This window comes from Wolbachia endosymbiont of Anopheles demeilloni (genome assembly GCF_018491735.2).
Lineage (GTDB): Bacteria > Pseudomonadota > Alphaproteobacteria > Rickettsiales > Anaplasmataceae > Wolbachia.
In genome coordinates this window covers 1,037,093-1,094,763 of sequence record NZ_CP084694.1, presented here as the reverse complement: position 1 = coordinate 1,094,763, position 57,671 = coordinate 1,037,093, and the positions used below count along the sequence as shown (strand labels likewise).

The window sequence follows — 57,671 nt, the reverse complement described above, 5'->3', positions numbered from 1 at the left end:
AAGTATATACTAACAATGTATACACCTTCATTACTTTCATATAATATAAACAATACCTTCTGGTACTGACATTTGTTCAGGAGAAAATGCTGATTCTGTGCGCATATCTATTATAGAAGCATTTATCGCATCCACACAAGCTTTGCATTCAGGATTACTATCACATTGTCCTTTGATAAGATTGTCTGGACCAATTTCAAGATTGTTGTCACTTTTATCAATAATTTCTTTACATTTTGCAAACATTAAACCACTAGACTTCTTAGTAATGGCATCTTTAATCTCTCCAGAAACTGCATCAACTACTATTGAAAGCCTTGAAAAGGCAATTGATTTTTTAGGTTCTGGACAAGGAGGTATTTTTATATCAGGAAGCTGTATATTTAATTCGAGTCCATCACAATACGGATCAAAGTGGTTATGACAATGTGGATCAAAATTATGATGGTACCGTGGGTTAGTTGTGCAAGCTGTGCGCGTAGGAATACATGAACCAACACGTGGAGATGAGGAAAAATTATAATTCATAAGAATCCTTTAAAAAATAACTATTAGATTATTATAGGATAAAAAAGTTAATGATTTAATAACTCTAAGATTAAAACTAGCATATACAAACTTACAGTACATTTCAAAATACGACTTTAATATAGAAGATATTCGCATTGAAAATGCTTTACCACAGCAAAATGCTGCTAAGATTTCAAGAAAAAGCTGTCAGTAGTCAAATTTATTGTATTTTAAAGCAAAATGTGAAGCACATGGGAAACCATGTGCTATTGGAAGTACATATATCAAGAGTGAAAGAACGTACGTTTGTTAGTGATTTAAATCTAATCTCTTAGCAGAAAAGATCAAACGTATCACAAGGATTATAACATGTATCATAATAGTTATGATATGAGTTAAAATGATTGTGACACAAATTAGTAGCACAAGGTGCGTATGCAGGTGCACAAGCTTGTGCACAGTGCGAAATTGGTGCTGGTAAAACTTGTGTTGGCACAACCTGTGTTGGTAAATTGAAAGCCGTACAAGGTGATTTTGGGAAATGACTATAATTATAAACCATAATAATCCTTTAAAAAATACTATGATATTATTATAAGTTAAAATAATTAAAGATTTAATAATTTTCATTATTAATCTAGCATAACAACCAACAAGTATGACTCAAATTTTCCTTCAGTTTTTACTATATCTTCGCCAATTTTGCATACAGCCCATCTTTACTCATTAGAGAATCATGAGTTCCCACTTCTTCTACTTTCCCGCAATTAATCACTATAATCTTGTCAGTTTTGAGTGCGGTTGATAGCCTGTGCGTAATTATAATTGTTGTTCTGTTTTGCATCAACTTGCTAAGTGCTTTTTGCACGAGGTTCTCACTTTTATAATCAAGAGCAGAGGTTGCTTCATCCAGTATTAAAACCTGAGGGTTTTTGAGTATGGCTCTTGCTATTATAATACGTTGCTTTTGCCCTTCAGAAAGTTTTAATCCTCTTTTTCCTACAAATGTATCAAATTTATCAGGCAGTTTATCAATAAATTCCATCGCATAAGCGCTGATAGCTGCTTGCTTCACCTCTTCATATTCAGCATCTGGTTTACCATATAATATATTTTCCATTATTGAGCAAGAAAATATCATGTGATCTTGTGGTACTAAGCCAAACAGCGATCTGAGGTCATTTAGCGCAATTGATTTGATGTCATGCCCATCAATAGTAATACTGCCTTCACTTGGATCGTGAAAACGGAGCAAAAGCTTTAAAATGGTGCTCTTGCCACTTCCAGATGGTCCAACAATTGATACTGATTGGCCTGCCTCTATAGAAAATGATACGTTATTTAATGCTGGCTTATCAGTATAAAAAAATGTTACATCATTAAACGAAATTCCTTTTTGAACATTATTGATCCTTATAGGATTATCACTATCTAATATAGAGCTTTTCATGTTCATAAATTCAAATAAACGCTCTACAATTCCAAGACCTCGTTGCAAATCACTGATGTTATCGCTTAGATTGTTTACAGCCCCTGAAGCAAGCGCTGAATAAAACACAAATGAGGAAAGTTCTCCAATGGTCATATTATTACTTAAGACTTCTTTTATTCCAAAAAAAAGCAAAATAATTAGCGAACCTATCACACACGTGATAACTAGAGTTACTAAAATAGCACGCAAGAGTACTAATTTTACGTATGATTTTGATACTGAGTTTAGATGTTTCTGAAAACGAATTTTTTCATTTTCTTCTAATACAAATGATTTAATGGTTACTATAGATCTAAAATTTTCCTCACTAAATGATGCAAGCTCACTTAATTTATCCTGAGCAAAGCGTGCATAATTGCGAACTTTTTTTCCAAGTAAAGTCATGATAATGAGCAGTATGGGTATTATTGCAGCTGCATATGCAGTGAGGTGCAGATTTGTGTATAATAGCATTGCAACACTACCAGTCAGTACAACAAAATTTCTCAATATTGTCAGTAAGCTGCTGTTTATTATCGATTGCAATGCAGAGATATCAGTAATTAATGCTGAGATAACATCTTGTACGCCTGTGTTCTCAAAGAAACTCGGTTGCAAGTCAGTGATACTGCTATATAAGTCGTATCTGATTCTTGCGATAACTTTCTCGCTGCCAATGCCAATGAAATATAACCGAATAAATGCAGTGAAAGAAATGCCTAAAACTATCAGTATTGAAACTACGAGCTTGGTAGTAAAGTTATGCTCTGCGCCAGAATCAATTATGTTGCTTAAGCCCCTACCAAAAAGAAGAATCGTTAAAGCTGAAAATAGAACTGCAATAAAAGCTATGATAAAATAATGTAGACTAGGTTTTATATAGTAAAATAGCTGCTTAATGTTAGATCGCATTTTATTGTAAAGTTAAGTATATAGATTTTAGTTCAGGAAAAAGGTACAGCATTAGTCCACAGTGTACCTCCTGAGAGCAATACGTTCAAGAAACTTTAGCTTGATTTCTACTGAAGGAAAAACGCTGCACAATTACAGGAAGATAGCAAAAGAACTGTTGGAAGGATGATCAGACCAGAGTTTAATATTCATTTTATTCCAATGTGTAACGCCACTATTCCATAGCTCATATTATAGAACTCAACATTCTTAAAGCCTACCTCTTCAATTTCCATTTTAAAATTAGTTTGAGTTGGAAATTCTCTTATGCTTCTTACTAGGTATTCGTAAGAACCCTTATCTTTAGCAACTATGCTACCAATTTTAGGAATTACTTTAAATGAGTATAAGTCATAAAATTTGGTGAATATCTCATTTTGATAATGCATAGGGGCAAACTCCAAGCAAATAAATTTCCCATCTGGCTTCAATACCCTATATACTTCACTTAAAGCCTTTTTACGGTCAGAAAAGTTTCGAATACCAAAAGCTACTGTATAATAATCAAATTCAGAATCTTCAAATGGTAAACTCTCTGCATTTGCACATACCCAATTGAAATTTAGCTGATTTGAATTTATTGCTTTATCACGCCCTTTGTCCAGCATGTTTTGATTTATATCACATACTGTAACTTGAGTACTTGGTTCACCTCTTGCTATTCTTATAGCTATATCTCCGGTTCCTCCAGCAATATCCAAAACCTTGGAGTTCTTTTTAAAATGCACACTACTTACCATCTTCTCTTTCCATAGCCTGTGCATTCCAAGGCTCATTATATCATTCATAATGTCGTAGCGATTTGCTACAGAATCGAAAACCTCTTTAACTAATTGTGATTTATCCATATTTTATACAGAGATTAGCAGTTAAATTAATATACTAATGAGAAAAATATACTACAATTAAACATATTTAATCCAGTAAATCATTAGTGTCGAAAGCTTTTTCACAAAATATCATCTCTCTTATTATGATATTATCTGTAGCAGTTGTTGATATAGCAACAGACTTATACTCAGTTGCATTGCCAAGTATTGCCAACTATTTTAAGGTGAAAGGTAATATAGCGCAGCTTACGATCAGTTTAAATTTAGTAGGAGTTGCAATATCTGGATTAATTTATGGCCCATTGTCAGATTATTATGGCAGGCGCCTAATAATGCTGATTGGTATGACAATTTTTACCTTGGCAAGTATTGTATGTTGTATAGCTGATAATATTATACTTTTAATATTAATCCGGTTTATACAAGGAGCTGGAGCTGGTGTTGCAGGCGTTGTCGGATATGCAGCAATCAGGGATATGTACTCAGGTAGTGAATACTCAAGAGTAATCTCAAAGTTAAATATGGTAGTAGCACTTTCACCTGGAATAGCTCCAGTGATAGGCAGTTATATAATTTCACATGGTTATAGTTGGAAGTTTTTGTTTTTTATTATATCACTTACCACAATTATTATGCTCATTTTTATTTACTTGAAGCTGCAAGAAACTCTGACTGTAAATAAAATTAAAGCCAGTATTAATATCTTCAAGCAGTATATATTAATATTTAAGAATTATCGTTTCCTTGGATTTTCAACCATTCATGGATTAACTTTCATGTGGCTTTGGGCATACATTGCTAACTACCCGTTCATATTTGAATCAATGGGCGTTGAAGTACAATATTTTGGCTATCTTATATCAATCATAGTTATATTTTACATAATTGGAACTTTAATTAACAGAAGGTACGTACCAAAAATAGGGGTTAGCAAGATGCTAATAATAGGTTTGGTACTACCAATAATATCCGATGGTTTGTTGGTATATTTTTATTTCATAAACAAGTTGAGCGTACTTATTCTTCAAGTTATTTGGATTCCAAGCAATATTGGCCTTGCACTCGTCATCAGCAATAATGTGACTTCTGCTTTAGAAACGGTCAAAAGCATAGGACTTGGCAGCGCAGTCATCTCATTCTGCAATATGATGTTTGGAGCTATTGGAATATACATAGTAGGAAAATTCTTTTCTTATGGCATTTTACCAAATTTACTGTTAACGGTTGCATGTTCTACAGTTGCAGTTTTTGTATATGGCTTACTCAAATACACTGAAAAACACGAAGGATAATCATTATTTCTACAACTCAGATTTCATGAATTATTAATTACCTTACTATAGTAATGCAATTTTATAGAGAAGTGTTAAATGGATTATTCAATCAGAGATATAGATGCTGCTTTACTTGATGCTGCTAAAAGAGGTGATCTTAATGAAGCAAAGCGCCTAATAAGTGAAGAAGCTGATGTTAATGCATATGATGGATCTCGAGGTAATTCTCTATATTGGGCTGTTAAAAATAATCATTCTGATATAGCAAAAGTTCTATTAGATAATGGAGCAGATTTTTTTGCTTATGACTCTTCTCAAGAACGCCACGTGTTAAATAAATACGAAGAAGTAAAAGCTGAACATTGTAAGGTTTCTCTACATCTGGCTGCCAGACTTGGCAACTTGAAAGCATTAGAAGACCTATTAAAGAAAGAAGCAAATGTTAATGCAAAAAATGTAAAGGACAGACTCCTTTACATTTGACTGTTGAAGTGTGCTATGTTGATATACCAAATCCAGATGAGGTAGATGATTATTGGAATCAGTATTTTGCTGCTGAAAAAAATGTGGCTATGTGAAAATAGTAGAAGCCCTATTAAGAAACGAGGAAATTAATGTTAATGCACAAGATAAATATGGAAAGACTCCTTTAGATTTAGCTAGCATAGAAGAAATAAAAACTCTATTACTAAAACCCCCCAAAAAAATTGATGACAGTATAGCATCAAAAGATAATGAAGTAGGTCAAGAGGAAGATGCTGGACAAGAAGGTAATGTCCAACCAAATTTACAAGAACAAAAGGAAAAATCACAAGAAATCATTGCAGAAGAAGTCAGTGATGTACAAATTGAAGATGCTGATAATGGACATTCTATTGACATAGCACTTACACAAAATGGTGTTAATCCACGAAGTGAATCATCAACAAATGAAGAACTGCTGAGCTCTTTTTGTAGTAGTTTGTTTGGTATACTGATTAAACCTTTTTCTTTAATAGGATCATTTTTTGGTGGCTTTTTTTCATGGTTGTTTGGATTTGATGAACCATCAACTGAATCTGATCAAATAATTGCACCAAGTAACTCAGGAGGAGAGGAGCTAAAAAACTATCAAGAGGGTGACAATAATATTATATAATAGATTTCTTGCATAACTGGAATGCAAAAAAAAATCAGTTGATGTCATGAAAGTAGCTGACACTGGCACCCAGTTAAATTTACGGAGTATAATGGATTCCAGCGTCAAGCACACAGCTGTACGAACATTCATTTTTGCAGGAAATTGCACAGTAAATGGTATCATTCCAGTGCTTGACACTGGCATCCAGTCCTTTCACAGAGTTCCATCCAAAACGTTGTAAAGTGTTTACCAACTTAGGCCCAATCTGGATTCCAGTGTCAAGCACTGGAATGATACCGTCTGCTACGCGAATTGCCCACAAACCACAATGTTCGTACAGCTGTGACTGGAATGACAAGAAAGGGAGCAATGACTTGCACATTCCCCTGAACAGATACCTTGATACATTAAAGTTTCTAGGTTTGAGTAGTGAAATCCGATCAGTATGAAAATTAGCAAACTCCTTTTTATTCGCTGCAGAATAAAATTTTTTATTTTAATGAAAAAATTGCTTCCGCATACTCAAGATGCCATTATAATGATGGTAGAGATATTTAGAGAGCTCAAAATCTATCTTGGTCTGCAGACCTTTTAACCAATTTTTCAATAAAAATTCAGCAACATCTGTTGTGTGTACATTCTGAATCTTTTTTATACAGGAGGATTTTATGTCCAGAATTCCAGATATTTGACCTTTACTTTAGCTAACAACAGGCGCCTGTAGTTTTTAGAATTAGTGTTAACACGGTTTTTCTATTTTTTTTCTTAATGTTTTAACTCAATACACACCATCATCATTTACTGCTTCTAAATATATCATTGCTAAACACATGCCGCTGTGTATTTCTATAGATAACTCATTGCCTAAACTTCGATTAAAGCAAGAACTCTTTCCTGGAAAAGCAAGTTTACTAAGGTACAGTTCCCATTTTAATCCTTTAGTTGATATTTGAGCTTTCGGTATACCAAGTAAGGACATTTTAGTATTTTTTAGCAAAAAGGAAAAATAGGTAATACCCTTTTGTAAGGTGTACCCCACCATGGAAGGCGAAGGCATATAAAAGATACTATCTGTACTTGAAAAAATGTTGATATTTTGTAGTATATGATCAATTGCTCCTCCAGTAATACCCGTTACTATTGATGGCAATAACTTTACTGTTTTTAAGTGAGCCATTGCTTTAGAAAAATCGCAATAATCTTGATCAGGTAGATATACTGTATTTAAATTAGCACGTAAATTCGGATTTATACTATCCAAAGCTCCTATTACAAGATCAGGTTTTACGCCAATTGATAGAAGCTTATTTGCTCCTCCATCTACAGCAATAACAGGTATATCTTGTTTAAAAAACGATGAATCAGGCATTTCTCCATTTAGTACTACAATAGAACGATATTCTTGCTCCACGCTACAATCTAGCATATGGTTATAAAACGCTTCGTGCAGTTTTTGCATCGTAGTAACATTTTTGAACAATTGATATTATACTGATCACTAATCCAGCAATATTACTGAGTATCACAAAAGTTAAACCCTGACAAATATCGTAAATAAGCCAAGATGATGAACAAATAAGATAATTCACCAGCATTAGCATCGATACGTCACGAGTAAGTTTTGTGATATATGCTTTATATACTTGAGGCAATAACCCAATGAAAGATGTAATGAACGCGATGAAGCCAAAGCATTCTTCAATATTTATATACATACATTTTCCTACGTTTGTTTTAACAAGATCAGGTTCAAAGGGTTGTACTTTATGTACTCTCAGCTTTTTTAGAGCACCCCTAATGCGTGTAATTTATAACATCATTTAGTCTATTAATCAAGAAATTAATAATGACTTGCATTCATGAAACCCAATCGGCTTCTATGCTAATTATTATCCAAACTAATAGTCGGCTGTGCATCCTGCTCAGAGATCAGAGCAACTAGCAAATTATTTATCAATTGAACCTTTTGTTTTCCATCCAATTGTAAGCTTTTATTTTTTTCAAAATGGGCTATTACTTCTTCGATAATTCCTATTGCATTTTGCACTATATGCTTTCTTGCAGAGGTGATGGCATGCGCTTGTTGACGCCTCAGCATTGCTTGTGCAATCTCAGATGAATAGGCCAAATGCGATATTCTTGCTTCTGCAATTTCAATTCCAGCAATATTCAACCTTTGTTGTAGCATTGATCTCAATTCATTTGAAATTTTATCAGAATTTTTACGCAAAGATTCCTCATCGTTTTCGCTATCATACGGATAATTACTTGCCAGTTCTCTAATTACCGAGTCACTTTGCACAAAAACGAATTCATGATAATTATTAACATTATAATATGCCTTTGCAGGATTGCTCACTCTCCAAACAATTACTACTGAAATCTCTATCGGACTTCCATTAGCATCATTAACTTTAATTTTTTCTGTATTGATATTCTGAAATTTCAGAGAAACTCTATATTTACTCAAAAACGGAAGCGTTACGCATATTCCAGACTTAAAATAAGTTCCAATATAATGATCAAAAAACTCTATCACTCTTGCTTCATTAGGGTCATTAACGAAAAGTGCCTGAAGAAAAGTCAAAATTGAAACAGCAGCAACTCCAAGTGCAATTGTGCTGTCATACACAAAAAGTAGCAATAACACTAATCCTAGTACTATTAGTGCAGGAAAAGCCCGAATTTTACTTAAATTTCTATCACTTATCGTATTTTTATCTGTGCTGTCTTTATCAGATTGCTTTTTCACTTGCACCCTCTCTGCTGATTATTTCATCTACCTTACTTACAAATAATTTAAACTCTCTTAATTCACGATCAGGCAACTTTATCTCATTGCCATGAGCTATCGTAAGCGGATCAATATGTTTACCATTATATATAACTTCATAATGTAAATGAGGTCCTGTTGCAACACCAGTGCTGCCAACATAAGCAATGATTTGTCCCTGCTTTACTTTAGAGCCTAACTTTATATCGCTACTAAATTTGCTTATATGTGCGTAACAAGTTGAATATTTATTGTTGTGCTTTATTTTGATGTAATTCCCATAGCCACCATTCTTTCCTATATATTCTATTACACCTTCTGCAGTGGCGTGTATAGGAGTGCCAAGTTTAGCTGCATAATCTACTCCTTTATGAAAAGCAATTTTACCATGAATGGGATGCTTTCTATTACCAAAATTCGAGGATATACGAAAATCTCCGTTTAAAGGACTTACAAAAATTTCGCTACTCTTCAAGCTTACCCCCTCTTTATTAAAATACTCTTCTTTGCTGTTTTGTGACTCATAATAATATAAACTTATAGCTTTATTGCTTGTTGTGAGTGAAGTATATAAAATTTTTTCTTCAGCCTTCTGATCACTCTCACAAAGAACTTCCAACTTGCTTTTGGGCACAATGTCTTTTTTAAAATCTACACCATAATCTTTATATATGCTGATTAATCTCATTATTGTATCTGGCGCCAAACCTCCTGCATCAAAAAAAGAGGATTTTATGTCACTGGATATGAATAACAACTTTCTATCACTTTCTATCACCTCAAAATCCTCTCCTGTCATTCCAGCACTTAACCAGTTTTTATTATACAATCGCTTGGTGTGTCCATTTGTAATTGAATTCCAGTGTCTGGGCACACAACTGCACGAATATTGCAATTTGCAGGCGGTGTCATTCCAGTGCTTGACACTGGAATGACAATAGTCTTTCTGCGCAAATGTTTCAGTTGCATATGCTGGTAAAATACAAAGCAGTGGAAGTATTACCAGCCTCATAATTTATCAGCAAAAATAAAATTACCTTCAACATACTGCACATCATCATTATCTTCTAGCTCTTCAACTAATATAGATAATTTATCAATTAATTCTTTGTCGCTAACTTCAATCAGGTCCTTTGGTTGCCATGAAAGACGAGCAAGTTCTGGTTCTCCAAATTTTGTATAGAAAGCGTCACGTACTTTACCAAAGTCTTTTACTTCACAAGTTATAACATATAATTCTTCTTTGTTATTTTCCTCAACATTCAATACTTCTAATTCAATTCCATAGTTAAATAAATCTTCAAAATTTATACCCTCTGCTTTACAGACAATTAACCCTACATGATCGAAAAGGTAACTCACACATCCTGTTTCTCCCAAATTACCGCCTTTGCGAGAAAAGATATAACGTATCTCAGAAGCAGTTCGGTTGCGATTATTTGTCAGAGCATGGACAATAAGTGCAGAACCAGAAGGTCCGTAGCCTTCATATTGTATTTCTTCATAACTTTCTCCAGCAACGTTACCAGCTGCATTTTTTATTGCTGTTTCTATTTTATCTTTTGGTAAATTTTCCTTTCGCGCAGAAAAGATAGCAGAGCGAAGACATGGATTGAGTTCGGGATCAGGCAGACCTTGTTTTGCAGCAACTGTTATTTCCCTAATGAACTTCGTAAATTTTTGCGAGCGCTTTGCATCTTGAGCACTTTTTCGATGTTTTATATTTGAAAACTGTGAATGACCAGCCATAAGAAAACTAATTCACCCCTTCTACTAACATATTTTCATACTGCTCAGCTTCTAAGTCAAGGCCAAGAGCTAAGTGAGCTGTTATTAAATAACTAATAACTCTAGAAGAATATTTAGAATCTTTATCGCTTATCATATTTTGAAAACGCTTAATTGCTGCTAAATATTCACCACGCTTTAGGTAAAATTCACCAATAGAATACTCTTTTTTTGATATATGTTCTGTGATTAATTTTTCTTTTTCTTTGATCTCTTCTATATATTCGCTATTCGGAAAAAGATTAATATATTCAGTAGCTAGCTCTAAAGTTTTATATGCAATTTGTTGCCCAAGCTGCACTTTGTTAATTTGCATGTAATAAGATAATACTCTTAAGTAATATACATATGGCAAATCTTCACCATTTGGATAAACGTATATATAATCATCCATATCACTTACAGCACCGCTGTATTTACCCATATTATAGTGAGAAACCCCAGACAATAATTTGGCTTTCATTGCCCAATAAGATAAAGGATACAAATCCTCTATCTTTTGAAATGCTCTAATAGCTTGCTTATATTTTTTCTGATCATAAAGCTTAACTGCCTCCTCATATAGTTCAGTTTCAGTGTGTTCCAGATAATTCCCATATAACTGCGTAAAGGGGCAATTCAGAAGAAAAAAGCATATGATTAAAGTCTTATACATAAGATTTTTTTTGATCAAAATAAAGTATAGACTAAATATTACCTAAATAAATAAATTTTTGGCATTATCATCGAACGAAAAGCGGCTCTTGGCCAACATTACCTATATTGCTCGCACCACCACCTATTGCAACACCCTTTCCGCTCACTTCTATATTCTCTAGCTTTCTAATATAAGAATGTATGCTCAATCCACTTCTGACCATCAAAAGAGCAATACCTACTAGACCTAAAACAGGCCCAACAGAAGATGATGCTAATGCTACTTCAGAAATCAACATTATCTTCCTGATTAGTAATAAAGAAGAACCAGCAAGCATTAACTTAGCTACAGACATATTGCTTATCTTTTTTTCAGATTTCTCATCAAAGCCTTGCTCTTTTTCTAACTCGTGTTTTGTACTTTTCTTATACTCACGATAGCAGAAAGTAGCACTTGCTACAAAGTAGAATAAACTAGACATTGAAAAAGCTACGTCTCCTATTATTCCTTGCTCCAATGCTTCACCTACTATGCTAGCCACAATAACTAATGTAACTAAAGCAGCATCAGCATAGTTAAAGTAATCATCAACGGTACAAGGAAGGTCTCTCTTTTCTTTTTCTACTGTTTTCCCGCTTTCAATATTCTCCAATTCTCGTTCTTTTTGTGCTATTTTTCTATTATTATAAATTAAATATAGCGTGCAAATAAGGGATAAGACTGTGAAAGGTAATATAGTATGGCCTAATGCGCTGCTTATAAGGCCAAGTAATACCTGATCGCTACATGTTTTTTCGAGCTCAATTGCCATCAATAATGCAAATGTAACCATTGTTACCAATGATACACATTTCCTATGTAGCTCTCTTTTTTTTAGTGTTAATAGCTCTTGTTCGAGCTTTTTGCTTTTTTCTTCCTCTCTTTCTTTTCTGACTTCTTCATCAACTGTTGGCCAAAAATCCCAGAAAAAATCTTCCATTTTAGCACCTTTTTTACCTTTGGATCTTTTTAAAAAAAACTTAGTGCCTATAATACTAGTCATATGAACAGACCAACTTATGAACTAATACATTATATAGGATTTTAATTATTAAGTCAATGTTATAAAATAATTAACTTTCTTTGTATACTCTTAAACAACTTAGTCAATCTGTTTGATGCCAGCTAGAACGTAATTATAGCCTGACCACATAGTCATAACAGCTGCAGCCCATAAGCAAATCACACCTGCATATCGAATTTTCTCATAATCACTCATTATTAGCGCTACCACAGCAATCATCTGCAAAAATGTTTTAATTTTTCCAGCCTTACTCACAGGTAGGCGAACGTTTGTAGCTATCAAAAACTCCCGCATACCTGAAACTAATATCTCCCTACAAACAATTATAACTGACGGTATAATTGTAATATCATCTATCTTGTGCTTATAAACTAGCATGATTATTGTTGAAGCTACTACTAACTTGTCGGCAATTGGATCAAATAACTTGCCAAAATTCGATTGGACTTTCCATGCACGTGCTAAATAACCATCAAAAAAATCTGTAATGCACGCAAACATAAAGATCAATATTGTTATTAGACTTGCATATTTACTTTCTATATAAAAGCTTGATATTATTGCCGATATCGCGAGCGCACGAGAAATTGTTAGCAAATTAGGCACGTTTTTCTTAAGCATGTAAGTCACACTATTGGTAGATAAACTTATACAGAAGTACAGCAGAATTCACAAGCTAATAGTTGAACATTCATAAAAACCCCATATACTTAAAAAAGTACCAACAATAAGCTCAAAGCATGAATAATGATTTAGATAACACCACAAAACAAGAAGCACTTAAGTACCATAATAAAAGTGGTAAACCTGGTAAGGTATCGATCATACCGACAAAACCCTTATCCACACAGCATGACCTATCACTTGCTTATTCCCCTGGTGTTGCAGCCCCATGCCTTGCAATAGCTAAAAATCCTAAAGCTGTTTATGATTACACGGCAAAAAGCAATTATGTGGCTGTCATTTCAAATGGCACCGCAGTGCTGGGACTTGGCAATATCGGTCCTCTTGCTTCAAAACCCGTCATGGAAGGCAAAGCTGTTTTATTTAAGCGTTTTGCTGACATTGATGCAATTGATATAGAAGTTGACACAGAAAACATAGAAGATTTCATCAATGCAGTAAGGTATCTTGGTCCAAGTTGGGGGGGAATAAATCTAGAAGATATAAGATCTCCTGATTGTTTTATAATAGAGAAACGTCTAAATGAGTTGATGGATATTCCGGTGTTCCACGATGATCAACATGGCACTGCAGTAGTTGTTGCAGCTGGTATAAAAAATGCACTCGATATTGTTGGAAAGAAATTAGGAAATGTAAAGATCATCATGAATGGTGCTGGAGCAGCTGGTATTGCGTGTTTGGAAATACTGAAGTCTATGGGTGCTAAGAACATAGTACTATGTGACAAACAAGGAGTAATACACAAAGACAGAAAAGAGGATATGAATGAGTGGAAAGAAAAATATGCAATTGACACTAAAGAACGTTCCTTGCTCGATGCCATAAAAGATGCTGATGTATTCCTCGGACTCTCTGCAAAGGATGTGCTCAGTGAAGGAATGTTAAAAAGCATGGGTAAAGACCCAATCATTTTTGCTCTTGCTAACCCTGATCCAGAAGTAAGGCCTGAATTTGCAAAATCTGTAAGGCCAGATGCAATAATTGCAACTGGTAGATCAGACTATAACAACCAAGTCAATAACGTAATGGGATTTCCTTACATATTCAGAGGAGCACTCGACGTACATGTAACGACAATAAATGATGAAATGAAAATTGCTGCTGCAGATGCAATAGCAAAGCTTGCCCGCGAATCAGTGCCAAATGAGATATCTGCAGCCTATGGCGGTCGTAAAATGAGCTATGGACGTGAATATATAATACCTACTCCATTTGATCCAAGATTAATTTCTATAGTATCTCCTGCTGTTGCAAAAGCTGCAGTTACTTCAGGTGTGGCAAGAAAGGAAATAGAGAACTGGAATAAGTATGAAAGCCAATTAAAATCTCGTCTTGCTAGTGCTCTAAGCACGCTGAATCTATTGTCTTCACAATAATTAATTGCATATTTTAGACTTATAATTAAAATAAACTGATGACCATTACAATTCATGAGTTAGAGAAAATTATCAAACAATCATTTCCTGATGATGATATAAAGATCAAGGACCTTGCTGGAGATGATGATCACTACCATTTAAAAATAACTTCCAAGTGCTTTTCTGGAAAGACAAAAATAGAACAACATAGAATGGTATATAAGGCTCTTGAAGGTCAGTCTATACATGCATTGCAACTAGAAACTGGAGCTTAAAATTAAGGTGATATTTATGAACAACTTTGAACAAATAAAAAAAGACATAGCAGAAAACGATATAGTGCTGTATATGAAAGGCACTTCTGACTTTCCTCAATGTGGATTCTCTGGACTCGTCGTGTCAATTCTCAAAAAATTGAATGTAAAGTTTAAATGCATCAACGTACTTGAGAATGATGAAATACGTCAGTCCATAAAAAGTTTTTCTGATTGGCCAACAATTCCACAATTATATATAAAGGGAGAATTTGTTGGTGGCTGTGATATAACTCGCGAGATGTATGAAAAAGGTGAATTACAAAATTTGTTAAAAGAAAAAAAGGTCATTGCCGAGTAAGTTTACACAGCAGAGTGGCAAAATAAAAACATAGTGGCAGTGTCCAGACACTGCCTTCTTTTCTGGATTTCAGTGTCAGCTATTTGAATGATACCCTTTTAGTAGCACACACACAACTGTACAAATATTGTGATTTATACCTCAAAAATGCGAGTAGCTCATTTAGTGTCATCTCAGGTGAGATCCAGGAATATTGAGTTTTTGATGAGATTATGGATTCCAGCACCACACACTGGGATGACAGGATTCGTTGTCATGTTACATTCGAGTTATACTTTATCACCAGGCTTAACAAATAGATGACCCAATGTTATTAACTTTATAGGCTTACTTTCATTATTTGCGACTACCCAAACTCCATCGTCTTCATAATCAACAATTTCTATTGCTGTAAATACTACATAATTATTATCATCAACAATCTTTATTCCAAGAATACCATCGTCATTTAAGCTTAAGGCCGAAGAAGGAATTTTATATGCAAATCTTTCACCTGAAGGGAGGCTTACACTAGCAGTCAGTCCTTGCAAAGATATAATCTCATTATCAGTTACCTTTACCTCCACTCTATAAGATCCAGTTTTAGGCTCAGCAATTTTACTAATAAAACTCACTTCACCTACTAATTCCCTTCCGTCTAGCAAATTAATTTGCGCTGTGCTACCTAGCTTTATTTTATTTACTTCATTTTCTGAAACATATAACACCACAAGAACCTGATCAAAATTAACTATGTCAGTTATCTTATGTCCAAGATTAACAAAATCCCCTTCATTTACGTTGATCTTATCTATATAAACATCAATAGGAGATTTAATCGCAGTGTTTTCTAAATCCAATTCTAGCCTTTTTAGGTCAGCTTTTGCACTCTGGAATGCAGTAAAAGCTGATTCCACTTTTATCTGTGCTCCATAGCCTTTTTTATTCAATTTTCGAGAGGAATCATACTCAATTTTACGCTGATTTAATAAAGCTTTGGCTTTCTCAACTTGTGCAACTCTGTCATAATCTTCTATCTTTAAAATTACATCGCCTCTTTTTACTTTTTCACCATCAGACAAATAAATAGCAATAACTTGACCACTTGTTCTTGAGACAAGGCTTGCCCTATGCAAGGGATTTACTATACCAGAAAAATTTAAATATACAGTGCGATTTTGTGGAGTATAATCCTGAGTTTTTACTGAAAAACTACTAATTGGATTATCACTATGAACCGCCTGATCTTTTTTTTAAAATGTACTGTTGATAAAAAACAGTAGAATAAGAGCAATATTGGAAATGATGATTACTTTGTTTCTCATCCTTAAACAGTAAAATTTATTGACCGATCTTGTTAGAAATAACTGCATAAATTTTCAAATATCAGAAGTATAAGTATAATACATCTATTGTCACTCTATAAACAGTTTTACGTAAGAACCTGTTCATAATCTTTTCAGAAGCAAAGCAGCGAAAGCAAGAACGACCATTTGCAGGCTAGTGTTGAGTTTCCGCTCGCAATTTTTCCAAAGTCGCCTACATTTTTGCAACCAGGCAAAAGAAGATCTCTCAACAATCTATTTGATCATATGCTACAAAGTTACCATAGTGCTTTGTTATCGCCGCTGTTAACGTTGTCTTCCCATGATCCACATGTCCTATCGTTCCCACGTTTACATGCGGCTTTCCAAATGCTTCTACTATCGCTGTCATAATCTTAACTCTTCTACCTAAAATACAAATACATCAATAAATAATATGTTGATTTTATATAAATACAACAAAAAAAAGAGCGGATAGTGGGAATCGAACCCACGTCACTAGCTTGGAAGGCTAGAGCTCTACCATTGAGCTATACCCGCACAATGGAGGAGGTAGGATTCGAACCTACGTACGCAATGCGGACAGATTTACAGTCTGTTACCTTTAACCACTCGGTCACTCCTCCACAAAAATCTGTTAAGAGAACACTACCTTAACTTAAGCTTTATTATTCCTAATATTAAACATCCAAATCCAAAAGATCAAGTAATAAAAGCTAATCTAACTGATTTCAGTTAGATTAGCTTTTATATAAAAAAATATTGTCAATAAAACGCCTAAATAAATAATGTGAATCATGTGTACCTGGCGCTTCTTCTGGATGGTATTGAGTAGAAAAGATTGGGTAATCCTTCATCATTATCCCCTCTACACTATTATCAAATAGAGAAATATGAGTAACTTCAACGTTACTTGGAAGAGAAGCTGAATCAACAACAAAACCATGATTTTGGCTAGTTATCTCAACTTTTTTACTCTCTAGATCATAAACTGGATGATTACTCCCTCGATGACCAATATCCATCTTGACAGTCTTTGCTCCCAAAGTAACTGCAAGTAATTGATGGCCCAGGCATATGCCAAAAACTGGTATTTTAGATTTCACAATAATTTCTATTTCTGAAATTACACTCTCTCCTATCTCTTGTGGATCACCAGGGCCATTTGAAAGCACTATACCATCTGGATTCATGCTTAATATTTTGTGAGCAAAACCTATATCTGGTTTGACTAATTCAACCGTACAATCAAGTTCTACTAAGCGTGAGATTATACTATTTTTTATACCGAAATCAACAATTACAACCCTATATTTTGCATTAAGAGCGCTTTGAAAGTTATTACTTAAACTGACTTTCTTAGTTATTTCTATTCCATTTACAGATTTGTATTTCTTCAATTCATCTAATATATGTGCCTCACTTGACGGACATATCATTCCATTTTGAGATCCATGTTTTCTCAAATATCTCGTCAAAGCTCTAGTATCAATTCCCGATATCCCAACTACATTATTTTTCTCCAACCAATCATTTAAACTAATATATGAAGAAGAGTGAGACATAATAGAAAGTTCACGCATAACCACACCACTTGCAAAAATTTTCTCTCCTTCATTATCTTTGTGATTTATTCCAACATTACCAATATGAGGAAAAGTGAACGCTATGATTTGATTAGCAAAAGAAGGATCGGTTATAGTATGTTGATACCCGGTCATACCAGTGATAAAACAAACTTCACCTATACATTTGCCCTTTTTACCTACCGATCTTCCCCAAAAGCACTTGCCATCTTGTAAAACTAAAGCTGCATCCTGCATTTAATTCTCTCAACTCATTTAAAATATTATATAAGAATTTTAAATTACAAGTAAGTAAATACTAAATTTCCCTTTAAGTTTATATAAAATTCAAAATTATAAATAGCTTTCTTTTTTTATTATTTAGCAAAATTATAGCAAACTTAACTTATGTGAATAGGCAATAGTCATTACATTCATACTTCACGTTATGTAAATTCACATAGATAGAAAAATTTGTCTCATTACAGGAGCATCATCTGGCATTGGAGAAAGTCTAGCACGGTTGCTCATTAAAGATGGATGGTTTGTGATTGGCATTGCAAGACGCACTGCAAAACTGGAAAAATTAAAAGAAGAATTAGGTAGTAATTTTTTACCTATAACGTGTGATGTAAGCAAAAGTGAAAATATTAAAAACTCGTCTGATTTTTTAAAAAAGCAAAATATTATACCAAATCTCTTTTTTCTTAATGCAGGATGTGGCGAAATAGAAGATAAGTTTCATACCAACATTCATAGAAAAACATTTGAAACCAATTATTTTGGCGTTATCAACTGGATTGAAGAATGGATTCATCATAATTCCTTGGCAACTTTTGCGGTTATATCTTCTCTTGTTGCTATGCATGCAACACCACATGCTTCTGCATACTGTGCCAGCAAAGCAGCACTAAAAAGTTGTTTTCAATCACTAAAAATCCAATATGCTAACAGTAGCACAAAGTTTATCACTATAATGCCAAGGCCAGTAAAAACAGATATGTTTAAGTCTAATAAACCACTTCTCTTCATATGGGAGCCAGAAAAAGCTGCAGCATATATTTAAAAAAGTATATTTAAAGGAAAGAAAGTTATAGCTTTTCCAATTTTCTGGCGGTTATTTTTTCATATTTTACAAATTATTCCCACTAAAATGACTGCAAGAATCTTACGATAATCACCAAATCTACTATCTTGTAAAGCTAAAGCTCTTCAAAACTCAATAGCAAGCTTCTCCACACAAAAACATCTTGACTATCGCATGTTTCATATTATATGAATAAACTGTTAATGAAAGTGGAGGTTTGCAACGCCTAATAATACAGATCAATCTAAAAAAATAAATGAGAAATGGTCATTTATAGGAGGTGCTTCATTGTTTCTTGTAATAATGCTACCATCAATTTTTCTCTTAGCAAAAATAGCTACGATGTTTGTTATAATCTCAACTACAGCAATAGCAATAAAAATTGCCTCAAAAGCAATATCAAACGTTTTAGAGGATAAAGAGAATCAATCAACATAAAATAAAATTATAAACCTAGCTATTGGAGCGGTGTCCATACTTGCAGGCGGGCTATCATTACTTATTACAGCAAAAGTTGGTTTCATCGCAATATGTTCAACTATAGCTAGTTTAGCTCTGTACGAATATATTAAAGATGAAAAAATAGGTAAGGATATAAATGATAAATTCGATGAAATAGCTAATAATACAACTGAGTTTTGCGTCAACAGCATTGAAAAACTTATTCCATCACAAAGTTGTGAAGTGTAATCTTTTGTTTATAAATTTTTAGATGCATGGCTAATGTATAAACACTGAAATCAGCACTTCCTTTCTTGTTATCCTAGTAATGGCTTCCATCATCAAAAATGTTGTATTACTTTTATACTCGCAAATCTAACTGAATTCCAGTACTGGAATGACATTACCCTGAATGGAAATCGGTGCGTGATGTACATCTGTATAGAGATTAAATATGTCATTCAGGTAGCCTCTTTGTTATCATTCTAGTACTGCCATTCTATAGGTAACAGCTGTACCTAAAACTCCTCTCTTGTCATTTCAGCACTTGATGCTGGAATCCAGAAAACTTAATTTCAAACCAGTACTTTCCCTCTTTTCATCCCAATTTCCAAAATGTTACTCCAGTACTGAAATCCAGCTTTTTATAACTATCGAAAACACTGTATTACTTTAAAAATTTAACTAGATATAATTACTTGCATGGCACGTTCGTAAAATTACGATAAAAAATTACTTGACAAACTCTAATAGTTTTGTTATCCTTCACAGTGAAGGCGTTACTAGAGCTTGGAATCTATCTTCGTCTGCAGATTTTTCAATTCAATTAATCTATAATCTTCAGTTAAAATATATTTTAGCTATACTTCGATCGTAGATGTATACATTTTTCTGAATCTTTTTTTATTAATAGGAGGATCATTATGTTTAAAATTCTGAATTACGCATATCATTAACCTGCATGTCTTTAAGGGACAGATGGTACCTATGTCCTTTTTATATTATATTTTATAGCAATATCATGTATTACTTTACGCCCCAGTCTTTTTCAAATATTGCGAGCCCTTGATCAGTAAGTGGATGATTAATTAACTGTCTAAGTATTTTTGCTGGTACAGTAATTGAATGAGCACCAAGCCGTGCAGCTTCTATTACATGTGCTGGACTTCTTACTGATGCAACAAGAACTTTTGTCTTAAAATTATAATTAGAATATATAGTGCATATATCTTCTATTAGCGATAAGCCATCATAGCTTATATCATCAAGGCGACCAACAAAGGGAGAGATAAAACAAGCACCGGCCTTAGCGGCAAACAGTGCTTGTCCAGGAGAAAAACATAATGTAATGTTAGCAGGTATTTTATCTTCTGTCCACAACTTTTTACAAGAAATTAATCCTTCATGTGTAAGGGGTAACTTTACTACGATATTACTAGCTACTTTCGCTAACTTCAGGCCTTCCTTAACCATATCTTCATGGCTATCTGCAACAACTTCAACACTAACAGGCCCTTTTATAATAGAGCATATTTCACTTACTAAATCTTCGTATTTATCTTTATGCCCAGACTTTGCTATTAAAGAAGGATTAGTTGTTATGCCATCAATGAACTCTTTTAGCTCCTTAATTTCATGTAAATCAACACTATCAAGAAAAATTTCCATATTATTGTCAAAACCTATTTTTACAAAATATTGTCATCTTTGAAAAGTATTAAATAAAATCGGATTTTTAACTCAACTCAATTTTCAGTCCGTTAGGAAAGAAAATATTGCACTGAGACACAGTATAGCGCTTTCCTTAATTGGTTGCATTTTATTAACAGAATTAGCATAACCAATTTCTGAAATTTACTAGCTTTACGTTCAATAGAAATTCTTGCATAGCCTAAAACTTAGTGTTACTATTAGTATAGTAACACAAATAGGTAGTGAGGAACAATAAACAAAACGACTAAGGTCGAGTTTAATGCTCGCAATTAAATTCAATTAAAAAGGTTAATATAAAAGGAGTTTTGATAGCTTAATCACTCCTAAAGTAAATATATTATCAGAACAATAGTAATAGGGGGTATACTATGTCAACAAATTTCCCGACATTGAAAAACATATTAGCAGAGCTAAAAAGAAAAAATAGCATTACTGTTTTAGAAGAACATTGTCAGGAAAAATGGGAGATTTATGACTTGCTCATGGATTTAACAAATGATGAAAATTTTAAGCAAGCATATATAGATCTATCTTTCAACAAGAGCTTTAAAAAAAACTTTATAGAATTAGCAAATCAGGCAAAAAAAGCTGTAACTAAGTATTTTAGAGACAAAGACATAGACCTTCGAGCTTTTTATGTAAAAACTAACAATTCTGATAAAGTGTTAAACATTAATCTTATTAATTACAATAGAAGTGAGCCTATAAGAATTAGTGATATCTTACAGCAAGAAAGGAATATCAGCACATTGAATATCTATTGCGATAAAAAGCATGACATATACGCTTATCGCAAAGGTAAGGAAAGACATTATGAATTTAAAGAGGATGCATATTATGAAATGACAAGCACTTGGCCTGTGCAGGACAAGGATGGAAAAACTGTTACCTGTACTATGGTTATGAATGTAAGTAATTCTGGTATAACTAAAGTACTACAGTTTAATGGTAAAGATTTTGAATCGCCACCTGAGGAGTTTTTGGAATTAATAAGACAAAATGAAGAATTATATATTCAAGGTCTCTCTCTACATGACGCTGTCAAAGCATTATTGGAGAAGAATAAAGATGCTCCAGCTGTTATTAATCTGCAAAATAATGAACATATCGTAATCAATAAAGATGAAAAGATGAAAGATCTTGAAAATGATGCTAAAAGCAATCCTATTCTTTCTTTCACTAGCAAAAATGTATCAGAGGTTAATCCACAGCAGATTGCAACTCAGGCAATTGCAACTCAAACAGAAGTTAATTCACAACAACTAGATCAAAAGCTTACAAAAGCTGAACAAGAAATTAGAGAATTAAATGAGCAAAGGAACGAATTACGATATAGGTTCGAAGATGCTGAGCAAAAATTTGAAGAGTTAAAAAAGCATAATAGTGATTTACAGGATAAACTTGGAGAAGAAAAGCAAAAAAATGCAAAATTACAAACTGAACTGACACAAAAAGATGAAAAATTAGCAAATATATCAACAGAGCTGCAAGAAAGAGCGCAAGAACTTGAAGGTGCATATGAAGAAAAGAAAGACCTGAAGAAAAAGTTGGAAATTGCCAATGCAGGAAAAGAAGAGTTGATAAGTGAGTTAAGAAAATTGCACGAAGAATTAAATCAACTAAAAGAAGAAAAGTATAGTTTGGAAGACAAGCTTGATCAATTAGAACACTATAGCAATAGTACAAAAGAAAGCAGTGAGCAACAAATATCAGATTTGAAAGAAGAGTTATTATTACTGAAAGAAGCAAATCAAATGTTAAAAGCAAAGCAAGTAGAATCAGAACAAGAACTCGTGGAGGCTAAGCAAAAAATTGAGGAATTGGAGGAACAGTGCAATGATTTACAAGTTGAGTGTAAAGAAAAGGAACAAAGACTTGAGAAAGAAATGAGTAAAACAGATGAGCAAATAATCCAGCTCAATAAAGAGCAAGAGCAGAAAATTCAAGAAATTTATGGAAAAAATAAGAAACTGGAAGAAAAGGTAGAAGAACTGAAGGAAAAGCTAAAAACTGCTAATGCAGAACAAGAGAAACTACAAGGTAAATTGAACCAATTTGAAAAAAAAGAGGAAGAGATAGAGGAAGCAGAACACATGATAAGTGCAAGGGATAAATGTATAGCGAGTTATAAATCTCAAATACAAAATTTAGAAAATGAGCATAACGCACATTTGGAATCTGATGAACAAGAGGCAGATCAGCTAACGTGGGATTTTGAAACGTTAAAGAACGAGCTAGAGCTTAAAGATGAGCAGATCGAGACAATAAGAGGGCAATTACGGCAGGAGATAGAAGAAGAAATAGTTAATAAGTACCGTCCATCACTGGAATTAAAGTTTAAAGAATATGAAGATGAGATTGAAAGATTAATAAGAGAAAAAAAAGAGCTAAACGATAAAGTACAATACTTTAATAACGAAGTAGAACTGTTAAGTCCAGTAATTGATAAAGTACTTGTTAATAAAAAGGAAGTTTTTGATAATAATTCAAAAATGTTTTACCAGCTTACAGAGGAAATTGATGATTCAGAAAAAAAACCTAGGTCTTTAAGCCTTGATAGCGCATTTCATAGCGATCACTGTAATTCACTTCTAGACTTAATCAGCAGTCCATCAAAGGTGTGTAGCCAAAGTCAGCGTGGAGGTGTTTAATACTGTTCAGATGCATATGAAATCAGTGCTTCTTCTTGTCACCCAACTCTTGTCATCCCAGTGCGTGACACTAGGATCTGGACATAAAAACATTTGCAAATTATGCAATGGACAACAGATTCTAGGAACATATGTTAAAATCATATCCATGATGAAAATAAGATAGATCCCAGTGTCACGCACTGGGATGATATCCTTCTAATGTTCGTACAGTTGTGTGTCAGCTACTTGAACGACAAACATTGAGATGACAAGAGTAGACTTATTTCTTGAACAAAAAAGAGCCCCTAAAGAGATTTGACATCAAGATAACTTAAATATATACCAACTCCCTTATTTTTTAATGATTCCTCATCATGAGTCAGGTGATCAAAAACCTGAATTTGATTTGTTACAATGCTACAATCATTATTTACGACCTCTAATATACCATTGTCAATTACAACTTTCTCCTTTATCTGGTTACTCATTTGAACAGTAATTATACCAGGCAATAAATAAATTAAATAAGGGGAATGGCAGGCTAAAATCATCAATTCCCCTTCAAGCCCACTCACTGAAAGCGAAACCACTTCATCGAATGAAATTCGATTATCAGGAGAAAAAAACTGCACCTTAAAAGTGTTCATAATCTTTAATGTCCGGCTCCAACTTCAGCTTTTATTGATTCAGCCTTTTCTATTGCTTCACTTATACTTCCCACCATATAAAAAGCAGCTTCTGGCAGATGATCATATTTACCTTCAATAATCCCTTTAAAACTAGAAATAGTATCAGAAAGTGAAACAAATTTGCCAGACATGCCAGTAAATACCTCCGCAACATGAAAAGGTTGAGAAAGAAACTTCTGAATTTTACGAGCTCTATCAACAATAATTTTATCTTCATCAGATAGTTCATCCATACCAAGTATTGCTATAATATCTTGCAGCGACTTATAAGTTTGCAATATACGTTTCACTTCAGAAGCCACATTATAATGTTCTTCACCAATGATTTCAGCAGATAAAGACTGAGAAGTTGAATCAAGTGGATCAACAGCAGGGTATATACCCATTTCAGCTATCTGCCTTGACAATACTGTAGTGGCATCAAGATGAAAGAATGTCGTTGCTGGAGCTGGATCGGTCAAATCGTCTGCAGGAACATATATAGCCTGTACAGAAGTAATAGAACCAGCAGTAGTTGAGGCTATTCTCTCTTGCATAGCTCCCATATCAGTCGCAAGAGTTGGCTGATAACCAACAGCCGACGGTATTCTTCCAAGCAAAGCAGAAATTTCAGAGCCAGCTTGAGTAAAACGGAAGATATTATCTACAAAAAATAGAACATCTTGATTTTCATGATCACGAAAATACTCCGCCATAGTTAGTGCTGTTAAAGCAACCCTAGCCCTTGCTCCAGGAGGTTCATTCATTTGACCATAAACCAAAACAGCTTGAGATTTTTCGTGCTCATTTATATCTATTACATTCGAAGTAATCATCTCGTTATAAAGATCATTACCTTCACGCGTTCTCTCTCCTACTCCAGCAAACACAGAAAATCCTTTATGAGCTTTTGCTATATTGTTAATCAATTCCATTATCAGAACTGTTTTACCAACACCAGCTCCACCAAATAAGCCAATTTTTCCTCCTTTAAGATAAGGAGCAAGAAGATCTATAACCTTTATTCCTGTAACTAAAACCTCTTCCTGTATCTTCTGCTCGGTAAAACTTGGAGGTGATCTATGTATAGGTTCTAAATTATACTTTCCTTTTAAAGGACCACACTCATCTATAAGCTCTCCTACAACATTAAAAATCCTTCCTAAAGTTGAGCGCCCAACCGGAACTGATATTGGTGCACCTGTATCAACAAATTCGTCACCTCTTGACATACCATCTGTGCTATCCATAGCAATACAACGAACTACATTGTCACCTATATGTTGTGAAACCTCTAAAACTAGCTCCTTGCCCTTACATTTTAGTTTGCTTTTTAAAGCATTAAATATCTTAGGCAACCTGTCTTCAAATTTTAAATCAACAACTGCTTGAGTTATTTTAACTACTTTACCTGTACTCATCTCTTTCATCACCTAACACTACAATTCTATAAAAGAACTTCTAAAGAAAATAAATCCTATATTATTAACAGAAATTTTGCAATATTAAAACACTTACTAGTTACGTTTCATTATAAACAATGCAAATGCATTCAATAGCCAAGTAATAACAAACAGCACCAAACTAAGCGCATAAGCAGCAAGAGTTTGCACACTATTGAAATCCTGATCTCCGGTAAGTAATGTAGCAATTTGTACAGTAATAGTAGTAACTGAATTGAGAGGGTTAAAAGTCAAATTTGCGTTGATTCCCACAGCCATTAGTACAATCATTGTTTCACCTATCACCCTTGAAATTGATAATAAAACTGCACTTAAAATTGTAGGCATTGCATAAGGTATTGTTATATGCAATATAGTTTCCGCTGGTGTTGCGCCAAGCGCCATAAAACCATAACGTAAACTTTTTGGAACAGATCTTATAGCATCTTCAAGCAAAGAAATAATAAAAGGAAGAATCATTATTCCAATCGATAAACCAGCAATCAAAGCACTTTCTGAGTGTATACTTAGATTAAAAAAATTCGCTACCTGCTTTATAAAAAAAGACAAAAATACAACTGAGAAGTATCCATATACAACAGTAGGAATAGCAGACAAAACCTGTAAGGCTGTATTAATAACATAACGCACTTTTTCACTCGCATACTCACTAATATATATTGCAGAAAATAAACCAAGCGGCACCGCAACTAACATTGCTACAATAGTTATAAGTAATGTCCCCACTAAAAGTGGCGCTATACCAAAACACCCCACCTCTCCTTCACCAATAATAGCTACATTATGCTTCCATTTTAAGCAAAATAAGAATTCTGAAATAGCTACTTTATTAAAAAAAGAAATGGACTGAACAAAAATAGATAGCATTATAAATAAAGTGATAAAAAGTGATATTGCTAAAGCCATAAATAACAAAAATTTTACCATCTTATTTCTTTTACCTTTAAAGATAAAAATCAGCATAAAAAAAAGTAACGCTATAGAAATAGAAGTTATAAAATAACCATCATAGAATGCTAACAAACAAGGTAGCATCCACATACAACTCAAATATATATAAGACTTAATTTTACTTACTGCTTGAAACTTACTCAAACAAAATAAAAGGATTAGTAAAACAGGTACGCCTATAATTAAATTCATTTTTCCATATATCAAATTTTATTCAACAAGAATGCCATAGAAGTTGACCATTATTTGACAATAGAGCAAAATAGTTTAAAATAAATAGTCATATTAATATAAAAACAATGAAAAGAACATTTCAACCAAAAAATTTAAAAAAAAAGCACAAACATGGATTTCGTTCACGTATGTCAACAAAAGCTGGAAGAAAAATTCTTAATAAGCGTCGCTCATTAGGGTGTAATAAATTATGCGCATAGTAAGCATAAAAAAAAAGAGTTTTCCTTTGCTTTTAAAAACAGATTAGCACCTTACAGTCTTTTTTATCGAGGGGTATATATATCACTATATGCTATAAAAGAAAGAGAACCTGAAAAGTATATTCATGTTATTAGAGTAGGTCTGGCTATCAGTAAAAAAATCGGAAAAGCAGCAAAAAGAAATAAAATAAAAAGGCAATTACGAATGCTAGCTAAAGTTAGAATTTCTAATATAAGTAATGTAGGATACTATTACATAATACTAACCCATAAAAATATTATGCAAGCAGGCTATAAAAATTTACAAAAAGACCTCAATATTTTCTTAAAGAAAGATAAAATAAGAAGGAATTTTCACTAAAGTATTTACAGCTATATTTTTTATGATAAGATAAGTGAAGTTTTTAAAATAAATTAATAGATGTGGGTGCTTGAGGTAGAGAGTATAAAAAAACAAGATAAAAAGCTCGATACAAATAATGCTGAAGAGAGTTTTTATGAATATAGAAAGTCTAGCTATCGTACACAATGGGGAATGGCATTTGAACAAAGCCAATACTTAGAACAAAATAAAGATAACCCTAGAGGGAAATTGCTAAATTTTAATATAGAAACAACTCATTACAATAAGAGAATAGTTTGATAAAAGTACCCGTTCAGGGAAGTGGTTCAAGAAACGATAGGCAGGGGATTGTATAGGTCTCTTTGTTTCCATGTTAAGTATAATGAAATTATCCTTTCAAGTTCCTAGCTCTGATTACGTAAAATATGAGCTTTTACAGTAAACGATATAATGCCTAATTTGCTGTTCAGCGTGATAGTGGAATACTTTCTGGTTTATTTAAAAAATTTCACATCATTCTTTCAGATTTTTAAATATTTTTCGCAACTTGAGAAGCTCCAGTTGCTTCAGATAGGTAGCTTCAAGTAATACCTTATACGTTTTGCAACTTTCTTACACTTCTGTTTCATTTTTTAATAAAGCTTTTTTTAGCATAAATAATTCAGTGGATGCGTTTTTTAAGTAACAGCCCAGAATTTTAACTTCAATAGTTCATCTATGTTTCAAAGTACCTGTCAGCGACTATTACGATTGCAGCATACACTGTCTTTTAAATCTTCTTTCCCTTTAAAACTTGCAGTATTTCTTCAGCACTAACCAAGTTTACCTTTATTATAACATGTTGATGCGCAAAACCTCACTTTTCTTATTCGATTTGCTCATACACCTTTTTGCCTTTTGAAGGAACTCTATATTCACTATTTGATACGCTTTCAATTTACATTAAAAACATCACTTATAATTCTCACGTTTTGAATTTTTATAAAATCAACTGAGTACTACAATTATCAACTAACTCTTGGACCGAATGTATCTGCTTCTTGGTAGTTTGCTACTTCTTCTTTCTCCTCATCTCCAATAACTTAATTAATATTCAATTATATCAAGTTTGATTTTCGGAAAATCAATTGTTTAATGATTTGTTAAATGTTGCTATCTCTCCTTCTAATTTGCAAATAGGCGACAAATTCTACTTTTAAATTTTCTACTTTTATCTTAAAATTTTCATAGAGTTCTAAAAGATCAGTTATATTACCTCACAGCTACTTTATGTTTACCTTGTTTCATCGCTCTACTGAAAAGATACAAATAAGAAGAAATTTTTATAAACTTGGCAACGACCTACTTTCCCTTTTTAAGTATCATCGGCGCTAAAAAGTTTCACTTCCGAGTTCGAAATGAGATCGGGTGGTTCATTTTTGCTATAGCCACCAAGTCAACAAAAATTTCTGACTTAACAAATTTTAATTTAATATTTAACACTGCATATGCACATATAGAAAGCAAATAAATCAATCAGGCTATTAGTACCAGTTAGCTTCACATGTTACCATGCTTCTACACCTAGCCTATCAACGTGGTAGTCTCCCACGGCCTTAATTGGGAAATTTTTTTGAAGAGGGTTTCTTGCTTATATGCTTTCAGCAATTATCCCATCTATACATAGCTACCCAGCGATGCTATTGGCATAACAGCTGGTACACCAGAGGTATATACATCTCGGTCCTCTCGTACTAGAGTCAGATCTTCTCAAATTTCCTTCACCCACGGCAGATAGAAACCGAACTGTCTCACGACGTTCTAAACCCAACTCACGTAACACTTTAATCGGCGAACAGCCGAACCCTTGGGACCTTCTCCAGCCCCAGGATGTGATGAGTCGACATCGAGGTGCCAAACGGTGTCGTCGATATGAACTCTCGAACACCATCAGCCTGTTATCCCCGGCGTACCTTTTATCCGTTGAGCGATAACCCTTCCATACAGTATTACCGGATCACTATGACCGACTTTCGTCTCTGCTTGGCTTGTCAGCCTCGCAGTCAGGCAAGCTTATGCCATTATACTATCAAGCTGATTTCCGACCAGCTCTAGCTTACCTTCGCACGCCTCCGTTACTTTTTAGGAGGCGACCGCCCCAGTCAAACTACCCACCATACAATGTCCTAGTTCCAGATAATGAAACATAGTTAGATATCAAAGGTGTAAAGGGTGGTATCTCAAGATTGACTCCATTATAGCTAGCGCCATAACTTCAAAGTCTCCCACCTATCCTGCACATCACGCTTTTAATAGCAATGTAAAGCTATAGTAAAGGTGCACGGGGTCTCTTCGTCTAACCGCGGGTACCCCGCATCTGCACGGGGAATTCAATTTCGCTGAAGTGATGTTGGAGACAGTGGAGAAATCGTTACGCCATTCGTGCGGGTCGGAACTTACCCGACAAGGAATTTCGCTACCTTAGGACCGTCAGTGTTACGGCCGCCGTTTACTGGGGCTTCAATTCAGAGCTTGCACCCCTCCTATTAACCTTCCAGCACCGGGCAGGCGTCAGACCCTATACTTCCACTTACGTGTTTGCAGAGTCCTGTGTTTTTAGTAAACAGTCGCTACTCCCTATTTTGTGCCACCTACTCATAGTTGCCTAAAAGCAGGTTACCCTTCTTCCGAAGTTACAGGTATAATTTGCCGAGTTCCTTCAACATCATTCTTTCAACACCTTAGTATACTCTACTCATCCACCAGTGTCGGTTTATGGTACGGCCTCATAAATATAAGTGCTATTTCCTGGAGCTTTTTTTAAGCATAGATCAATCCAATAAGAACTATACAAATACAAAACCCGTCACACTTAAGAGGTTTAGGAATATTAACCTAATTACCATCGACTACTCCTTTACGGACTCGCCTTAGGAACCGACTAACCCTACGCAGATTAACTTAACGTAGGAACCCTTAGATTTTTGGTGAGAGTGTTTTTCACACTCTTTTACGCTACTTATGTCAGCATTCTCACTTCCGATATCTCCAGCAGTTTTTACAAACCACCTTCACAGACTTACGGAACGCTCCGCTACCGCGCCTATTAATCGAGATCAATAAGCACCCACATCTTCGGTATACAGCTTTAGCCCCGGTACATTTTCGGCGCAGAAAAACTTATTTAGACAAGTGAGCTGTTACGCTTTCTTTAAAGGATGGCTGCTTCCAAGCCAACCTCCTAGCTGTAATGGTTTTTCTACTTCCTTTCCCACTTAGCTGTAATTTTGGGACCTTAGATAGTGATCTGGGCTGTTTCCCTTTCCACCACGGACTTAGCACCCATAGTGTGTCTGCTGTATAATTAATTATTGGTATTCGGAGTTTGGTTAGATTTGGTAAGATGATGAATCCCCCTAGTCTATCCAGTGCTCTACCCCCAACAACATAAATACAACGCTCTACCTAAATAGATTTCGCGGAGAACCAGCTATTTCCAAGTTTGATTGGCCTTTCACCCCTAATCACAACTCATCCAATAATGTTGCAACATTAACTGGTTCGATCCTTCAGTATGTTTTACCATACCTTCAATCTGGTTATGACTAGATCACTTGGTTTCGGGTCTAATCCATAAAACTAAACGCCCTATTCAGACTTGCTTTCGCTACGCTTACACCTACCGGCTTAAGCTTGCTTCATAGATTAACTCGCTGACCCATTATGCAAAAGGTACGCTGTCACTCTAAATATCAATAAATTGATATAGAGCTCCAACTGTTTGTAAGCACTTGATTTCAGATTCTATTTCACTCCCCTCCCGGGGTTCTTTTCACCTTTCCCTCACGGTACTTGTTCACTATCGGTCGTTAAGGAGTATTTAGGCTTGGAGGATGGTCCCCCCATATTCAAACAGGATTTCACGTGCCCCGCTCTACTCAAGGATTTAAAAACTTTCTATTTATACAGGACTATCACCTTCTATGGTTACCATTTCCAGAGTATTCTAATTCTTATTTTTAAATCACTAGCCTTTTCCGCTTTCGCTCGTCACTACTAACGGAATCTCGGTTGATTTCTTTTCCTTTGGCTACTTAGATATTTCAGTTCACCAAGTTTGCTTTATATACTTAGTATATAATAACTAGCTAAGCTAGTTGGGTTTCCCCATTCGGAAATCTGCGGATCAAAATTTGTTGACAATTCCCCACAGCTTATCGCAGCCTGCCACGTCCTTCATCGCCTCTTAACGCCAAGGCATCCATCAAGTGCTCTTAATAATTTATTCATCTGACTGTATGTAGAATATGCAGAGTTAAATATTAACTTACAATTGAATTGAGATTAAATAATCTCTACCATAAAACTTTTCAAACATCTAAAAATTAATCTTTTATATATTACAATCTGATAAATCATATGTCAACGCCTTTTTACACAAAACATTTACCTATTATTATCAACAACAATATACCAGCAATCTTAAACAGTACAATCTGAGAAATATTCGACAAATTGATATGTACAGAAAAATTAATGAAAAAGATATTTTGTAAGATAAAATGTGTTAAAATTAGTTACCTAAAAATGAAAATGAACATTTGGAGTATTTCTAATGTATGAAAAGTAATCTATCTTTTATAAAAAACTTTGCTTTATATTGTATATCCAAGCTCACTGGCTTATTAAATAGTAAAAAAGTAAAAAATTTCATTATGGATAAATACAGTACTCTCCATAAAGAAATTGTAGTGTTTCTTGAAAAATCTAAAAACCTGTTAAATACCAACACTGAAATCGGGTTATATCACTTCTATAAAGGTAATATATCAGATGCAAAGTTAAGATTTTGGTTAATTAGCATATTCTACCCTAATTTACCTCTAGTCTGGTATAATATCGGAAGATGTCATTTTGCAGTAGGCAATATTAACAAAGCTTATAATTATTTAACAAAAACCCTAAAATTAGATAGTAGTCATAAAGAAGCTTCTTACTATATAAAGAAAATAACAAACACATCAGATATTGTGGAATTGCCTGAAAATCTCATAAAGCAATATTTTGATTACACAGGTGAATATTTTGTTGAACATTGGTTGATTGCCAAACAATACAAAGGACATGAACTAGTACATATGATAATCAAAAAAATCTTTCACAACTCCACTTCTGAACTGAATATACTTGACCTTGGTTGCGGTACTGGAATATGTGGTCACTTCCTAAAAATAAATAATATCAGAAGTCGCATAACAGGAGTTGACATCTCAAATAGAATGCTCAATATTGCAAGAGGATGTTTTATAAAAGGTAAACCTGTTTACAATGAGTTAATACATACAGAAATGAAAGAGTTTCTTAAACAAGAGAAGAACCAGCAGTATGATGTAATTATCTTTGCTGAAGTGCTACACTATCTACATGATTTTCTAACAGAATTGGAATTAGTAAAAGGATTGACAAACAAAAAAGGGGTTATTGTATGTTTAGTAAGAAGAAAGGAAGGTAAAGGTATTGACTTTGTAAACAAAGGAGATTATTTTCGTCATTCAGAAGATTATATTCAGCATGTTGCAAAAGAAACAAATATGCAAATAAGTCAAATGAGTTACTGTAAAATATATGGCAGTCAGGTTGATGGTATCTTATTTGCATTACAACATCCACAAACAAATTCAACAACTTAATCGAGAAATCGCTCAAATAAATTTCTATATTATCATAAAAGGAGCCTTATGAATTACATTACTATTAATTACGCAAAAGATAGTAAATTAACCGATTTTGGAAAAGCAGTTCTATTGGATAGGTATTTAATAGAAAATGAAAATTATCAAGATCTCTTTATACGTATTGCTAATTACTATTCTGATGATAGAAAACATGCACAACGTCTTTATGATTACATGAGCAACTTGTGGTTCATGCCTTCAACACCAATACTTAGTAACGGCGGTACCAAAAGAGGATTGCCTATTTCCTGCTTTCTTAATGAAACTGAAGATAGCTTGAAGGGAATAGTTGATCTATGGAATGAAAATGTTTTGCTCGCTGCACGTGGTGGTGGAATAGGTAGTTATTGGGGAAATTTACGTTCAATTGGTGAAAGTGTCAAAGGTAGCGGTCAAACATCAGGAATTGTGCCATTTATCGTAGTACAAAACGCTCTGACGCTTGCAATCAGCCAAGGATCCTTAAGAAGAGGAAGCTCAGCAGTTTATCTTCCTGTATGGCATCCAGAAATAGAAGAGTTTCTAGATTTACGTAAACCAACTGGTGGTGACCCAAATCGCAAAGCATTAAATATACATCATGCTGTAATAGTAACAAATAAGTTTATGCAAGCTGTTGAAGATGATCAAGAATGGGATTTAATAAGCCCTCATAACAATAAAGTTATTTCAACAGTAAAAGCACGGGATATATGGATTAAAATATTAACAGCAAGAATTGAAACTGGAGAACCTTATATTATCTTTCTTAATGCAACAAATAACAATAAACCAGAACCTTACAAAAAGCTCAATTTAGATATCAAAATGTCAAACCTATGCAGTGAAATAACTTTAACTACAGGTTACGATCACCTGAACAAGTCACGCACTGCTGTATGTTGTTTATCATCCGTAAATCTTGAATACTACGAAGAATGGAAAGATAATGAGCTTTTCATAGAAGATATAATGCGTTTTCTTGATAATGTATTAGAGGATTTCATAAACCAAGCACCAAATGAAATACAGCGAGCAAAATATTCCGCAATAAGAGAGCGTAGTATCGGTCTTGGCGTGATGGGTTTTCATTCATTTTTACAAAGTAAAATGGTTCCTTTTGAATCAGTAACAGCCCAACAATGGAATAAAAAAATATTTAAGCATTTGCGCGAGCAAGCAGATGTAGTTTCTAAAAAATTAGCAGAAGAAAAAGGGCCATGTCTTGACGCTAAAGAAATCGATCTAATGGAAAGGTTCACACATAAGCTCGCTATTGCTCCAACTGCCTCAATTTCGATTATCGCAGGCAACACTTCCCCTGGAATAGAGCCATATGCAGCAAACGTATTTATACAGAAGACATTAACAGGTTCATTTGTAGTACGAAATAAATTCTTGCAAAAACTACTAGCAAAAAAAAATCAAGACAATGATGAAACATGGTCCTCAATTTCAACAAATGAGGGTTCTGTTCAGCATTTAGATTTTCTTAGCAAGCATGAAAAACTGACATTTAAAACAGCATACGAACTTGATCAACAATGGATCATAGAACATGCAAGTGATAGAACTTCTTATATTTGTCAATCTCAATCAGTAAATCTGTTCTTACCTGCCAATGTGCATAAACGTTACTTACATAAAATACACATGCTTGCTTGGAAAAAAGGATTAAAGAGCTTATATTACTGCAGATCACAATCAATGCAGAGAGCTGACAAGGTCTCACATGACATATTCAAAAAAAGTGAAATATTGCAACAAAAAACAGATATTAATTATGATGAATGTCTATCATGCCAGTAGACTGTACATACCTTACTATCACAAAAATACAATTGTACAAAAGTTATATTTTCATAGATGCTACATAGAAATCCAGATGAATTTCTAAAGTCTATTCCAAGAGATAAACGTATAATGTGCCTTGATATGGGAGAAAAACACATAGGCGTAGCATTTAGTGATAAAACACAGCTTATAGCTACAGCTCATAGTATATACTACAGAAGAAATATAAGCAAAGATTTAGGTTATCTGTATAGAATATTCAAAGAAAATGAAGCTGGATCAATGGTAATAGGACTACCATTCAAAATAGATGACCAAGAGACCGAATGGTGTAAAGCAATAATCCAATTCGCAAATAAAATAATAAAAAAATGTAAGATAAACATATATCTACAAGACGAAAGTTTATCAACATCTCTTGCAACTCACGCACTAAAAATTACTGGAATATCAATCACAAAATCAAAAAAAATAGATGATAAAATTGCCGCATGTATTATTCTGCAACGAGCATTAGATAAGATAAACACCATCAAATAGTTTTTTAAACTGAATTCATGTAAAACTATTCAATAAAACAAGAACTTCTCGTATAAGCATGACAAATTGCTGTAGCAAGAGCATCAGCAGTATGATGACATTTTATATTTAAGTTTTTAACTATTTGCTTTACCATAAATATAATCTGATCCTTATCAGCATGACCATCTCCGGTAATGCTCTTTTTTATATAATTTGCATCATATTCATTCATGGTCAACTTCGTCATTTGTAATACTAAAATTGTAATTGCTCTTGCATATCCTAAAGTTAGTGAAGATTTTGGATTTTTATTAACAAAAATTTTCTCTACAGCAGCTTCATTTGGAGAATATAGAGAAATTACTTTCTTTAATTCTTCAAAAATTATATGTAGACGTTCACCTGTACCCAATTTATCATCAGTTGATATGGCACCACCACCCAAAAATTCAATACTATTCTTTTCTTCCAGGCTGATAATGGCCCAACCGGTTTTGCTTATCCCTGGATCTAGACCTATTATTTTAATCACTTAATAAAGGCTTAACCAATAAATAAACAGAAATAAAAATATCCAAACTAGATCGACAAAGTGCCAATACCAAGAAGCAAACTCAAAGCATAAGTGATCTTGAGGTGTGAATTGATCTTTTCGAGCTCTAAATAAACATACTGAAAAAAATATTATACCTATTATAACATGCACACAATGAAAACCAGTAATCATGTAAAAGTTGGATGTATAAATAAGTTTTTCTCCTGTTTCTCGTAAAGAAAAACTTGCTTCATGATATTCGATTGCTTGCACTATTATAAAGAACATCCCAAGCAATATAGTTATAGAAAGCATTTTAGTCATGCTTTTTTTATCATTTTCAAGTAAAAAATGATGTGCTGAGGTAATTGTTGTACCAGAAAGTAATAATATTAGTGTATTCATGAATGGTAACGACCATGGATCAGGTGGTAAAATCCCTTCAGGGGGCCATTCAATTTTTTTTGTAGGAGAAAACGCTTCAAATAAAAAGATCGGATCAAGCCAGGCTTTAAAGAATGAACAAAAGAACGCTATAAAAAACACAACTTCCGAGAGGATAAATAAGTACATTGCAAGCTTGAGTCCATGTTTTACAATGGCAGTATGGCATTTATCATAAATTGCTTCTCTTATTACATCTCTCCACCAATAAAACAGCACTCCTGATACCGCAGAGATTCCCAAAACTAAACCAAATATTCCAGAAATTTGTTTATGGAGTGTACCAACTAATCCAAGTGCAAGAACAAGAATTGCTGCTGATATAGCAATTGGCCAGGGACTTGGGTCTACTAAATGAAAATCATGTTCTTTACTTTTCATATCATCTTCAAAAATACGTACCAAGCATACAAATTAGCTTAAAATTGTCAATATTTCTTAAAATCTTGATCAAATTTTGAAAAATTATATGCGCTATTCCAAAAGCCTAACTCAAATTGTGCAGTTATTTTAAATCATTCAAGCATTCTGGTCCTTTCACTTTCCCTTACTTTGTTACAATATTCGTCAACAATACCTTCCAAAGCAACACATCCAGATTCCATCAAGCTACTGCCAAAAAAATCAAACCAATCTTTATACCTATTATTTTTTTTTAATTTTACTTCTCATACTACCAATAGCAACTTTATATATAAAATGGCAAGAGTAAATAACTGTTACAGCTTCATAAATTTCGCTATACGAAATAGACAAAAGAAAGTTAGTAAAATTGAAACACTCTAGCGACTTTTCTCCACGATTTATGGAGTATACAGCAAAGTAGTGGTCGCATAACACTCTTATAATCTCTATTCTTCCTTGAGCCACCTCAATCAATGGAAAAATGTTGTTACAACTCTCCATTTTTGATGAAATAATTAAAACAGTACGAACATAATCAGCTACAAAAAATGCATCTTGTTGTATATAAAACTTGAAATTTTCTATGTTTAAAGTATTATTTGCTAATTCAACATTGAAAGGATGCTCAATAATATCCTTTAAAAGATTTGACCCATAATAACTCTTAATTATACTACTAAACATCACATAAACTAGAATATAATTTAGTGTTAATACTACAGACTATGCTAGAGAATATATCTCATCCCAAAACATTATTTCTAGCTCTAGACCTCTCTTAAAAAACTCACGCATCTTTTTCCTCTCACAATCACCAGCCTTTGCATATAGATTATTTGCAACGTCAGTAACTTGATTAATCGTAGCATTCATTACTGTGTTATTATAGATATCAACCCACCCTTGATATCTGTGATCTTCAATTTTTTTAGGCATAACCTCTCCTACCATATGATTTATAATAATTTGGTATATATTAAAACAAGGACAAGACGCTGCTAAAGCTTCAGCAACAGAATTATGATATGCAGCACGCATAAAAAAGTCAGTGAAAGCAGAACAAGATTCTGATTTTTTATGATTATCGGATAAATCACAAGTCTCAAAATATTCAGTATACTGCTTTCGAATCGCAAATGTTCCCCTTGCTACATTAACCAAACTGCTCATTATTTCAATGTCATCAACTTTAGCTGCAATAATCAATAAAGCACGACTACAGTCCACTAAATATAAAAAATCCTGCTGAAGATAAATTTTGAATTTTTCATAATCTAGCGTATTGTTTATCAATTCAACATTGAAAGGATGTTCTTTTATTTCTTCAATAAGATCAGATGATTCTTTTATAGCAATATCATAAAATTCTTCTTTTGGTTTGTCGGACATCTTGTAAGCCTCATAAATATTAAAATTAGTATAGTGACTAAAAAGTTACTTACAATTTATAATAAGTTATTATATCAGTATTAAGCTAGAAATAAAAGAGTTTAATAGTTTAAAGAAATTCTCTCTTTTTTTTCTTCTATATTAAATTCTTTACAAAAATCAGTAGATAAGTCCACACCTTCCCAAGAAAATCCACCATCACTTTCCGATTCTTTACCAAAATGCCCATAGCAGGCTGTACGTTTATATATAGGACGATTAAGTGATAAATATCTTATTATGCCTTTAGTTGATAAATCTATGTTACCTTCAATAAACCCTTTAATCCTCTCTTCATCTATTGTATTCGTGCCAAATGTATCAATGTAAAATGAAGTAGGTTTTGAGACACCAATTGCATAAGAAAGCTGCACAAGACAACGTTCAGCTAAACCTGCAAAGACAATATTTTTAGCAAGGTATCTCGCCATATAAGCTGCTGATCTATCAATTTTTGTTGCATCTTTTCCAGAAAACGCTCCTCCACCGTGTGGAATATAGCCTCCATAAGTATCAACCATAATTTTTCGTCCGGTTAATCCACAATCACCAACTGGTCCACCAATAACAAATCTACCTGTTGGATTGACTAAGAGATTTTCTTTAGGGCACATCCACCCTTCAGGTAAAGATGAAGCTATGTAAGGATAAATTATTTCCTTCACTTTCGATTGACTCAGATCCTCAAGATGCTGTATTGAAACAACAATACTTTCAGCACGCACTGGAAGGTTATTCTCATACGCCAAAGTGATTTGCGATTTTGCATCCGGACCAAGCTTTACCTCTTTGACCATAATCATGATATTTCTCAGAATCGAGTGTGCATAAAAAATGGGTGCTGGCATGAGGCTTTCTGTCTCTATTGTTGCATAGCCATACATTATGCCCTGATCCCCAGCACCTTGATCCACACCTATTGCAATGTCATTTGATTGTTCATGTAGTAATATATTTACTTTCACTGTTTCCCAGTGGAAACCATCATGCTCATAACCAATATTTTTTATTGTATTCCGTACAATACTTTCAATCTTGCTATTTTCAATGTTCGGCCCAAATACTTCCCCAGCTATAATAACATTATCTTTAGTAACTAAAGTCTCTATTGCAATACGAGAGGAAGAGTCATTAAAAAGGTATTCGTCAAGTATTGCATCTGAAATCTGGTCTGCTACTTTGTCTGGATGACCGGCTGCTACTGATTCACTGGTTACTGAATTCTTATGTAAAATCATCGCTTAGTTATATAATATCAAAACTATTGCAAATTTAAATGGTGGGTCTGGGAAGAGTTGAACCTCCGACCTCACGCTTATCAGGCGTGCGCTCTAACCACCTGAGCTACAGACCCGTATCTATTCAAGCCAAGGCTTGAATATCATCTGTAGGCACAACATCAATAAACGTCTTTTTACTTGCTGATTTTCTAAAACTCACCCAGCCTTTCGTTTTAGCAAAAATCGTATAATCTTTACCCATACCAACATTCTTTCCAGGATGAAATTTTGTACCTCTTTGACGTACAATTATGTTACCTGGAATAACCTCACCATTTTTCTTTATCCCGAGCCGACGCCCTGCCGAATCTCTACCATTACAGGAACTACCACCTGATTTTTTAGTTGCCATATCTTACCTCTTACTTTTGAAGACTAATTTCATTGATACGAAGAACAGTAATATACTGCCTATGACCATTTTTCCTACGGTAATTTTTTCTTCTCTTTTTCTTAAAGATTATAATTTTTTTATCTCTACACTGCTCCAGTACTTCAGCTTTAACAACAGCATTAGATGAACAAGATAAGCCATTACTTGAAACACAAATCACTTTATTGATTTTCACTTCCTCTTTTTCTTCAGCTTGTAATCTTTCTACTTTAATTATGCTGCCTTTTTTTACTAAATACTGCTTTCCACCAGTTTCGATTACTGCAAACATGACAAATATCAATTATTGTTATTAACACTAATCATAAATGATGTTACACATACTGTCAATATAAATAAAAACATGAAATACTTCTACCTTTATCTGCTTTTCCTCGTGGAGAGTAGTCAAGTTTTAAAACTTGACTACTCTTAAATTCTCTTAGTCTCATGAAAACTTTACGACGTTAATAAAAACTCAAGCTTTCACTAAAAACATTCAATCGGAGCTTATAAATTAAAACTCATTCCAAGTTAAAATCCATGAGAAAAATTACTGAACTTGTGAAGTTTATAGCCAGCTAAAACATTCGTTCTCTCAGAAAGTGGAAGATTAATACCAGAACCTATTTGGTAGGAAAAAAAACTTTTCTACGTCTGGCTGTTGACCTTGCTATGCTGGTGGAGATACTTTAGCTCCACCTCCTACACCAAAAGTAACATAAGGAGTAATATCTGTATTTTCAAATTTATAATGATAATGAAGCTTTGTCATAAGTCCCGCGTCTAAAATCCCTTCACTCATAACAAGTTTAACTGCAGGATCAAATGAAATTTTAATGCTATCTGTACAGTGATAGCCAAGATCATAATTAATACCAAGCATGCCATACGACGAAGAGTTATAGGTTCTATCTTTAACCCAATCAACTCCAAAAGACGGTGCTGACAAAGAACAGCAAGCCAACAAAGTAAGTAAATTTTTCATTTTTATCCTCCAAAGATTAATATATGCATATAAATATTAAAAATAGTATAAATTGCAAGTAAAAAATTGAAGCTATTTTATTTTTTTGGTTATTTGCCTTTCTCTTGCAATTGCCAGACTTCCCTTTGGCACATCTTTGACTACAACGCTACCTGCTGCAACTAGAGAGTCATCATGAACATTAAGCGGTGCAATTAATGAACTATTGGCACCAATAAAACAATTGCTTCCAATATTTGTTTTATGTTTCTTTTTCCCATCATAATTACAAATAACGGTACCTGCACCTATGTTACTCCCCTGCCCTACCTGAGTATTTCCTATATAACTTAAATGCTTTATCTTAGTATTTATACCTATATCACTTGCTTTTGTTTCAACAAAATTACCTATGATTGCACCATCACCTATTGTTGTATTTTCACATTTGGCAAATGGACCAACCCTAACACCAGATCCTATTTTTACTCCAGGACCAAAAAAAACGTATGGGTAAACAATCGAATCCATACCAATTTGCGTATCAAGAGAGAAGAAAACAGTTTCTGGAGCAACAAGCGTTACTCCAGAGTTAGTGAAAAACTTTCTTTTTTCTTCTTGAAAGTAAAACTCGGCCGTTGCAAGGTCATTCCTATTATTCATGCCAGTTGCCTCCTCCTCATCAGCAATAACATAGCCGACATTTAAATTACTCTTTACTGCAATGGCAACGATATCGGTCAAGTAATATTCATGAGCTTGGTTATTACACTCTATTTTCTCCACCAACTCACGTAGATTCTTTTCACGTGCAACCATTATTCCGGCATTAGCAAGAAATTCCTCATCATTATTTCTACCATTTTGTGCTTCTACGATTTCTCTTAGGGAACCGTTCTCAATAATTAGTCTACCGTATCCTTTATTATTAGTTTTAAACCCAAGACAAACTAAAGCATTGCTCTCTCCTAAGCAGCTTATCATTTTAGTTATTGTGCTGCTTTTTATTAGTGGAGTATCCCCATACTGCACAACAACTATATCTGACAATTCTTTCAGGTTTCTCATTGCAATTTTGACTGCATCCCCTGTACCGAGCGTTGACTCTTGTGTAATTAGTTTTATACCCTCAAAGCATTTCAGCCTTTGAGTTAAAAGCAAATCGACTACAATAACTATTTTTTCAGGATTCAGCTGCTTTGCATTGTAAATGACATGCTCAAGCATGGAGAAATTACCTATTTTGTGCAGAACCTTAGGCAAGCTTGAATTCATTCGTTTACCATGCCCAGCAGCAAGTACAACAAATGTATAAGATTTATTTGTCACTTATCTTAAAGACGAAAAATGAAAACCATAATGGTTGAGCCAACTAACTCTATTGTCGTAAAAGCTCCTTAGATCACTAATTTGATATTTCAGCATTGCTAGCCTTTCTATACCAATCCCAAATGCAAAGCCACTGTATTTAGTATGGTCTATTCCAACATTTTTAAAGACATTTGGATGCACCATACCACATCCAAGTACTTCAATCCATTTACTACCTTTATAACTTATGTCCACTTCTGCAGAAGGCTCAGTAAAAGGAAAAAAACTATTACGAAAGCGTATTTTTAGACCTTTATCTCCGAAAAATTTACTAAGGAAGCGATGAATAGTAAATTTTAATTGGCCCATATTGACATTTTTATTAACATAAAGCCCTTCTATCTGATGAAACATAGGAGTGTGAGTTGCATCAAAGTCATTTCTGTATACCCTGCCTGCAGCCACTATTTTAATTGGAAAAGCTTTTGTCTTTTCCATAGTTCTAATCTGCACAGATGAGGTATGAGTGCGCAGCACCATTCTTTTATCGTTTATTTTATTCTTTAAGTAGAAGGTATCTTGCTCCTCTCGCGCAGGATGATGACTTGGAGTATTTAGCGCATCAAACACGTGAAATTCATCTTCAATATCAGGACCATCAACTGCTTTGAAGCCCATATGTGCAAAAATGAGCTTTACTTCACTTATAACTTTGCTCAGTGGATGAATCTTGCCAATTCTTTCTGGTCTGACAGGCAGTGTGATATCAACTGCTTCATTTTGCAATTTTAACTTAACTTCTTTATCTTTTAGTTCATTTTCTTTGCTTGTTATAAGCTGATCTATCTTATTGCGTAAAACATTAATCACTGCACCTAGGTCACGTTTTTCTCCTGCATCATCTATATTCTTTAAGTCATCGAAATAAGCTTTTACTATACCCTTTCTCCCCAAATATGACAACCTAACTTTTTCTAAATCCTGCAAAGAAGCAGCATTTTCAATCTTAGAAACTGCCTTATCTTCAAGTAAAGGTATTTCACTTATTAGCTCTTTATTCACCTTAAAAACGCTAGCTTAAACTTTCATTATAGTGCAATCTTTAATATCATCAATAAAACTATTTGGATAAAAAGGTGTCATCCCAGCGCTTGACACTGGGATGGCTTTGTTGCATAGCACCTTAAGCAGTGATGGTTTACGACAAATTTATGTAATGATTTCAAATTTAGCCATACCAATACCAGTGAATTTGTTGAGCAAATAGCACTTGTTGTTGAGAGATCTTTTGCTTGGTTGCAAAAATGTAGGCGACTTTGGAAAAATTGCGAGCGGAAACTCAACACTAGCCTGCAAATGGTCGTTCTTGCTTTCGCTGCTTTGCTTCTGAAAAGATTGTGAACAGGTTCTTAGATGAGCAGCTAAAACATTTAGAAAAAGCCAAAAGTGAGGAGCAAAGTCAAGATACATTACAAGTAGAAGAAACTGAAAATAAAAACGAAAATGTGGTTGAAAAAAGGAACACGCAAGATAAACAAATTGTGCAAGGTTCGTTTGGCTACAATATAGCAAGTAACAGAAAGTAAATTACACGTGCACCAGTAATTGTTGCTGCAATGCATGAAAATTTTTCCTGGTTTAGGTCTCTTTTTCAGCAATTCAATTTTTTTTAATGCAACACAATTCTTTTTTCCACAATTGCAAAAATTTTCTATACAGAATAGCAATATACCATCTGGTGTCATTCCAGCGCAAAAAGAACCAGTGTCAGAAACTCGGATAACAGAGGGTAGTATAGGAAATCTAGTACCTCAAGAAACAGAGCGGGATATAGGTCAAACTAGGCCGCACACAGACTACTTTAAAGCTAACAGAAAAAAGGAAGTCAAAAAAGCAGGCTAAAGAATTATTGCAAGAAGAAAAACAATCAATCATAAAACAAGCTCAAATTGATGCTAGAGTAGCTATGATAGATAATTTGGCTGAGCACAAGGGAAAAAAATTCGATGAAATATTCGTAGAAGTAGTAAGTGAATATAAAAATCAAGACTCAGATACATTTTACAATATTTTCAACTCAGTATTTAATATTATTTATTTCCAAGATAAACAACTACATGAAGTATTAGAACCAGATGAGATATCAGAAGTGCTAGAGGTACTCAAAAGGCCACAACCCCCTAATAATTCACTTTTAGGTAAAGAATATTTACAAAAGCAAGTATATAGAAAAAAAGAGCAGTTGATTAAATTAGTTTCAGGCCAACCTTCTCCACAGCTTTAAAATGTTTCTCATGAAATTTTACCAAGCAAAGCTGTAGACCATTTACCAAAAACAAATGAAGCTAAAACTCGATTGCTTACTAATATTAGGCTCAAATCACCATTAAAAGCTATGTTTTCTTCGAAAGAGACTTATTTTTGTCTATTTTTAGTAGCAGCTTCTATATCAGCACTCTGCCTATGGCACTTGCCGCTGGGAAAAGTGTCAATTTTAAAGGAATTGGTGCCAACAGAAAAAGGGAAAGTATCGGTCTAACATTAAACATAGGGTTACCAATATTAATTACACTGTGCGTTTTGAACCTAGCTTACTTTCTATATTCTGAATATTTTGTAGAATCTATTGAGCAGATAAGTAAAAAAGATCTTCCTTTGCGCACCTAACAAATAAGATCTTTTGTGATATAATTATTTATTTTATTGCATGTTTAAAGGAATTATCAAAGATATTGGCACTATAACTGATATCACTATCCACCCTAACTCTGATCAAATCTTCCATATTGAGACACAAAATTTATCCTCTATAAACAAAGGAGATTCAATATCCTGCTCCGGAGTGTGTTTAACTGTTGTCAACATAATGAGCAATGTATTCACAGTTCAAGTATCTCAAGAAACCATGAAGGTTTCTAACTTAAATACGTGGAAAACAGGGAAAAAAATAAACCTAGAACAAGCAATGAAACTGAGTGACAGAATTGACGGCCACTTGGTTCAGGGTCATGTGGATGAAACAACAGAAATTTTAACAATCAATCAAAATTTAGAATCTCATGAAATCAGACTATCATGCTCACAAGAACTAATTAAATTTATTGCAAAAAAAAGTTCTGTAACGCTAGATGGGGTTTCCCTTACGGTCAATTTAGTTATCAACCAAGAATTCACTGTGAACATTATTCCCTACACATGGAAAAATACAACTTTTCAATATAACAAGACAGGTAATTACCTAAATTTAGAAGTTGATATGATTGCTCGGTACTTAGACCAGCTGATAAAATATCAACACAATTAATTTTACAACTTTGTTATTTACAACTATTATATCTTGAAAATCATATAGATACAAAATATGTTTTTCGATAGCCTAATTATCTTTATTATTGTCTTGTGTGTAATAATATCGATAACTAGAGGTTTTATAAAAGAGCTATGTGCATTAATGTTCTTGCTCTTATCAGTCTTTTTGACAGCTAGTTACTATGATTTTTTTATTATAAATTATAGTAAGTATTTTGACTCTAAAGTTACACAAAACATACTTTCTACAATCTCTGTATTTATCATACTTAATCTTACATTTATGACAATGAATAACTGGCTAATGTACATATTATCACCTATAAGGTTGGGATTAATGGATAGAGTTACTGGAATGTTTGTCGGAGCACTTAGAGGAATATTGCTTTCTTATGTACTATTTTTTGCTGTGCATTTATATTGTCACACAGTATACGATAAACAAGAGGTGGGATCTAAAATAGAAGAAGACATATTGCCTAACTGGATAATAAATTCACACTCCTATCAGGCTTTATTTGTAACAACAGAAGAAATAATTGACATGTATGTACCAGAGTCATTGATACTAAAAATAAAAGAGATCGGTGAGGAAATGGCTAATCAAGAGAAACCTAAGAATAATAAAGAAAAGTGAGTATTCACTTTCTATAGCTAAACTAGATTGAACAGCTGTTATTCCGCTACTTGTTAGCACCATAGAAGTGCGCAATAGTTCATACCAATTCCTATTACTAATCAAATAAAACTGCGGACATTTACGAATAAGTAAATGATCAAAAAAATTTAAATGTATGATTTTAGTTCATCAATATAATAAAATAAAACTTTTTTAGTGAGTTCAAAATCTTCTAAGGTTTTTCCTTCACATCTTGCTGTAATGCAGTTTTGCGTATTTGATACTCTAAGAAGCCACCAACCTCTATCATCGGTTACCTTAATGCCATCAAGCTCTGAAAATAAAATGTTTTGCTGCTTTAGTGTTTCCTTTATTGACTCAATTATTTGAAACTTTTTCTCATCTTTAACTACAATTTTCACTTCATGAGTGATATATAAATTTGGTAAATCTTCAATCACCTCAGATAGGCTTTGGTTTTTCCCAAGTAAAATGTCAATGGCTTTAATAGCAGAATATAGCCCATCATCAAAACCTAGCTCAGAAAAGAAAAAATGTCCACTCAATTCACCGGCAAACTTTGCTCCTTCTTCTAGCATCTTTTTCTTAACTAGTGAGTGTCCAGTGGCACAAGTTATTACTTTCCCTCCTAACTTGCTCACAAAATCATGCACTTTCATACTCATTTTTATGTTAGCAATAACTTTGCTTTCTGGTTGTTTCTCCAATACTTTACGTGAAAAAATCATAAACAAGTGATCATTAGAAACAACATTACCCTTATTATCAATCAAGCGTACTCTATCACCATCACCATCAAGCGCAATGCCAAGATCACATTTATCTTTCTTGACAATATCTATCAACTGAGTAAGATTTTTTTCTTCTATGGGATCTGGTTCATGTAGTGGAAACGTCCCATCTATAGAGTTATTGGTTACGATGTGTATATGGCCTGGTAAAACTTTTTCAATATATCTTCCAATTGTTGGACTATTGCCAAAATCCCAGGCTATTTTTAGTTTTTGTGTAGTGTTATTCTTGAGCGCATTTTTTAATATGTGAATGTACTCACTATATATATTCGTGTTAATTAAGCTTCCAATTTTCGTACTGTTTTTAATTTTACTGCCCATAATTTCCTTCATTTCTTGATCTGAGTAAACTTTTTTACTACTGAAAAATTTAAAGCCGTTATACTCTCTGGGATTATGAGAAGCAGTAATCATAATCCCAAGATCTGCCTGCATTGTTGCAGCATAGAGCATAGGTGAAGAGCATAGTCCAACTCGTATAACATTCGCACCGGATAAAATCAAACCCCTGATTAATTCTTTTTCTATGCTTGGTGAATCTATCCTGCTGTCATAGCCTACACAAACGTTGGCTGCGATTTGACCGAATTTTCTGCCTATTTCATACCCATCACTGATCTGCAGGTCTCTGCCTACCACACCTCTAATATCATATTTCCTTATAATAATATTGTCCATACTGCACTTCTTGGAGTGGTTAATATATAACATTCTAGCCAAATACTCAAGTTTATTTAACTATAAAATTAGTTAATTTTTTAAGAAAAAATGTTAATACTGTAACATAGTTCTATAAAAATAGAAATTATGCTAGAAGAAAACTTATTTATAGCTGAAAATCAAGGTTTAAATGTAGATGAACAGCAGAAAAAGGATATTTTAGATATAATTGAATCCTGCAGCAGCTTTCAGGAGACTATAAAACAATTGGAGAAAAAAAACTTAATCTGGTATTTTATTGGTCCTTTACTACAAAATAAAGACATTAAGGAACAAATGAGCTCAAAGTGGAAGACAGATTTCCAAAAATTTGAGCAATCAATAAATAAAACACATAAAGAATTTGAAGCATCTCTACCAGGTGAAAATTTCTTAGCATATACAACAAAAGATAATGACTTTCAAATTAGGTTTGAAAATAAAGAAAAACCAATAGAGATTAGTACCCTTTTAAGAGCCAGCGACGAAGGTAAGGTTTATAACCTATCTTTAGGGAAAGATAGTCAAATAACTGCAACCAAAAAAGGTAGCGAAAGACACTATAATTTTACTAGTTCAAGCTCATGTGAAATGACCATCAACTGGCAAGCTAAGGATTCTAAAGGCAATAACATAAACTGTAGTATTATTGTAAAAATAGACTCTAGTGGCATAAAAAATGTAGTTGATGAACCAAAATTTGGAGGAATAACCGACCCAGAAGAGGTATTAAAATTAATTGAGCAGAATAAAGAAATTTTTATCAACGGCAAAACTCTGCATCAAGCTTTTACTGACATGGGCAAAAGTGTGAACGAGCAGCAAACATCAGCAGAGGAAACATTTACAAAAGATTCACTACAGTCACCTATACTAAGTAGTAGTGGATATTCCTCTCCTGATTCGCGTAGAAGTTCTTTTTCCTCTGAGAGCGAAATTGATGATGAAGAGTCTAAAATCACTGATGAATACATTGACGAAGGTTACGATCAACAAAAAATACATAAAGATTATGAGAAAAAGTATGAACAAGAAGGATTAAAAGGTGTAGATGAAACTATAAATGAAATTAACAAACTTGCAGAGCAGTGTGATAATCTAATCTTTGAACGTGACTCCTTGAAAAATGAAATTAACAAACAACAGCAAGCAATGCTTGAAAGAGATCAAAAAATCGAGGAACAAGATTCTTCTATTAAGTCACTTACAGAGAAACTTAAAAAATCAGAAGAACTTAATCAAAAGATAGAAAAGGAAGGTGATACAGGAATAAGAATACTAAATGAGGGAAAGCAAATTATGGAAGAAGAAGTTAAAAGACTTAAAGCTGAATTGAAAAGAATAACGCAAGAAAAAGATCAAGGTATTGAACAACTAACACAAGAGATAAAGGCGTTAGAAAAAGAACTACAAGGTAAAATAATGTAATTGGTAAGTTAAGTGATCAGTTGAAAAATAAAGAAAATGAAATAAATAGGATAAATGAAGAGCAGCAGGAAAAATTAGAGCAAAGTGAAGCTAAGTTAAGTGCACTAGAAAAAAAGAATGCAAATTTGGAAAGTAATCCAAAGAAGATATTTGGAGAAGGTTTAAAGGATAATCATAAAAAGCAGTTGGTAGAAGAATTGACGGAAGAGAAAGAGAAAAACAATACATTGGCTAAAGAGATAAAACAATTGTCTCAAGAATTCAATGCATTACAGAGAAAAAACGAAGATTTAGAGAGGAAAATTAGACAACTTGAACCTGGAAGATCATTTGCAGATGAGCTCAGTGAAGTAACTACGGAAGTAGCTACATCAACTCAAACTGAAGTTGAATATGAAAGTAGAGGAACAAGCATGGAACAGAAGGATCAAGGTACACAATCTGCAGATAAAACCTCAAGCAAAAGAATTAGTAAATTAGGAAAGGAAAATAAAAGTTTAGCTAGGGACAAACTAATGATATCTGAACAATTAAAACAAAAAACAAAAGAGATTGATGAGTTAAAGAAAAATTTAAAACAATTACAAGAAGAAAACACACAACTAAGACAAAAAGTTACTAAAGGTACAGGGGTTGATGCATCATCTTCAACAGGTCAAAAAGAGGCTAATACAGTGGAAGTTCAAACTGAAGAGCAAGTGATTGATTTATACAATAAAGAAGGCAAATATGTCAGAACAGAACTATCAGATCCAAACACAGTTCCTGCTAAGACTACGGAAAAATCTACCCCTTTAGGATTATGAGTTTTTGCTTCAACTATAGCTAATCCAAACGAGATATTATATTGCAACAATCACTAATTTTCTGTGCTTTCAAAAAAACACATCAAGCAAAATCATTTGAAAGCAAGTGGACATTGTTAGTGAATTAACCCTAACTTAAGAATCATGTATATACAATATTAGTATGTTTAATTAATAGTGAGGTTAAAAATGTCACCTAGTGAAATAAAATCTAACTCACGTCCTGTTGAAGCTCAACAAGATAATTTGGGTGTTAGTACAATTATGCAAGATTCATTAAATGCAGATATTGTTCATGATTCTAAAAAACTAAAGGAAAGAATTACTGACTTGTTAAAAGGAGATACAGAATTCTCCAAAATGAAGCAAGGAGATCAGGCCCTTGTAGTAGGTACAGCAAGTGGATTATTTGCAGCATTGCTACCACTTTTGGCAGTTGGTGCAACACTTGCTATACCAAGTGCTATAGTTGGTCTTACTCTATTTTACGCTGCGAAAGTTGCTGTAAAAGAAGTTCAATCTGGATATAAAGGGCTCAAATGGTCAGCAGAAAAAACAGTTGAAGGAGCGAAGCATATTGGCGGAAAAATTAAAGATGGTTATGAGTATTCAGCAGATTCACTGAAGAGAGGTGCTAACTTTGTAGGTGAAGGAATGGCAAATAAACTCCATAAGGCATCTGGTAAGGAAGACTATTCAGATAAACTAAAAAGGTTTACTCCAAAACAGGTTGGAAAGTCTGACGAAATAAGGAAGGATTTGACAGAAATTTTTGCTAAGGAAAATTTATTAGTGGTTTAAGTAAAGAAAGTTTGCACAGCTTGTTAACACAAAGGTCATTACCTAAAGATACTTATCTGATCGATAGTACTTTCTCCGAACATCATGATGAGATCAAGGAAGTTATTAGAGAATGCAAGGAAGAGCATACTCGTTTTAATACTTTAGAAAGTCTTAATAAGTCAGCCAAGAGACATAAAGCAAGTTCTATGAATTCACTGGAAAATAGCTTATCAGGTAGTAGTTCAACGAGTTCTATAAGTACTGTTAGCAGCGAAGCAGAATTATTAAATCCTAGTGAGCATAAGGAAGTAAAAGCACCTACTTCACTTTGGAGCAAGTTGTCATCATCACTAAAAGGTGGCAAAAAGCCAGAGGAAGCTACTTATATAAGATATCAAGATTCTGAGTTGGATCAGACACAATCTGCGGAGATAGGAAATAGCCGTTTTTATGTTGCTCCGGAGAAACCGCCAAGAAGCAATTCAATGGGTTCTTTAAGCACTGACAGTACTGCTACAACTTCTAGCTTTGCCAGTTACCGTCGTAATTCTGATAGTGGGTTCAATTCACCAAGTTCTTCTCCGCAACATGCTATGTTCACTGAGAAAAATGGCAAGTTAAAAACCCAAGCTGACTTAAGAAAGACAGGTTCTTTGGACACATTGGTGAGACCTTCTTCAACAGTAACTGCTGAAGTCGATGTAGAGCATCAAGCTCCAAAAATGAAGATATAGAGTAAATAAAACTATCTATCTTCTTAAAAAAGATGTTACTCAGTGATTAACATCTTTTTTTCATTTGATCAAAAACATTCGCTTGTTTATGATCAATTTTTCATTACTAGGCCAACTATTGAGTTTCTCTTGCCTTTTTCATAGGTTACGCAAGAAACTTAAAAAATGAAAGTTTTTATTCAATAATTTGTGTATAAGGGATATTATTTTACTGCTAGTGAAATAAACCAGAATGAAGTCTATTTTATTGACAAGGCCTTTATTAGATTCGTTGAGCACAAGAAGCACGCTAAAAAAATATGGATACAAAGTTTTTATAGAACCAGTATTCACAATAAAGTACTTAAATCCTGATATATCTACGTATGAATTTGACGTTGTGATATCTACAAGTAAAAACAGTGTAAAGGCTTTCAGTCAAATATGTAAAGAGGATGGCTTTCCAATTATTACGGTTGGTAATTCAACTATGCAGGCTGCAAAAAATTTGGGATTTTCCGATATAATCTCAGCAGACAGCAACGTTGATGGTCTGATATCATTCATAAAATCTCATTATTCAAATGCAATAAAGTTCTTATATATAAGGGGACAAGAAGTATCATGTGACCTAAAAAAGAGATTATCTGAAGAAGATTTTAACGTAAGAGAAGTTGTACTCTATAAAACAATTACTAAAAAGAGTTTAACTAATAGGTGTAAAAATTTACTATTGGACGCTAAAATTGATAGCGTTGCTTTTTTTTCCTCACAAACTGCAAGGGTATTTTGTTCATTAGTTCTAAAAAGTGGGCTATCTCCTGTGATGAATAATACAGTTGCATATACCATGAGTAAAAACATTGCTGATAGTTTAAAGTTAATCAAGTGGAAAAAAATTATAACATCGAGGTTGCCTACAGGGGAGAGTTTAATTGATATAATTAATAAGGATTGTTGATGCTAAAGATTGCAACTTGGAATGTAAACTCCATACGTAAAAGAATTAACCTACTTTGTAGTTTTATAGTTGATAGTCAGATAGATATAGTTTTGCTGCAAGAGATAAAATGTACGGAAGAGCAATTTCCTTATGCAGAAATAGAAGAATTAGAATATGAATATGCTATCTATGGACAGGTTGCAAGAAATGGCGTTTGTGTTTTATCTAAATATCCAATACTGGAGAAGTTTAAAATTGATATTGTGGAAAATCATCAAGAAGCACGTTATATAGAGTGTGTGATAAAACACACCAATAATAAGGTAAGGGTAGGAAGTGTATACGTTCCAAACGGTCAAAGCCCAGACTCTCATACGTTTGAGTATAAACTCAAGTTTTTTGATAACCTATATGAAAGGATGGGCACTTTGTTGAAAAATGAAGAGTTAACTATTATAGCTGGCGATTATAATGTTGCACTGGATGAAATTGATGTTTTTGATTCAAATTTATTAAATGGCCAAGTATGCTTTCATATAAAAGAGCGTGAGAAGTTAAGAACAATCTTGAATCTTGGGTTTAAAGACGCGTTTAGAATATCTCACCCAAATTTGCACCAATTCACTTGGTGGAATTATCAAGGCAATTCACTCAGAAACAATCAAGGAATGCGAATAGATTATATGCTATTATCGCCACAAGCTGAAGATAAATTGGAAATATGTTACATAGATGATAGGTTGCGTAAACTAGAAAACCCATCTGATCATACTCCCGTTGTATGTGTTATAAAACAATAAAAGACCTATTACACAATTCACCTTTGGCAAATAGGTCTTACTTGACTGCTGTCTTTTCTGTGCTTTTGGCTGGCTGATCTATAGTAATTTTTCCATCAAGCATAGTAAGCTGCTCACCCCCTTTATTTCCTACCTGAGGAGCTTGTTCCGGAGTAGGTTGTTTTTTACTCCCGTCAGCAATTGTTTCAAGAGAGCTTTCAATTGGGGTTTTTAAAATATCATCAATACCCTTGTAAATTTTTTCATTCAATTTTGCTCTCTTTTCTGTATCATCTTTATCTGGTGAACTAGGATCATATAAAGTACCTTTTTTGTTATTTGAAAAAAGAACCTCAACTCCTCCCTTTACAGCAAATATTGTACCAATAACAGCAGCAACTATCGCAAGTGTAGTAGGACCAAAAATTAATATTGAAGCAATGGAAAAAAGAATAGGCAGAAAAATCTTACGTAAGCACTTTGTTACCATCTCTTGATCACTAAGTAGTGGTTCATCCTCTTCTTTTTTATCTCCACCTAAAAATGGTATTTTTTCTTTCACTCCATCCATAAAGGAGCCAGAAATATTTTTAGGATCTATTTTTATTCCCAATAGTAACCCAACAAGTTTTATTAGTGAATCCTTAGCTTCTGTACCACGTATATCAGCTACACAATCATCTACTAATTTCTTTATTTCAACATTCTTGACATTCTCTTTGTTCGCTAATTTTTTCTCTCTAACTTCTTTAAATACAGAAAGTAAAAACTGACAAAAATTCTCCTCACTGAGTGATTTTATATCTTTTGGATTGACATTATTAAGTAATATGTCCTTATAAGCTGATATAAAATAATCAGTTATTCCTTTGTTCTCCTTTAATTCGGCTTTAACTTCTAATACTTTTACAAAGTAATCGTAAATTTCCTTATGTTCCTTCTTGAAGAGTATCTCATTTTGCTCGGTCACCTGAGTAGACGACTCTAAAGGCTTATTTTTTGCTTTTGGAACCGTCATAATGACCTACTTGTACTAACCTATGTTTTAATTATAGCATATTTTTCACATTAGTTCAAATTTCTTAGAACCTATCTTGAAAGGGAAAAAAGAAAAGAATAAAGCAAAAAATAGAAGAGTAACAAATGATATAAGTGATAAGGGAACGTAAAAAATTGCTTCCATATATTTTAAATCTGATTCTAATTACAGTTAGAGATATTTTAAGAGCTCAAAATCTATCTTTTTCTGCAGACTTTTTAGTCAAATTTTTAATCAAAAAGCGTAGCGTATCTTCTTCAGAGCATGTAAGTGTGCTTAATTTCTGTCGTATGTGCGCTGCACTTTTTTCTAATTTTTTTCACACAGGGGGATTTTATGTCCAGAATTCCAGATATTTGACCTTTACTTTAGCTAAAAATCAATAGGCGCCTATGGTTTAACACTAATTAAAATAAAAATTTTTCTAATATATAGGAAAATTACAAAATCACTATTTACTGAAAGCGGGATGTTATTGTCAAGAAAGCTGCTGATATCACAGAATCTTAGATTATTCCCAAACGTTGTTTGCTTGACGTATGAGCGTGCTCTCCTTACTTCAAGAACTCTTTAATATGACTATGCTTGTTAATTAAGTCCTTTTAAGACAGGTTCTTAGGGTCTACGGTATAATTAAGGAAACCCCAGTTGTCGCTAATTTTTATTTCTACTTCAAGTGGTATAGAGATTTCTATCGCATTTTCCATTACGTCTTTCATAAGTTTTGCTGTTTCTTGTACCTTGTCGTCCTCTACTTCAACTAGTAGCTCATCGTGGACTTGGAGGATTATTTTACCTGTTTTCAATTGATCAAAAAGCTGAATCATTGCACGTCTTATTATATCAGCGGCGGTTCCTTGCAGCGGTGCATTGATTGCTGCCCTTTCTGCAAATTGTCTTAGATAAGGAATTTTATTATTTATGTCTCTTACAAAACATCTTCTGCCAAACAAAGTTTCTACATAACCATGCTGTCTAGCAATAGATACTGCTTTTTCCATATAGACCTTTATTTCTGGGTAACAAGAAAAATAATAATTAATGTATTCAGCAGCCTCTTGAAAGGTAATTCCAAGTCGCTTTGCAAGGCCAAATGAACTAATTCCATATATAATTCCAAAATTAATGGTTTTTGCTTTGCGTCTTAATTGCTCACCTATTTCTCGAACTCCAAAAACTTGTCTTGCGGTAATATCATGAATATCTTCCCTATTTGCAAAAGCTTCTTTAAATGCCTCAACATCCGCCACATGTGCCAGGAGTCTTAATTCTATTTGCGAATAGTCGGCAGAAATTATCTTGCACCCTTTTGGCACAATAAACGCTTGCCTGATAAGACTACCTTCTTCGCTTCTGATAGGAATATTTTGTAAATTAGGATTGCTAGAGCTCAGCCTTCCAGTTGCAGTCACAGTGATTGAAAAGCTTGTATGTATCCTACCATCAAGCGGATCAACCTGTTTTATTAACGCGTCAGTATAGGTACCCTTTAATTTACTTGAATGTCGCCAACTTAAAATTTTACCTGCGATTTCTATCCCCTCCTCTTCAAGTGCCTCTAAAACTTCAGAGTTTGTGCTATAAGACCCAGATTTTGACTTTTTCTTTTTACTTAGCTTCATTTTATTAAACAAAACATCACTTAATTGTTTTGGCGATGCAATGTTGAATTTTTCTCCTGCTAAATTATGTATATCGTTTTCAAGTACAGCAATTAGCTGCTCAAACTTATCAGACAACTCCTGTAGTTTTTGAATATTGAGCAGTATTCCATTTTGCTCCATATCAAATATTACTTTCATGAGAGGTCTATCAAAGCGCTCGTAAATCGTAAAAAGTTTTTCCTGAAATAATCTTTGTGTCAGTTTCTCATGGATCGCTATTAAAATTTTTGCCGAGAAAGTTTCTACATTTTTACTTAAATTGTGTGCAATTATGTTTGGAATGCTGTGATCATGCTTACCTGTGTCAAGGCTGTATGACATGATCATCAGGTCATTAATTGAGTCTAGCACTCTCTCTATTGTAGGAAATATTTCTCTGATCTTTCTAATATCATGTACTATTTTAAGCACCCCATTTGAAAATAAAGTTGAATTTATTATAGTAAGTGCATCTTGTAGGCAGCTTTGATCTATGTAGAAAATATTATCCTCACTACAAGATAAGGAGATTTTGTTCAATCTATTGTTTTCAAAGTGGCAATGAATTGCAATTTTACCTTCATATCTGCAATGCTCCAAAAATTTTTCTAATTCTTCACTACTATATTCTATTTTCTCTTTTGTGCTAGATCCACTATAAGAAAAGAGCTTTTCTACTTTTCCTATCAATGAATTAAATTCATATTTCTTCAAAAAGGATAACAATTTTTCCATATTTGGAGGATGGACTTCATATTTTACAATATCATGTTTAAGATCTACTTTTTTGTATAGTGACAAAAGTTCTCTTGAAATTAGTGCTTTTTCCTTATGCTCAGTAAGAATATTACGAACTCTTGTTTTCTCAATGTTATTGATGTTTTCTATAATTTTATCCAATGAATCAAATTCATCTAGTAATTTAGCTGCAGTCTTTGGCCCTATTCCTGGAACGCCTGGAATGTTATCAGATGCATCTCCAGTTAGAGAAAATAAATCAAGAAGCTTATTTGAATTTACACCAAATTTTTCTATCACTTGTTTTTCATCTACGTATATATTTTTGATAGGATCAAATATTAGAATGTTGTAATTCAAAAGTTGAAATAAGTCTTTATCTGATGAGACTACTACTACTTTAAAGTCTTCGTGGTTGGCATATTTTGCAGCTAGTGTTGCAATTATGTCATCTGCTTCATAGCATTCAATCTCTTCATAGCTAAAGTTAAAAGCTTCTACCGCTTCTCTCAGTATTGTAAATTGTGGAATTAGATCCTCAGGAGGTGTTACTCTGTTTGCTTTGTACTCAGAATATAAACTGTGCCTGAAATTTTTTTTGCCAGAATCAAGTGCTATAGTTAAGTAGTCCGAATGGGAAATATACTTCAGAACTATATTAAGAAAACCGTACACAGCACCTACTGGAATACCAGCTGTGGTAGTTAAATGATGTAAGACATAGTAAGCCCTGAAAAGAAAACCATAACCATCAATGATTGTGAAAGTTTTTTCTTTCATTGTAGATATTTATGTGTGCCTTTGATGGTCTGTTATTTAGCTATAAAAATCAAGCTCTTGTTTCCTATAGCCAAAATAATCATAATGCTATAGTTACTATAAGAAAACATATTACGTAAGGGAATTAACTATTCTGCCACAATTTTGCT

Annotated in this window: 53 protein-coding genes, 3 tRNA genes, 2 rRNA genes, 8 pseudogenes and 1 riboswitch (2 of these 67 running past the window's edge); of the genes and pseudogenes, 26 read left to right on the top strand and 40 right to left on the bottom strand. The window is 33.7% G+C overall.

What is annotated here, in order from left to right; translation table 11 throughout:
• The 4 genes from JSQ73_RS05865 to ubiE all read right to left on the bottom strand — a co-directional run.
• Positions 1-53, bottom strand: partial view of a hypothetical protein gene (locus tag JSQ73_RS05865; RefSeq protein ID WP_214250060.1) — the beginning only. Its footprint begins 334 nt before the window's first position; only the first 53 of its 387 coding nucleotides appear in the window; the start codon lies at positions 51-53; its stop codon lies off the left edge, out of view.
• Complete coding sequence (locus JSQ73_RS05860) at positions 37-528, bottom strand: hypothetical protein (protein ID WP_214250059.1); 492 nt, start codon at positions 526-528, stop codon at positions 37-39. The genes JSQ73_RS05865 and JSQ73_RS05860 overlap by 17 nt, the downstream gene beginning before the upstream one ends.
• Positions 529-1,195: 667 nt before the next feature.
• Positions 1,196-2,893 (bottom strand): ABC transporter ATP-binding protein, encoded by a 1,698-nt coding sequence (locus tag JSQ73_RS05855; protein ID WP_214250058.1) that lies wholly within the window; start codon positions 2,891-2,893, stop codon positions 1,196-1,198.
• Positions 2,894-3,081: 188 nt separating this feature from the next.
• A complete protein-coding gene (gene ubiE, locus JSQ73_RS05850) occupies positions 3,082-3,780 on the bottom strand; it encodes a bifunctional demethylmenaquinone methyltransferase/2-methoxy-6-polyprenyl-1,4-benzoquinol methylase UbiE (protein WP_214250057.1) in 699 nt (232 codons plus the stop codon).
• Between the two features lie 125 nt (positions 3,781-3,905).
• Between ubiE and JSQ73_RS05845 the strand changes: the two genes are divergently transcribed.
• The 3 genes from JSQ73_RS05845 (at position 3,906) to JSQ73_RS05835 (ending at position 6,174) form a co-directional block, all read left to right on the top strand.
• A complete protein-coding gene (locus tag JSQ73_RS05845; protein WP_214250079.1) occupies positions 3,906-5,054 on the top strand; it encodes a Bcr/CflA family efflux MFS transporter in 1,149 nt (382 codons plus the stop codon).
• A 78-nt stretch (positions 5,055-5,132) separates the two neighbouring features.
• Complete coding sequence (locus JSQ73_RS05840) at positions 5,133-5,519, top strand: ankyrin repeat domain-containing protein (RefSeq protein WP_234301721.1); 387 nt, start codon at positions 5,133-5,135, stop codon at positions 5,517-5,519.
• A 91-nt stretch (positions 5,520-5,610) separates the two neighbouring features.
• The gene (locus tag JSQ73_RS05835) at positions 5,611-6,174 is read left to right on the top strand and encodes a hypothetical protein (RefSeq protein WP_234301720.1); all 564 of its coding nucleotides are present in this window, start codon (positions 5,611-5,613) and stop codon (positions 6,172-6,174) included.
• Positions 6,175-6,934: 760 nt separating this feature from the next.
• Here the strand turns inward: JSQ73_RS05835 and JSQ73_RS05830 are convergent.
• From JSQ73_RS05830 to pgsA, 8 genes are all read right to left on the bottom strand, one after another.
• Positions 6,935-7,615 carry a thiamine diphosphokinase gene (locus tag JSQ73_RS05830; RefSeq protein ID WP_214250078.1) on the bottom strand — a complete coding sequence of 227 codons (681 nt, stop codon included), beginning with the start codon at positions 7,613-7,615 and terminating at the stop codon, positions 6,935-6,937.
• Complete coding sequence (locus JSQ73_RS05825; protein WP_214250056.1) at positions 7,587-7,871, bottom strand: SemiSWEET family sugar transporter; 285 nt, start codon at positions 7,869-7,871, stop codon at positions 7,587-7,589. Before JSQ73_RS05825 ends, JSQ73_RS05830 begins: the two co-directional genes overlap by 29 nt.
• Positions 7,860-7,962, bottom strand: a riboswitch (TPP riboswitch). Its footprint overlaps the gene before it by 12 nt.
• Before the next feature lie 76 nt (positions 7,963-8,038).
• Positions 8,039-8,908, bottom strand: a complete 870-nt coding sequence (locus JSQ73_RS05820) for an SPFH domain-containing protein (protein WP_214250055.1) — start codon at positions 8,906-8,908, stop codon at positions 8,039-8,041.
• Positions 8,892-9,941: a M23 family metallopeptidase gene (locus JSQ73_RS05815; protein ID WP_214250054.1), complete on the bottom strand. Its 1,050-nt coding sequence runs from the start codon at positions 9,939-9,941 to the stop codon at positions 8,892-8,894. The genes JSQ73_RS05820 and JSQ73_RS05815 overlap by 17 nt, the downstream gene beginning before the upstream one ends.
• Positions 9,938-10,678 (bottom strand): YebC/PmpR family DNA-binding transcriptional regulator, encoded by a 741-nt coding sequence (locus JSQ73_RS05810; RefSeq protein WP_214250053.1) that lies wholly within the window; start codon positions 10,676-10,678, stop codon positions 9,938-9,940. The genes JSQ73_RS05815 and JSQ73_RS05810 overlap by 4 nt, the downstream gene beginning before the upstream one ends.
• Before the next feature lie 7 nt (positions 10,679-10,685).
• Complete coding sequence (gene bamD, locus JSQ73_RS05805; protein ID WP_214250052.1) at positions 10,686-11,372, bottom strand: outer membrane protein assembly factor BamD; 687 nt, start codon at positions 11,370-11,372, stop codon at positions 10,686-10,688.
• 67 nt (positions 11,373-11,439) lie between these two features.
• Positions 11,440-12,396: a hypothetical protein gene (locus JSQ73_RS05800; RefSeq protein ID WP_214250051.1), complete on the bottom strand. Its 957-nt coding sequence runs from the start codon at positions 12,394-12,396 to the stop codon at positions 11,440-11,442.
• Positions 12,397-12,495: 99 nt separating this feature from the next.
• Positions 12,496-13,038, bottom strand: coding sequence for a CDP-diacylglycerol--glycerol-3-phosphate 3-phosphatidyltransferase (pgsA, locus tag JSQ73_RS05795; protein WP_214250050.1), 543 nt, complete (start codon positions 13,036-13,038; stop codon positions 12,496-12,498).
• Between the two features lie 119 nt (positions 13,039-13,157).
• Here pgsA and JSQ73_RS05790 point away from each other — a divergent pair, with 119 nt between their 5' ends.
• Genes JSQ73_RS05790 through grxD form a run of 3 tightly spaced genes read left to right on the top strand, consistent with a single transcriptional unit; the run spans position 13,158 to position 15,074 of the window.
• Positions 13,158-14,477 (top strand): malic enzyme-like NAD(P)-binding protein, encoded by a 1,320-nt coding sequence (locus tag JSQ73_RS05790; protein ID WP_214250049.1) that lies wholly within the window; start codon positions 13,158-13,160, stop codon positions 14,475-14,477.
• 38 nt (positions 14,478-14,515) lie between these two features.
• Positions 14,516-14,734 (top strand): BolA/IbaG family iron-sulfur metabolism protein, encoded by a 219-nt coding sequence (locus JSQ73_RS05785; protein WP_214250048.1) that lies wholly within the window; start codon positions 14,516-14,518, stop codon positions 14,732-14,734.
• Between the two features lie 16 nt (positions 14,735-14,750).
• Positions 14,751-15,074, top strand: a complete 324-nt coding sequence (gene grxD, locus JSQ73_RS05780; RefSeq protein WP_214250047.1) for a Grx4 family monothiol glutaredoxin — start codon at positions 14,751-14,753, stop codon at positions 15,072-15,074.
• A 269-nt stretch (positions 15,075-15,343) separates the two neighbouring features.
• On the opposite strand, the pseudogene JSQ73_RS05775 reads toward grxD, so the two are convergent.
• The 6 genes and pseudogenes from JSQ73_RS05775 to carA all read right to left on the bottom strand — a co-directional run bounded on the left by JSQ73_RS05775 (position 15,344) and on the right by carA (position 18,201).
• A pseudogene (locus JSQ73_RS05775) lies at positions 15,344-16,426 on the bottom strand (efflux RND transporter periplasmic adaptor subunit).
• A gap of 75 nt (positions 16,427-16,501) precedes the next feature.
• Positions 16,502-16,633, bottom strand: a pseudogene (locus JSQ73_RS05770) (IS5/IS1182 family transposase); the annotation flags it as partial.
• Positions 16,632-16,769, bottom strand: a pseudogene (locus JSQ73_RS05765) (GTP-binding protein); the annotation flags it as partial. The pseudogenes JSQ73_RS05765 and JSQ73_RS05770, both read right to left, overlap by 2 nt.
• Before the next feature lie 78 nt (positions 16,770-16,847).
• A tRNA-Gly gene (locus JSQ73_RS05760) sits at positions 16,848-16,918 on the bottom strand.
• Positions 16,919-16,922: 4 nt separating this feature from the next.
• A tRNA-Tyr gene (locus tag JSQ73_RS05755) sits at positions 16,923-17,004 on the bottom strand.
• 114 nt (positions 17,005-17,118) lie between these two features.
• Positions 17,119-18,201, bottom strand: coding sequence for a glutamine-hydrolyzing carbamoyl-phosphate synthase small subunit (gene carA, locus JSQ73_RS05750; protein WP_214250013.1), 1,083 nt, complete (start codon positions 18,199-18,201; stop codon positions 17,119-17,121).
• Positions 18,202-18,397: 196 nt separating this feature from the next.
• Between carA and JSQ73_RS05745 the strand changes: the two genes are divergently transcribed.
• Both JSQ73_RS05745 and JSQ73_RS05740 read left to right on the top strand, forming a co-directional pair.
• Positions 18,398-19,009, top strand: coding sequence for an SDR family NAD(P)-dependent oxidoreductase (locus tag JSQ73_RS05745; RefSeq protein ID WP_369409688.1), 612 nt, complete (start codon positions 18,398-18,400; stop codon positions 19,007-19,009).
• A 273-nt stretch (positions 19,010-19,282) separates the two neighbouring features.
• Positions 19,283-19,720, top strand: a pseudogene (locus JSQ73_RS05740) (hypothetical protein).
• A 777-nt stretch (positions 19,721-20,497) separates the two neighbouring features.
• On the opposite strand, the gene fsa reads toward JSQ73_RS05740, so the two are convergent.
• On the bottom strand, positions 20,498-21,139 hold the full coding sequence (fsa, locus tag JSQ73_RS05735) for a fructose-6-phosphate aldolase (protein WP_214250012.1): 642 nt from the start codon (positions 21,137-21,139) through the stop codon (positions 20,498-20,500).
• 413 nt (positions 21,140-21,552) lie between these two features.
• Here fsa and JSQ73_RS05730 point away from each other — a divergent pair, with 413 nt between their 5' ends.
• On the top strand, positions 21,553-23,835 hold the full coding sequence (locus tag JSQ73_RS05730) for a coiled-coil domain-containing protein (protein WP_214250011.1): 2,283 nt from the start codon (positions 21,553-21,555) through the stop codon (positions 23,833-23,835).
• A gap of 287 nt (positions 23,836-24,122) precedes the next feature.
• Here the strand turns inward: JSQ73_RS05730 and JSQ73_RS05725 are convergent, their stop codons facing one another.
• From JSQ73_RS05725 to pstC, 3 genes are all read right to left on the bottom strand, one after another.
• A complete protein-coding gene (locus JSQ73_RS05725) occupies positions 24,123-24,464 on the bottom strand; it encodes a F0F1 ATP synthase subunit epsilon (RefSeq protein WP_214250010.1) in 342 nt (113 codons plus the stop codon).
• 5 nt (positions 24,465-24,469) lie between these two features.
• Entirely contained in the window at positions 24,470-25,906 is a 1,437-nt protein-coding gene (atpD, locus tag JSQ73_RS05720) for a F0F1 ATP synthase subunit beta (RefSeq protein ID WP_214250015.1), read from the bottom strand.
• A 96-nt stretch (positions 25,907-26,002) separates the two neighbouring features.
• Positions 26,003-27,091: a phosphate ABC transporter permease subunit PstC gene (gene pstC, locus JSQ73_RS05715; protein ID WP_214250009.1), complete on the bottom strand. Its 1,089-nt coding sequence runs from the start codon at positions 27,089-27,091 to the stop codon at positions 26,003-26,005.
• A 107-nt stretch (positions 27,092-27,198) separates the two neighbouring features.
• On the opposite strand from pstC, the gene rpmH reads away from it, so the two are divergent.
• Genes rpmH through JSQ73_RS05700 form a run of 3 tightly spaced genes read left to right on the top strand, consistent with a single transcriptional unit; the run spans position 27,199 to position 27,976 of the window.
• Positions 27,199-27,333 carry a 50S ribosomal protein L34 gene (gene rpmH / locus JSQ73_RS05710; protein ID WP_010404613.1) on the top strand — a complete coding sequence of 45 codons (135 nt, stop codon included), beginning with the start codon at positions 27,199-27,201 and terminating at the stop codon, positions 27,331-27,333.
• On the top strand, positions 27,317-27,694 hold the full coding sequence (gene rnpA / locus JSQ73_RS05705) for a ribonuclease P protein component (protein ID WP_214250014.1): 378 nt from the start codon (positions 27,317-27,319) through the stop codon (positions 27,692-27,694). The genes rpmH and rnpA overlap by 17 nt, the downstream gene beginning before the upstream one ends.
• Positions 27,695-27,754: 60 nt before the next feature.
• Complete coding sequence (locus tag JSQ73_RS05700; RefSeq protein ID WP_214250008.1) at positions 27,755-27,976, top strand: hypothetical protein; 222 nt, start codon at positions 27,755-27,757, stop codon at positions 27,974-27,976.
• A 26-nt stretch (positions 27,977-28,002) separates the two neighbouring features.
• Here the strand turns inward: JSQ73_RS05700 and JSQ73_RS05695 are convergent.
• The 3 genes and pseudogenes from JSQ73_RS05695 to JSQ73_RS05685 all read right to left on the bottom strand — a co-directional run.
• Positions 28,003-28,744, bottom strand: a pseudogene (locus tag JSQ73_RS05695) (IS66 family transposase); the annotation flags it as partial.
• A 260-nt stretch (positions 28,745-29,004) separates the two neighbouring features.
• A 5S ribosomal RNA gene (gene rrf, locus JSQ73_RS05690) occupies positions 29,005-29,111 on the bottom strand.
• Positions 29,112-29,178: 67 nt separating this feature from the next.
• Positions 29,179-31,943 (bottom strand): 23S ribosomal RNA (locus JSQ73_RS05685).
• A gap of 331 nt (positions 31,944-32,274) precedes the next feature.
• On the opposite strand from JSQ73_RS05685, the gene JSQ73_RS05680 reads away from it, so the two are divergent.
• Genes JSQ73_RS05680 through ruvX form a run of 3 tightly spaced genes read left to right on the top strand, consistent with a single transcriptional unit; the run spans position 32,275 to position 35,703 of the window.
• On the top strand, positions 32,275-33,345 hold the full coding sequence (locus JSQ73_RS05680; protein WP_214250007.1) for a methyltransferase: 1,071 nt from the start codon (positions 32,275-32,277) through the stop codon (positions 33,343-33,345).
• 48 nt (positions 33,346-33,393) lie between these two features.
• Positions 33,394-35,178, top strand: a complete 1,785-nt coding sequence (locus JSQ73_RS05675; protein WP_214250006.1) for a ribonucleoside-diphosphate reductase subunit alpha — start codon at positions 33,394-33,396, stop codon at positions 35,176-35,178.
• A gap of 57 nt (positions 35,179-35,235) precedes the next feature.
• On the top strand, positions 35,236-35,703 hold the full coding sequence (ruvX, locus tag JSQ73_RS05670; protein ID WP_214250005.1) for a Holliday junction resolvase RuvX: 468 nt from the start codon (positions 35,236-35,238) through the stop codon (positions 35,701-35,703).
• 25 nt (positions 35,704-35,728) lie between these two features.
• Here ruvX and ruvC read toward each other — a convergent pair whose 3' ends face one another.
• The 11 genes and pseudogenes from ruvC to pheS all read right to left on the bottom strand — a co-directional run bounded on the left by ruvC (position 35,729) and on the right by pheS (position 43,490).
• Positions 35,729-36,217 carry a crossover junction endodeoxyribonuclease RuvC gene (ruvC, locus tag JSQ73_RS05665; protein ID WP_214250004.1) on the bottom strand — a complete coding sequence of 163 codons (489 nt, stop codon included), beginning with the start codon at positions 36,215-36,217 and terminating at the stop codon, positions 35,729-35,731.
• A complete protein-coding gene (locus tag JSQ73_RS05660; protein WP_214250003.1) occupies positions 36,218-37,045 on the bottom strand; it encodes a cytochrome c oxidase subunit 3 in 828 nt (275 codons plus the stop codon). It lies immediately after the preceding gene.
• 264 nt (positions 37,046-37,309) lie between these two features.
• Positions 37,310-37,753 carry a thiaminase II/PqqC family protein gene (locus JSQ73_RS05655; protein WP_234301716.1) on the bottom strand — a complete coding sequence of 148 codons (444 nt, stop codon included), beginning with the start codon at positions 37,751-37,753 and terminating at the stop codon, positions 37,310-37,312.
• Between the two features lie 39 nt (positions 37,754-37,792).
• Positions 37,793-38,458 (bottom strand): TenA family protein, encoded by a 666-nt coding sequence (locus JSQ73_RS05650; protein ID WP_214250002.1) that lies wholly within the window; start codon positions 38,456-38,458, stop codon positions 37,793-37,795.
• A 101-nt stretch (positions 38,459-38,559) separates the two neighbouring features.
• On the bottom strand, positions 38,560-39,735 hold the full coding sequence (gene metK, locus JSQ73_RS05645) for a methionine adenosyltransferase (RefSeq protein WP_214250001.1): 1,176 nt from the start codon (positions 39,733-39,735) through the stop codon (positions 38,560-38,562).
• Between the two features lie 39 nt (positions 39,736-39,774).
• A tRNA-Ile gene (locus JSQ73_RS05640) sits at positions 39,775-39,851 on the bottom strand.
• Positions 39,852-39,859: 8 nt separating this feature from the next.
• Positions 39,860-40,129: a 50S ribosomal protein L27 gene (gene rpmA, locus JSQ73_RS05635; protein WP_214250000.1), complete on the bottom strand. Its 270-nt coding sequence runs from the start codon at positions 40,127-40,129 to the stop codon at positions 39,860-39,862.
• 10 nt (positions 40,130-40,139) lie between these two features.
• Complete coding sequence (rplU, locus tag JSQ73_RS05630) at positions 40,140-40,442, bottom strand: 50S ribosomal protein L21 (RefSeq protein ID WP_214249999.1); 303 nt, start codon at positions 40,440-40,442, stop codon at positions 40,140-40,142.
• 242 nt (positions 40,443-40,684) lie between these two features.
• Positions 40,685-41,138: pseudogene (locus tag JSQ73_RS05625) on the bottom strand (P44/Msp2 family outer membrane protein).
• A 72-nt stretch (positions 41,139-41,210) separates the two neighbouring features.
• Positions 41,211-42,446, bottom strand: a complete 1,236-nt coding sequence (locus tag JSQ73_RS05620) for an NTP transferase domain-containing protein (RefSeq protein ID WP_214249998.1) — start codon at positions 42,444-42,446, stop codon at positions 41,211-41,213.
• Positions 42,447-43,490 (bottom strand): phenylalanine--tRNA ligase subunit alpha, encoded by a 1,044-nt coding sequence (gene pheS / locus JSQ73_RS05615; RefSeq protein ID WP_214249997.1) that lies wholly within the window; start codon positions 43,488-43,490, stop codon positions 42,447-42,449.
• Between the two features lie 210 nt (positions 43,491-43,700).
• Between pheS and JSQ73_RS05610 the strand changes: the two are divergent.
• From JSQ73_RS05610 to JSQ73_RS05585, 6 genes and pseudogenes are all read left to right on the top strand, one after another.
• Positions 43,701-43,829 (top strand): annotated as a pseudogene (locus JSQ73_RS05610) (IS5/IS1182 family transposase); the annotation flags it as partial.
• Positions 43,826-44,014: a hypothetical protein gene (locus JSQ73_RS05605; protein ID WP_234301715.1), complete on the top strand. Its 189-nt coding sequence runs from the start codon at positions 43,826-43,828 to the stop codon at positions 44,012-44,014. The pseudogene JSQ73_RS05610 and the gene JSQ73_RS05605, both read left to right, overlap by 4 nt.
• 34 nt (positions 44,015-44,048) lie before the next feature.
• Positions 44,049-44,330: a hypothetical protein gene (locus JSQ73_RS05600; RefSeq protein WP_234301714.1), complete on the top strand. Its 282-nt coding sequence runs from the start codon at positions 44,049-44,051 to the stop codon at positions 44,328-44,330.
• A gap of 7 nt (positions 44,331-44,337) precedes the next feature.
• Entirely contained in the window at positions 44,338-44,712 is a 375-nt protein-coding gene (locus JSQ73_RS05595) for a hypothetical protein (RefSeq protein WP_234301713.1), read from the top strand.
• Between the two features lie 423 nt (positions 44,713-45,135).
• Positions 45,136-45,732 (top strand): riboflavin synthase, encoded by a 597-nt coding sequence (locus tag JSQ73_RS05590; protein WP_214249994.1) that lies wholly within the window; start codon positions 45,136-45,138, stop codon positions 45,730-45,732.
• A 57-nt stretch (positions 45,733-45,789) separates the two neighbouring features.
• Positions 45,790-46,374 (top strand): CvpA family protein, encoded by a 585-nt coding sequence (locus JSQ73_RS05585; RefSeq protein ID WP_214249993.1) that lies wholly within the window; start codon positions 45,790-45,792, stop codon positions 46,372-46,374.
• A 149-nt stretch (positions 46,375-46,523) separates the two neighbouring features.
• Here JSQ73_RS05585 and JSQ73_RS05580 read toward each other — a convergent pair whose 3' ends face one another.
• On the bottom strand, positions 46,524-47,849 hold the full coding sequence (locus tag JSQ73_RS05580) for a phosphomannomutase/phosphoglucomutase (RefSeq protein ID WP_214249992.1): 1,326 nt from the start codon (positions 47,847-47,849) through the stop codon (positions 46,524-46,526).
• 129 nt (positions 47,850-47,978) lie between these two features.
• On the opposite strand from JSQ73_RS05580, the gene JSQ73_RS06855 reads away from it, so the two are divergent.
• The 5 genes and pseudogenes from JSQ73_RS06855 (at position 47,979) to JSQ73_RS05555 (ending at position 53,343) form a co-directional block, all read left to right on the top strand.
• A complete protein-coding gene (locus tag JSQ73_RS06855; RefSeq protein ID WP_214249991.1) occupies positions 47,979-49,298 on the top strand; it encodes a hypothetical protein in 1,320 nt (439 codons plus the stop codon).
• A gap of 20 nt (positions 49,299-49,318) precedes the next feature.
• Positions 49,319-50,104: a V-type ATP synthase subunit I domain-containing protein gene (locus JSQ73_RS06850; RefSeq protein ID WP_410543637.1), complete on the top strand. Its 786-nt coding sequence runs from the start codon at positions 49,319-49,321 to the stop codon at positions 50,102-50,104.
• 189 nt (positions 50,105-50,293) lie between these two features.
• Positions 50,294-51,621: pseudogene (locus JSQ73_RS06845) on the top strand (actin-bundling T4SS effector WalE1 family protein).
• Between the two features lie 232 nt (positions 51,622-51,853).
• Positions 51,854-52,561, top strand: a complete 708-nt coding sequence (locus tag JSQ73_RS05560; protein WP_214249990.1) for a uroporphyrinogen-III synthase — start codon at positions 51,854-51,856, stop codon at positions 52,559-52,561.
• Positions 52,561-53,343, top strand: coding sequence for an exodeoxyribonuclease III (locus JSQ73_RS05555; RefSeq protein WP_214249989.1), 783 nt, complete (start codon positions 52,561-52,563; stop codon positions 53,341-53,343). The genes JSQ73_RS05560 and JSQ73_RS05555 overlap by 1 nt, the downstream gene beginning before the upstream one ends.
• A gap of 37 nt (positions 53,344-53,380) precedes the next feature.
• Here JSQ73_RS05555 and JSQ73_RS05550 read toward each other — a convergent pair whose 3' ends face one another.
• The 3 genes from JSQ73_RS05550 to gatA form a co-directional block, all read right to left on the bottom strand.
• Entirely contained in the window at positions 53,381-54,340 is a 960-nt protein-coding gene (locus JSQ73_RS05550) for a hypothetical protein (RefSeq protein WP_214249988.1), read from the bottom strand.
• A gap of 623 nt (positions 54,341-54,963) precedes the next feature.
• Positions 54,964-57,522, bottom strand: coding sequence for a DNA polymerase I (polA, locus tag JSQ73_RS05545; RefSeq protein ID WP_214249987.1), 2,559 nt, complete (start codon positions 57,520-57,522; stop codon positions 54,964-54,966).
• A 111-nt stretch (positions 57,523-57,633) separates the two neighbouring features.
• On the bottom strand, positions 57,634-57,671 hold the end of the coding sequence (gene gatA / locus JSQ73_RS05540; RefSeq protein WP_214249986.1) for an Asp-tRNA(Asn)/Glu-tRNA(Gln) amidotransferase subunit GatA. Its footprint extends 1,429 nt past the window's final position; the window shows 38 of its 1,467 coding nt (coding positions 1,430-1,467); its start codon lies off the right edge, out of view — the gene reads right to left on this strand; it ends in the stop codon at positions 57,634-57,636.

What these genes read in the sequence shown, in the direction of transcription:
- rpmH (WP_010404613.1), top strand. Translation starts at nt 27,199, where the DNA reads ATGAAAAGAACATTTCAACCAAAAAATTTAAAAAAAAAGCACAAACAT.
- JSQ73_RS05840 (WP_234301721.1), top strand. Translation starts at nt 5,133, where the DNA reads ATGGATTATTCAATCAGAGATATAGATGCTGCTTTACTTGATGCTGCT.
- JSQ73_RS05725 (WP_214250010.1), bottom strand. Translation starts at nt 24,464, where the DNA reads ATGAACACTTTTAAGGTGCAGTTTTTTTCTCCTGATAATCGAATTTCA.
- JSQ73_RS05730 (WP_214250011.1), top strand. Translation starts at nt 21,553, where the DNA reads ATGTCAACAAATTTCCCGACATTGAAAAACATATTAGCAGAGCTAAAA.
- JSQ73_RS05800 (WP_214250051.1), bottom strand. Translation starts at nt 12,396, where the DNA reads ATGACTAGTATTATAGGCACTAAGTTTTTTTTAAAAAGATCCAAAGGT.
- JSQ73_RS05650 (WP_214250002.1), bottom strand. Translation starts at nt 38,458, where the DNA reads ATGTCCGACAAACCAAAAGAAGAATTTTATGATATTGCTATAAAAGAA.
- rplU (WP_214249999.1), bottom strand. Translation starts at nt 40,442, where the DNA reads ATGTTTGCAGTAATCGAAACTGGTGGAAAGCAGTATTTAGTAAAAAAA.
- ruvX (WP_214250005.1), top strand. Translation starts at nt 35,236, where the DNA reads ATGCTACATAGAAATCCAGATGAATTTCTAAAGTCTATTCCAAGAGAT.
- JSQ73_RS05815 (WP_214250054.1), bottom strand. Translation starts at nt 9,941, where the DNA reads ATGAGGCTGGTAATACTTCCACTGCTTTGTATTTTACCAGCATATGCA.
- JSQ73_RS05590 (WP_214249994.1), top strand. Translation starts at nt 45,136, where the DNA reads ATGTTTAAAGGAATTATCAAAGATATTGGCACTATAACTGATATCACT.
- grxD (WP_214250047.1), top strand. Translation starts at nt 14,751, where the DNA reads ATGAACAACTTTGAACAAATAAAAAAAGACATAGCAGAAAACGATATA.
- JSQ73_RS05675 (WP_214250006.1), top strand. Translation starts at nt 33,394, where the DNA reads ATGAATTACATTACTATTAATTACGCAAAAGATAGTAAATTAACCGAT.
- JSQ73_RS05810 (WP_214250053.1), bottom strand. Translation starts at nt 10,678, where the DNA reads ATGGCTGGTCATTCACAGTTTTCAAATATAAAACATCGAAAAAGTGCT.
- JSQ73_RS05860 (WP_214250059.1), bottom strand. Translation starts at nt 528, where the DNA reads ATGAATTATAATTTTTCCTCATCTCCACGTGTTGGTTCATGTATTCCT.
- JSQ73_RS05560 (WP_214249990.1), top strand. Translation starts at nt 51,854, where the DNA reads ATGAAGTCTATTTTATTGACAAGGCCTTTATTAGATTCGTTGAGCACA.
- rpmA (WP_214250000.1), bottom strand. Translation starts at nt 40,129, where the DNA reads ATGGCAACTAAAAAATCAGGTGGTAGTTCCTGTAATGGTAGAGATTCG.
- JSQ73_RS05550 (WP_214249988.1), bottom strand. Translation starts at nt 54,340, where the DNA reads ATGACGGTTCCAAAAGCAAAAAATAAGCCTTTAGAGTCGTCTACTCAG.
- atpD (WP_214250015.1), bottom strand. Translation starts at nt 25,906, where the DNA reads ATGAGTACAGGTAAAGTAGTTAAAATAACTCAAGCAGTTGTTGATTTA.
- JSQ73_RS05580 (WP_214249992.1), bottom strand. Translation starts at nt 47,849, where the DNA reads ATGGACAATATTATTATAAGGAAATATGATATTAGAGGTGTGGTAGGC.
- JSQ73_RS05785 (WP_214250048.1), top strand. Translation starts at nt 14,516, where the DNA reads ATGACCATTACAATTCATGAGTTAGAGAAAATTATCAAACAATCATTT.
- JSQ73_RS05600 (WP_234301714.1), top strand. Translation starts at nt 44,049, where the DNA reads ATGAAAATTTTTCCTGGTTTAGGTCTCTTTTTCAGCAATTCAATTTTT.
- polA (WP_214249987.1), bottom strand. Translation starts at nt 57,522, where the DNA reads ATGAAAGAAAAAACTTTCACAATCATTGATGGTTATGGTTTTCTTTTC.
- JSQ73_RS06855 (WP_214249991.1), top strand. Translation starts at nt 47,979, where the DNA reads ATGCTAGAAGAAAACTTATTTATAGCTGAAAATCAAGGTTTAAATGTA.
- JSQ73_RS05655 (WP_234301716.1), bottom strand. Translation starts at nt 37,753, where the DNA reads ATGTTTAGTAGTATAATTAAGAGTTATTATGGGTCAAATCTTTTAAAG.
- JSQ73_RS05585 (WP_214249993.1), top strand. Translation starts at nt 45,790, where the DNA reads ATGTTTTTCGATAGCCTAATTATCTTTATTATTGTCTTGTGTGTAATA.
- metK (WP_214250001.1), bottom strand. Translation starts at nt 39,735, where the DNA reads ATGATTTTACATAAGAATTCAGTAACCAGTGAATCAGTAGCAGCCGGT.
- pstC (WP_214250009.1), bottom strand. Translation starts at nt 27,091, where the DNA reads ATGAATTTAATTATAGGCGTACCTGTTTTACTAATCCTTTTATTTTGT.
- carA (WP_214250013.1), bottom strand. Translation starts at nt 18,201, where the DNA reads ATGCAGGATGCAGCTTTAGTTTTACAAGATGGCAAGTGCTTTTGGGGA.
- pgsA (WP_214250050.1), bottom strand. Translation starts at nt 13,038, where the DNA reads ATGCTTAAGAAAAACGTGCCTAATTTGCTAACAATTTCTCGTGCGCTC.
- JSQ73_RS05700 (WP_214250008.1), top strand. Translation starts at nt 27,755, where the DNA reads ATGTGGGTGCTTGAGGTAGAGAGTATAAAAAAACAAGATAAAAAGCTC.
- bamD (WP_214250052.1), bottom strand. Translation starts at nt 11,372, where the DNA reads ATGTATAAGACTTTAATCATATGCTTTTTTCTTCTGAATTGCCCCTTT.
- JSQ73_RS05790 (WP_214250049.1), top strand. Translation starts at nt 13,158, where the DNA reads ATGAATAATGATTTAGATAACACCACAAAACAAGAAGCACTTAAGTAC.
- fsa (WP_214250012.1), bottom strand. Translation starts at nt 21,139, where the DNA reads ATGGAAATTTTTCTTGATAGTGTTGATTTACATGAAATTAAGGAGCTA.
- JSQ73_RS05830 (WP_214250078.1), bottom strand. Translation starts at nt 7,615, where the DNA reads ATGCAAAAACTGCACGAAGCGTTTTATAACCATATGCTAGATTGTAGC.
- JSQ73_RS05555 (WP_214249989.1), top strand. Translation starts at nt 52,561, where the DNA reads ATGCTAAAGATTGCAACTTGGAATGTAAACTCCATACGTAAAAGAATT.
- JSQ73_RS05825 (WP_214250056.1), bottom strand. Translation starts at nt 7,871, where the DNA reads ATGTATATAAATATTGAAGAATGCTTTGGCTTCATCGCGTTCATTACA.
- JSQ73_RS05660 (WP_214250003.1), bottom strand. Translation starts at nt 37,045, where the DNA reads ATGAAAAGTAAAGAACATGATTTTCATTTAGTAGACCCAAGTCCCTGG.
- JSQ73_RS05845 (WP_214250079.1), top strand. Translation starts at nt 3,906, where the DNA reads ATGATATTATCTGTAGCAGTTGTTGATATAGCAACAGACTTATACTCA.
- ubiE (WP_214250057.1), bottom strand. Translation starts at nt 3,780, where the DNA reads ATGGATAAATCACAATTAGTTAAAGAGGTTTTCGATTCTGTAGCAAAT.
- JSQ73_RS05680 (WP_214250007.1), top strand. Translation starts at nt 32,275, where the DNA reads ATGAAAAGTAATCTATCTTTTATAAAAAACTTTGCTTTATATTGTATA.
- JSQ73_RS05855 (WP_214250058.1), bottom strand. Translation starts at nt 2,893, where the DNA reads ATGCGATCTAACATTAAGCAGCTATTTTACTATATAAAACCTAGTCTA.